Annotated in this window: 44 protein-coding genes and 1 other annotated feature; of the genes, 36 read left to right on the top strand and 8 right to left on the bottom strand. The window is 30.0% G+C overall.

Going from position 1 to position 55,723, the window contains the following annotated elements:
- Positions 1-210 precede the first annotated feature (210 nt).
- Complete coding sequence (locus WAO56_RS09695) at positions 211-1,602, bottom strand: aspartate ammonia-lyase (protein WP_422142884.1); 1,392 nt, start codon at positions 1,600-1,602, stop codon at positions 211-213.
- 113 nt (positions 1,603-1,715) lie between these two features.
- Between WAO56_RS09695 and WAO56_RS09690 the strand changes: the two genes are divergently transcribed.
- On the top strand, positions 1,716-2,657 hold the full coding sequence (locus WAO56_RS09690; RefSeq protein WP_422142883.1) for a LysR substrate-binding domain-containing protein: 942 nt from the start codon (positions 1,716-1,718) through the stop codon (positions 2,655-2,657).
- An 11-nt stretch (positions 2,658-2,668) separates the two neighbouring features.
- Positions 2,669-3,382, top strand: coding sequence for a formate dehydrogenase accessory sulfurtransferase FdhD (fdhD, locus tag WAO56_RS09685; protein ID WP_422142882.1), 714 nt, complete (start codon positions 2,669-2,671; stop codon positions 3,380-3,382).
- Here fdhD and hydE read toward each other — a convergent pair.
- Complete coding sequence (hydE, locus tag WAO56_RS09680; RefSeq protein WP_422142881.1) at positions 3,379-4,419, bottom strand: [FeFe] hydrogenase H-cluster radical SAM maturase HydE; 1,041 nt, start codon at positions 4,417-4,419, stop codon at positions 3,379-3,381. The two genes, fdhD and hydE, sit on opposite strands and share 4 nt — an antisense overlap.
- A gap of 108 nt (positions 4,420-4,527) precedes the next feature.
- On the opposite strand from hydE, the gene cysK reads away from it, so the two are divergent.
- From cysK to WAO56_RS09650, 6 genes are all read left to right on the top strand, one after another.
- Positions 4,528-5,457 carry a cysteine synthase A gene (gene cysK, locus WAO56_RS09675; RefSeq protein WP_422142880.1) on the top strand — a complete coding sequence of 310 codons (930 nt, stop codon included), beginning with the start codon at positions 4,528-4,530 and terminating at the stop codon, positions 5,455-5,457.
- A 139-nt stretch (positions 5,458-5,596) separates the two neighbouring features.
- A complete protein-coding gene (locus tag WAO56_RS09670; RefSeq protein WP_422142879.1) occupies positions 5,597-6,034 on the top strand; it encodes a MarR family winged helix-turn-helix transcriptional regulator in 438 nt (145 codons plus the stop codon).
- A 10-nt stretch (positions 6,035-6,044) separates the two neighbouring features.
- Positions 6,045-7,796 (top strand): ABC transporter ATP-binding protein, encoded by a 1,752-nt coding sequence (locus WAO56_RS09665; protein WP_422142878.1) that lies wholly within the window; start codon positions 6,045-6,047, stop codon positions 7,794-7,796.
- The gene (locus WAO56_RS09660; protein ID WP_422142877.1) at positions 7,793-9,619 is read left to right on the top strand and encodes an ABC transporter ATP-binding protein; all 1,827 of its coding nucleotides are present in this window, start codon (positions 7,793-7,795) and stop codon (positions 9,617-9,619) included. Before WAO56_RS09665 ends, WAO56_RS09660 begins: the two co-directional genes overlap by 4 nt.
- 111 nt (positions 9,620-9,730) lie before the next feature.
- Complete coding sequence (locus WAO56_RS09655) at positions 9,731-10,741, top strand: NADH:flavin oxidoreductase/NADH oxidase (protein WP_422142876.1); 1,011 nt, start codon at positions 9,731-9,733, stop codon at positions 10,739-10,741.
- A 10-nt stretch (positions 10,742-10,751) separates the two neighbouring features.
- Positions 10,752-12,386 carry an MBL fold metallo-hydrolase RNA specificity domain-containing protein gene (locus WAO56_RS09650; protein WP_422142875.1) on the top strand — a complete coding sequence of 545 codons (1,635 nt, stop codon included), beginning with the start codon at positions 10,752-10,754 and terminating at the stop codon, positions 12,384-12,386.
- Between the two features lie 20 nt (positions 12,387-12,406).
- On the opposite strand, the gene WAO56_RS09645 is transcribed toward WAO56_RS09650, so the two are convergent.
- Genes WAO56_RS09645 through WAO56_RS09635 form a run of 3 tightly spaced genes read right to left on the bottom strand, consistent with a single transcriptional unit; the run spans position 12,407 to position 14,847 of the window.
- Positions 12,407-13,135: an amino acid ABC transporter ATP-binding protein gene (locus tag WAO56_RS09645; RefSeq protein ID WP_422142874.1), complete on the bottom strand. Its 729-nt coding sequence runs from the start codon at positions 13,133-13,135 to the stop codon at positions 12,407-12,409.
- Positions 13,128-13,796, bottom strand: coding sequence for an amino acid ABC transporter permease (locus WAO56_RS09640; protein ID WP_422142873.1), 669 nt, complete (start codon positions 13,794-13,796; stop codon positions 13,128-13,130). Before WAO56_RS09640 ends, WAO56_RS09645 begins: the two co-directional genes overlap by 8 nt.
- A 58-nt stretch (positions 13,797-13,854) precedes the next feature.
- Entirely contained in the window at positions 13,855-14,847 is a 993-nt protein-coding gene (locus WAO56_RS09635) for a transporter substrate-binding domain-containing protein (RefSeq protein ID WP_422142872.1), read from the bottom strand.
- Positions 14,848-14,888: 41 nt separating this feature from the next.
- Positions 14,889-15,090, bottom strand: a binding site (T-box leader).
- 219 nt (positions 15,091-15,309) lie between these two features.
- On the opposite strand from WAO56_RS09635, the gene glgB reads away from it, so the two are divergent.
- The 12 genes from glgB (at position 15,310) to WAO56_RS09575 (ending at position 31,636) form a co-directional block, all read left to right on the top strand.
- A complete protein-coding gene (gene glgB / locus WAO56_RS09630; protein WP_422142871.1) occupies positions 15,310-17,211 on the top strand; it encodes a 1,4-alpha-glucan branching protein GlgB in 1,902 nt (633 codons plus the stop codon).
- 9 nt (positions 17,212-17,220) lie between these two features.
- Entirely contained in the window at positions 17,221-18,357 is a 1,137-nt protein-coding gene (locus WAO56_RS09625) for a glucose-1-phosphate adenylyltransferase (protein ID WP_422142870.1), read from the top strand.
- Positions 18,358-18,368: 11 nt separating this feature from the next.
- Positions 18,369-19,487, top strand: a complete 1,119-nt coding sequence (glgD, locus tag WAO56_RS09620; protein WP_422142869.1) for a glucose-1-phosphate adenylyltransferase subunit GlgD — start codon at positions 18,369-18,371, stop codon at positions 19,485-19,487.
- A gap of 3 nt (positions 19,488-19,490) precedes the next feature.
- A complete protein-coding gene (glgA, locus tag WAO56_RS09615) occupies positions 19,491-20,921 on the top strand; it encodes a glycogen synthase GlgA (protein WP_422142868.1) in 1,431 nt (476 codons plus the stop codon).
- A gap of 2 nt (positions 20,922-20,923) precedes the next feature.
- Positions 20,924-23,272, top strand: coding sequence for a glycogen/starch/alpha-glucan family phosphorylase (gene glgP / locus WAO56_RS09610; RefSeq protein WP_422146337.1), 2,349 nt, complete (start codon positions 20,924-20,926; stop codon positions 23,270-23,272).
- A 24-nt stretch (positions 23,273-23,296) separates the two neighbouring features.
- On the top strand, positions 23,297-25,186 hold the full coding sequence (gene pulA, locus WAO56_RS09605) for a type I pullulanase (RefSeq protein ID WP_422142866.1): 1,890 nt from the start codon (positions 23,297-23,299) through the stop codon (positions 25,184-25,186).
- Position 25,187: 1 nt separating this feature from the next.
- Positions 25,188-25,769 carry a hypothetical protein gene (locus WAO56_RS09600; protein ID WP_422142865.1) on the top strand — a complete coding sequence of 194 codons (582 nt, stop codon included), beginning with the start codon at positions 25,188-25,190 and terminating at the stop codon, positions 25,767-25,769.
- A 9-nt stretch (positions 25,770-25,778) separates the two neighbouring features.
- Positions 25,779-27,473, top strand: coding sequence for a phospho-sugar mutase (locus tag WAO56_RS09595; RefSeq protein WP_422142864.1), 1,695 nt, complete (start codon positions 25,779-25,781; stop codon positions 27,471-27,473).
- Positions 27,474-27,695: 222 nt separating this feature from the next.
- Positions 27,696-28,277, top strand: a complete 582-nt coding sequence (locus tag WAO56_RS09590) for a xanthine phosphoribosyltransferase (RefSeq protein ID WP_422142863.1) — start codon at positions 27,696-27,698, stop codon at positions 28,275-28,277.
- Positions 28,278-28,384: 107 nt separating this feature from the next.
- Positions 28,385-28,894 carry an FHA domain-containing protein gene (locus WAO56_RS09585; protein ID WP_422142862.1) on the top strand — a complete coding sequence of 170 codons (510 nt, stop codon included), beginning with the start codon at positions 28,385-28,387 and terminating at the stop codon, positions 28,892-28,894.
- Positions 28,878-30,203: an FtsW/RodA/SpoVE family cell cycle protein gene (locus WAO56_RS09580; protein WP_422146336.1), complete on the top strand. Its 1,326-nt coding sequence runs from the start codon at positions 28,878-28,880 to the stop codon at positions 30,201-30,203. Before WAO56_RS09585 ends, WAO56_RS09580 begins: the two co-directional genes overlap by 17 nt.
- The gene (locus WAO56_RS09575) at positions 30,203-31,636 is read left to right on the top strand and encodes a peptidoglycan D,D-transpeptidase FtsI family protein (protein WP_422142860.1); all 1,434 of its coding nucleotides are present in this window, start codon (positions 30,203-30,205) and stop codon (positions 31,634-31,636) included. The genes WAO56_RS09580 and WAO56_RS09575 overlap by 1 nt, the downstream gene beginning before the upstream one ends.
- A gap of 46 nt (positions 31,637-31,682) precedes the next feature.
- Here WAO56_RS09575 and WAO56_RS09570 read toward each other — a convergent pair whose 3' ends face one another.
- On the bottom strand, positions 31,683-32,435 hold the full coding sequence (locus tag WAO56_RS09570; protein WP_422142885.1) for an NAD(+)/NADH kinase: 753 nt from the start codon (positions 32,433-32,435) through the stop codon (positions 31,683-31,685).
- Between the two features lie 466 nt (positions 32,436-32,901).
- Here WAO56_RS09570 and WAO56_RS09565 point away from each other — a divergent pair, with 466 nt between their 5' ends.
- The 6 genes from WAO56_RS09565 (at position 32,902) to ptsP (ending at position 38,235) form a co-directional block, all read left to right on the top strand.
- On the top strand, positions 32,902-33,405 hold the full coding sequence (locus WAO56_RS09565; RefSeq protein ID WP_422142859.1) for a YtxH domain-containing protein: 504 nt from the start codon (positions 32,902-32,904) through the stop codon (positions 33,403-33,405).
- 9 nt (positions 33,406-33,414) lie between these two features.
- Positions 33,415-33,855 (top strand): hypothetical protein, encoded by a 441-nt coding sequence (locus tag WAO56_RS09560; RefSeq protein ID WP_422142858.1) that lies wholly within the window; start codon positions 33,415-33,417, stop codon positions 33,853-33,855.
- A gap of 91 nt (positions 33,856-33,946) precedes the next feature.
- Positions 33,947-34,846 carry a diacylglycerol/lipid kinase family protein gene (locus WAO56_RS09555; RefSeq protein WP_422142857.1) on the top strand — a complete coding sequence of 300 codons (900 nt, stop codon included), beginning with the start codon at positions 33,947-33,949 and terminating at the stop codon, positions 34,844-34,846.
- Positions 34,847-34,850: 4 nt separating this feature from the next.
- On the top strand, positions 34,851-35,858 hold the full coding sequence (locus WAO56_RS09550; RefSeq protein WP_422142856.1) for a LacI family DNA-binding transcriptional regulator: 1,008 nt from the start codon (positions 34,851-34,853) through the stop codon (positions 35,856-35,858).
- 85 nt (positions 35,859-35,943) lie between these two features.
- Entirely contained in the window at positions 35,944-36,204 is a 261-nt protein-coding gene (locus tag WAO56_RS09545) for an HPr family phosphocarrier protein (RefSeq protein WP_422142855.1), read from the top strand.
- Between the two features lie 333 nt (positions 36,205-36,537).
- Positions 36,538-38,235, top strand: coding sequence for a phosphoenolpyruvate--protein phosphotransferase (gene ptsP, locus WAO56_RS09540; RefSeq protein WP_422142854.1), 1,698 nt, complete (start codon positions 36,538-36,540; stop codon positions 38,233-38,235).
- Positions 38,236-38,366: 131 nt separating this feature from the next.
- On the opposite strand, the gene WAO56_RS09535 is transcribed toward ptsP, so the two are convergent.
- Positions 38,367-39,863: a pyridoxal-phosphate dependent enzyme gene (locus WAO56_RS09535; RefSeq protein WP_422142853.1), complete on the bottom strand. Its 1,497-nt coding sequence runs from the start codon at positions 39,861-39,863 to the stop codon at positions 38,367-38,369.
- A 24-nt stretch (positions 39,864-39,887) separates the two neighbouring features.
- Positions 39,888-41,102 (bottom strand): diaminopropionate ammonia-lyase, encoded by a 1,215-nt coding sequence (dpaL, locus tag WAO56_RS09530; RefSeq protein WP_422142852.1) that lies wholly within the window; start codon positions 41,100-41,102, stop codon positions 39,888-39,890.
- A gap of 218 nt (positions 41,103-41,320) precedes the next feature.
- Here dpaL (WAO56_RS09530) and WAO56_RS09525 point away from each other — a divergent pair, with 218 nt between their 5' ends.
- The 10 genes from WAO56_RS09525 to WAO56_RS09480 all read left to right on the top strand — a co-directional run bounded on the left by WAO56_RS09525 (position 41,321) and on the right by WAO56_RS09480 (position 55,702).
- Positions 41,321-42,229 (top strand): hypothetical protein, encoded by a 909-nt coding sequence (locus WAO56_RS09525; RefSeq protein ID WP_422142851.1) that lies wholly within the window; start codon positions 41,321-41,323, stop codon positions 42,227-42,229.
- Positions 42,229-42,567 (top strand): winged helix-turn-helix domain-containing protein, encoded by a 339-nt coding sequence (locus WAO56_RS09520; RefSeq protein WP_422142850.1) that lies wholly within the window; start codon positions 42,229-42,231, stop codon positions 42,565-42,567. Before WAO56_RS09525 ends, WAO56_RS09520 begins: the two co-directional genes overlap by 1 nt.
- Positions 42,568-42,582: 15 nt before the next feature.
- Positions 42,583-44,277, top strand: a complete 1,695-nt coding sequence (locus WAO56_RS09515) for a sigma-54 interaction domain-containing protein (protein ID WP_422142849.1) — start codon at positions 42,583-42,585, stop codon at positions 44,275-44,277.
- 435 nt (positions 44,278-44,712) lie between these two features.
- Positions 44,713-45,927, top strand: a complete 1,215-nt coding sequence (gene dpaL, locus WAO56_RS09510; protein WP_422142848.1) for a diaminopropionate ammonia-lyase — start codon at positions 44,713-44,715, stop codon at positions 45,925-45,927.
- Between the two features lie 96 nt (positions 45,928-46,023).
- Complete coding sequence (ygeW, locus tag WAO56_RS09505) at positions 46,024-47,220, top strand: knotted carbamoyltransferase YgeW (RefSeq protein WP_422142847.1); 1,197 nt, start codon at positions 46,024-46,026, stop codon at positions 47,218-47,220.
- A 65-nt stretch (positions 47,221-47,285) separates the two neighbouring features.
- The gene (locus WAO56_RS09500; RefSeq protein ID WP_422142846.1) at positions 47,286-48,614 is read left to right on the top strand and encodes a YgeY family selenium metabolism-linked hydrolase; all 1,329 of its coding nucleotides are present in this window, start codon (positions 47,286-47,288) and stop codon (positions 48,612-48,614) included.
- Positions 48,615-48,690: 76 nt separating this feature from the next.
- Positions 48,691-49,626, top strand: coding sequence for a carbamate kinase (gene arcC / locus WAO56_RS09495; RefSeq protein WP_422142845.1), 936 nt, complete (start codon positions 48,691-48,693; stop codon positions 49,624-49,626).
- 23 nt (positions 49,627-49,649) lie between these two features.
- A complete protein-coding gene (gene ygfK / locus WAO56_RS09490; RefSeq protein ID WP_422142844.1) occupies positions 49,650-52,688 on the top strand; it encodes a putative selenate reductase subunit YgfK in 3,039 nt (1,012 codons plus the stop codon).
- A gap of 73 nt (positions 52,689-52,761) precedes the next feature.
- Entirely contained in the window at positions 52,762-54,087 is a 1,326-nt protein-coding gene (gene ssnA / locus WAO56_RS09485; RefSeq protein WP_422142843.1) for a putative aminohydrolase SsnA, read from the top strand.
- A gap of 220 nt (positions 54,088-54,307) precedes the next feature.
- A complete protein-coding gene (locus tag WAO56_RS09480; protein WP_422142842.1) occupies positions 54,308-55,702 on the top strand; it encodes a uracil-xanthine permease family protein in 1,395 nt (464 codons plus the stop codon).
- Positions 55,703-55,723 lie beyond the last annotated feature (21 nt).

The following is a 55,723-nucleotide window of genomic DNA, read 5'->3' as shown; positions in this document are numbered from 1 at the left end:
CCTTTATATTTTGTGTGGTAGCATATATTTTATAGGAAAAGTGAATAATTTGTCTATTCTTTTATATTCCAATAAAAAATAGTGCTAATGGATTTATTTCCATCAACACTATAAATTATAGAGCCGAACTTTTTATGAAAAAGAGTTTTAAGGATTTTTGCTATTTGGCTAATAAATCAAAAAACTAGGTAAGATGGAAATTCCACCTACCTAGTTTTTTGGTTCTATCATTTTATAAGGGTCTAAAATATTGTCTATTTCATTATCTGGAATAATATGTTTTTTACTTAATAAATCCTTTATGGTTTTTCCGGATTTCAAAGCTTCCTTGGCAATTGTAGCTGATTTTTGGTAACCTATATAAGGATTTACAGCAGTTATTAATCCAATGGAGTTGCTTACGTGCTTTTTACAGTTTTCTCTATTGGCAACTAGATCTTTTATAGCATTGTCTGTAAAAGTTTTTATACCAAAGGTTAAGGTTTCTATTGATTCAAATAGATTATAAAAAATTATCGGTTCAAAAGCATTTAATTCTAGTTGTCCTGCTTCACAAGCCATGGTTATAGTAGTATCATTACCTATAACATTAAATGAAATTTGGTTTACTACTTCTGGAATTACTGGATTAATTTTACCTGGCATTATGGAAGAACCATTTTGTTTAGCTGGTAGTGTAATTTCTGCTAAACCGGTTCTTGGACCGGAATTCATAAGTCTCAAATCGTTAGAAATTTTAGATAAATTAACAGCTAGGGTTTTCAAGTAACCTGAGACTATAGTAAAGCTGTCTAAATTTTGTGTACCATCTATTAAATTAGGAGATTGTTTTAAGTTTAAATTAGATATTTCATCTAATTCTAAAACGATATTATCTATATAGTCTTTTTTTGCATTTAAGCCTGTACCTATGGCAGTAGCACCCATATTTACATATTCCATTTCCTCTATTGCCAATTCAGATCTTCTTAAGTCCCTTTTAATAGCCTGGCTATAAGCACTAAATTCTTGACCTAGGGTTATAGGAATAGCATCTTCAAGTTGTGTTCTTCCCATTTTTATAACATCATCAAATTCTTCAGCTTTGGATATTAATGCCATATATAAATTATTAATTTCTATTTTAAGTTTTTTCAATAATTTTATTATAGTCATTTTACCAGCTGTTGGGAAAACATCGTTAGTAGATTGACTCATATTTACATGGTCATTTGGATTAATTAAGGAATAATTCCCCTTGTAACTTCCTAATATTTCCAAAGCAATATTTGCTATTACTTCATTTGCATTCATATTAGCAGAGGTTCCAGCTCCACCTTGTATAGGGTCAACAATAAACTCCTCATGATATTTTCCGCCTATAATTTCATCACAAGCCTTAATAATTGATGCTCCTATTGCAGTATCTAACTCACCGGTTTTTATATTTGAAATAGCCGAAGCTTTTTTTATTTCTGCTAAAGATATTATTAAATCTTTATGCATTTTTCTTCCAGTTATATTAAAGTTATTTTTTGCCCTTAAAGTTTGAACACCATAGTATGCATTTACAGGTATTTCTAATTTTCCAACTGAGTCAAATTCTATTCTGAAATTATCCATAACAACCTCCTGATAATTTTTAAAAACAATATTCTTCTTGCTTATATTCTATGCTTGGAATACTATATAATCAAATACAAATATTGTCATATAAGTATAGGTGAGAGGTTATAATGTTTACAGGAATAGAATATGTTTATGAAGTATATAAGGAAAGAAGTTTTTCAAAAGCAGCAAATAATTTGTATATATCACAACCTTCTTTAAGTGGAACTATAAAAAGAATTGAGAAGGAAATAGGTTATGAAATATTTGACCGCTCTACAAAGCCAATAGGCATTACTGATATAGGAATGAAATATATTAAAACCGTAGAGAAAATATTGGAGTTGGAACAGAATTTTGATGAGTATATAAATGATGTTTCTGATTTAAAAGCAGGTAAGGTTGCTATTGGTGGTACACATCAATATACTTCATATTTATTACCACCAATAGTTTCAACTTTTATAGAAAAATATCCGAAAGTAAATGTAGATATAGTAGAAGCTAAATCTTCAAATTTAATGAAGTATTTAAATGACGGAACTATTGATATTGCCATAGACAACTATAAATACGATAAAAATGAATATATTAAACAATTTCATAGGAAGGACAATATTCTTCTAGCTGTTCCTAAAAAAATAGAATCCAATAAATACGTAGAGGATTTTCAGCTAAATTATGAAGATGTTATATCTGGAAGGTTTTTAGAAGATAATATAGATTCAATACCATTAAAAATATTTAAGGATGATCCTTTTATTTTATTAAAGGAAGGTAACGATACAAGAAAAAGAGCTGATAAAAAGCTTGCCTATGAAGATATAAAGCCTAAGATTATATTAGAATTAGAACAGCAGATTACATCCTATAATCTTACTAGTTATGGAATAGGTATTTCCTTTATAAGTGATTTTTTAATAAGAAATGTTGGACCAAATCCTAATATTTGCCTGTATAAATTAAATAAATATGAATCAGATAGGGATATTTCATTTTTTTATAGGAAAAATAAATTTTTAAGTAAGGCAGTTAAAGAATTTTTAAAAATTGCAAAGGACTTTAGCTAGTAGAGGTTTATATGGAAGAAAAATATTTAAATTATGAGGTTATTACATTTAATAATGGTGTTATTGAGAAGAATATCGAAAATATAGTAGAAGAAAGAAAGTATAATATTTATATAAATAGTAAAAAAATTTTTAAAACGGTATGCTCTCCTTTTAATTTAGAGGAAATGGCTGTAGGTTTTCTATGGATGAATGGCTACATTAATAGTAAAGAGGACATTATTAATATAGACATTGATACAGAAGGAAAAATGGACTTAAAAATTAAAGGTGACACGAAGAAAAAAGAAATAGAACTTGAAAAAAATAATTCCAAAATGGAAATATTATCAACAGAAATTCCTAAACAAATTACACTAATGGAAAACAAAGCAAAACTATTTAAAAAAACAGCTGGAGTTCATTCTGCAGCACTAATTTCTAATAATGAAGTTATAGTTTATATGGAGGATATTGGAAGACATAATACTTTAGATAAAATAGCAGGATATTGTGTTTTAAACAATATAGATATGACTAATAAAATAATTGCTTTTTCTGGAAGACTGCCTGTTGAGATTGTAACAAAAATTTCAAAAATGAAGGTACCAATTATGATTTCAAGGTCAGCTCCAACAAATTTAGGAATAGAATTAGCTAGAGAAAAGGGAATTACCTTATGTGGTTTTACAAGAAATAATAGATACCACATATACGCTAATAGCTATAGAGTAAAGGACAACTAAAGAGTTGTCCTTTTTACATCACCACGGTTTACAGAGACTTTAAAACCTGATTTTTCAATTAATTTTGTTAATAATTCTATGCTTTCTGCTGCTTCGCTGCCTGAATAAATTTTATTATCGTATAGCTCATACTTATTTCTTACATTAGAAGGCGAAAGATTTGGCATTACAACATTTGCACCAGCCTTTAACCCAAGTTCCCTGCCTTCAGGGTTAATAGTTCCTAAAGCAGTAGTTGAAGGAATTAGTGAATAGGGAAACATAAGTCTTAAAATTGATATTAATTTTAAGGTAAGGCACATACTACCATTTTCGAAATTTTTAAAAGGCGTGTCCTTATGACTTAGGAAGGGGCCAATACCTATCATATCAGGTTGAAGGATTTCCAAAAAACGCAGATCTTCAATTAAATATTCCAACTTTTGATAAGGTGAGCCTACCATAAAGCCAGAACCAACCTGATATCCTATTTCCTTTAATTGTAAAATACAATTCTTCCTTTTTTCCAAACTTAAATTATTAGGATGTATTTTGTTAAAATGACTTTCATTAGCTGTTTCATGTCTTAACAAATATCTATTAGCTCCGGCATCAAAAAAGTCTTTAAAACTCTTATAATCCCTTTCTCCTAAGGATAAGGTTATGGCACAATCAGGGAAACTGCTTCTAATTTTTGAAATTATTTCAAGAAAAATATCATCTGAAAAATAAGGGTCTTCACCACCTTGTAGGACAAAAGTACGAAAACCTAATTTATATCCTTCTTCACAACAGTCTAAAATATCTTCTGTATTTAATCTGTATCTATTTGCCTTACTATTTCCTGCTCTAATTCCACAATATAGGCAATTATTTTTACAATAGTTGGAAAATTCAATTAAACCTCTAATATAAACATCTTTTCCATAATATTCTTCTCTTCTTATATTGGCTAATTTTTTTAATTCTTCGTCATATTTATTAGAAGATAGTATATCTAAAAATTCTTCATTATTTAAAGTTTTGTTTTCAAAAAGTTTCTTTATTAAATCATTCATATAGACTCCAAAGTTTTATTAAAATATCTTTTTACATTTTCTATTATATTATACAATATAAGATGTAGTCTATTATTGCTATATATTTAATTGTTAGGAGACGATTATATGAATGTAAGTAACAATATTTTAGATTTAATTGGCAAAACTCCAATTATGAAGTTAGACAATATAGAAAAGTACTTTAATTTAAAAGCTAATTTATTTGGTAAATTAGAATATTTAAATCCAGAAGGAAGTATTAAAGATAGAATTGCCAAACAAATGATAGAACAGGCAGAAAAAGAAGGAAAAATAAATAAGGATACTGTAATTATAGAACCTACTTCAGGTAATACCGGTATAGGTTTAGCAGCAATTGCAGCTGTAAAAGGCTATAGGATGATATTGACTATGCCGGAGACCATGTCAGAGGAAAGAAGGAATATACTTAAGGCTTTTGGGGCAGAAATAGTTTTAACAAAGGGTTCAGAAGGTATGAGTGGAGCTATAAATAAGGCAGAGGAACTTTCAAAGAAGTATGCAAGTAGTTTTATTCCATCCCAATTTGAAAATAAAGAAAATCCTAAAGCCCATAAACTTACAACTGGTCCTGAAATTTGGAAAGACATGGATGGAAATATAGATATTTTAGTTGCAGGAGTAGGTACTGGAGGAACTATTACCGGTATTGGCGAGTATTTAAAGGAGAAAAATAAAAATATTAAGATAGTAGCAGTAGAACCCTTAACTTCAGCTGTGCTTTCTGGAGGACCTTCAGGTTCACATGAAATACAGGGTATAGGGGCTGGTTTTATTCCTAGTATTTTAAATAGAAATATTTATGATGAAATAGTAAAGGTGGACAATGAAGTAATTTTTGAATATGGTAAATTACTTGCAAAAAAAGAGGGGTTACTCCTGGGATTATCGTCAGCAGCAGCCTTATATGCGGCTGTAGAAGTTGGAAAAAGACAGGAAAATACAGAGAAAAACATAGTAATAATTTTACCGGATAGTGGTGACAGATATTTTTCAACACCTTTATTTAGTGAATAAACTTAAAAAATAACATTAATATTATTTAATGTTATTTTTTATTGACAAAAATTCCTAAAGTACTTATAATAGTTTAGTACGAAACAGTTTCCAAAGAAACAATTAGCGGACTAACTATCTTAAAACTATAGGAGTTAATATGAAAAGGGAATTAGTAATACAATTAAAAACTATAAATTTCTTCTTAAATAAACGAATAGAGGAGTTACACAAATCTTTTGATGAAAATTTATCACCAATTTCAGGACTTATATTAAAGTTTTTATTTCAAAATCCGGATAAGTTGATTTTTCAAAAGGATATTGAAGAAGAATTTTCAATAAAAAAATCTAGACTATCAAAAATATTATCTACAATGGAAAAAGAGGGGTATGTAAAGAGGGTTTCCGTTAAAGAAGATGCTAGATTAAAGCAGATTGTACTTGGAGAAAAAGCTAAAGAATTAAATGAAAATATTTTAAAAAGTAAAGAAGAAATAGAAAAAATTATTTTGGAAAACATTGATGAAAAAGAATTGGATATCTTTTTTAAAGTACTAGAAGAGATGGTTAGTAATCTAAAAAATGATATGGAATAGGGGTGAATAGATGTTAAGATTATTAAGATTTTTAAAACCTAGAGAATGGTTTTTCTTTTTAATTAACGTTGTGTTTATATCGACACAAGTATTCCTAGATTTAAAAATACCTGATTATATGACACAAATAACTCAAATACTACAGACAAATGGCTCCTTAAGTGAAATTATTAATATTGGTATTAGAATGGTAATTTGTGCTTTAGGTAGTTTAGGAGCGGCTATAATTTGTGGTTTTTTTGCAGCAAAAATAGCAGCAGTATTTGGAAGACGTTTAAGGGGAACGGTTTTCCATAGAGTGCAGGAATTTTCAAAGGAAGAAATTAAACAATTTTCTACAGATAGTTTAATTACAAGATCTACTAACGACATAACACAAATTCAAATGATTATTGCAATAGGTGCACAAATGATGATAAAGGCACCAATAATGGCAGTATGGGCAATTTTAAAAATCTATGGTAAAAACTGGCAATGGTCATTAACTACAGCAATTGCAGTAATAATTATGATGATAGTAATTGCTATAATAGGAATATTTGCTTTACCAAGATTTAGAAGGGTACAAAAATTAATAGACTCTATAAATAGGGTAATTCGAGAAAATCTTACAGGAATAAGGGTAGTTAAGGCATACAATGCTGATGCATACCAAGAAAATAAATTTGAAAAGGCAAATGATGACTTAACTAGAAATAATTTATTTACAGGAAGATTAATGGGAATGCTCAATCCAATGATGAGAATTTTAATGAACGGTATAGGTTTAGCTATTTATTGGATAGGAGCATATTTAATTTTTAATGCTGGTTACATGGAAAAAATAAATTTATTTAGTGATATGGTTGTTTTTACATCATACGCAACTCAGGTAGTAGTTTCATTTATGATGTTAACTATGATTTTCATAATGATGCCAAGAGCTCAAGTTTCTGCAAATAGGGTTAATGAAGTTTTAGATACAGAACCTTCAATTCTTGACGGTAATATTACAGAAGTTAAAGACAATATTGGAGAAGTTGAATTTAAAAATGTTTGTTTTAAATATCCTGATGCAGAAGAGTATGTACTTAAAAATATAAATTTCAAGGTTAAACCGGGAGAAACCCTAGCAATAATAGGCTCAACAGGTAGTGGTAAATCTACAATTGTAGATTTAATTCCAAGATTTTACGATGTTACTGAAGGTGAAGTACTTGTAAATGGAGTTAATGTTAAAGATTACAAATTAAATATATTGGATAATTATATTGGCTATGTTTCACAAAAGACAATATTAGTTTCAGGAACAATAAGATCTAATATTGATTATGGTGACAATGGAAAAGGGGAAATTACAGATGAAGCAATACAAAATGCTTTAGAAATTGCTCAAGCTTCAGATTTCGTTAATAAATTAGAAGATGGTGTAGATTCTTATGTAGCGCAGGGAGGAACAAATTTCTCTGGAGGACAAAAACAAAGAATTTCTATAGCAAGAGCCATAGCAAGAGATCCTGCAATATATATATTTGATGATTCTTTTTCAGCCCTAGACCTTAAAACCGATAAGATGTTAAGACAGGCTTTAGAAAGGGAAACAAGTCATGCAACTAATATTATTGTTTCTCAAAGAATTGGTTCAATAAAAAATGCTGACAAAATACTTGTTATGGAAGATGGAGAAATGGCTGGCTTAGGTACTCATGACGAACTTATTAAGGATTGTAAGGTTTACCAGGAAATAGCTTATTCCCAATTATCACAGGAGGAACTTGCATGAAAAAAAATAGAGAATTAAGAAAAAGAAACTCTTTTGCTGCAAATACTCAAAGTGGTAAATATGCTAAGGCAAAAGACTTTAAAAAAGCTTGGGGAAATTTATTAGGATATTTTAAGGTATATGGAATTCAAACTATTATTGCTATAATATTCTCCTTTGTAGGAACAATTATGCTTTTAAACGGACCTAGAAGATTAGGGGAAATTTCGGATTTAATTTTAGCTGGAATAAAAGGTCAAATGGATTTTGCAGCTATTGAAAAAATTTGCTATACCCTAGTGGCCCTTTACTTAATTGGAGCAGGCTTGTTATATTTACAAGAATTTTTAATGGTTACTGTAATACAAGGAGTATCTAAAAAATTAAGAAAAGATATATCAATTAAAATAAACAAACTTCCCTTAAGGTATTTTGACTCAACTACTCTTGGGGACATAATGAGTAGGGCAACAAATGATGTTGATTTAATCAGTCAATCCTTAAACCAAAGTATAGGCTCTTTAGCAGGAGCAATAGCAATGTTTTTTGGTTCCTTATATATGATGTTTACAACTAATCCTACATTAACATTAACAGCTATTGCATCAACTATAATAGGATTTACTTTAATGATTTTCATAATGTCTAAATCACAAAAATATTTTATAAGACAGCAACAGTCATTAGGTGAAATGAACGGTTATGTAGAAGAGATGTATGGGGCTCATACGATTATTAAAGTCTACAATGCTGAGGATGAAATTAAAGAGGAATTTAATGAAATAAATGATGATTTATATGATTCTGCATGGAAATCCCAGTTTATCTCAGGTATAATGAACCCAATTATGGGCTTTATTGGTAACTTTGGTTATGTGGCTGTATCTGTTGTTGGTGCAATATTGGTTTCTAAGGGAAAGATGAACTTTGGTGTTATAGTTTCCTTTATGATTTATATTAGACAATTTACAAATCCTTTAACAACTATAGCTCAGGCAGCAACGAGTTTACAATCTACTGCTGCAGCATCTGAAAGAGTTTTTGAGTTCTTAGAAGAAGAAGAACTTGAAGATGAATCCTATAAAACAAAAACCATTAACCCTAAAGAAGTTGAGGGGAATGTTACATTTGAACATGTACGTTTTGGCTATGACGAAGACAAAATTATTATTAAAGATTTTTCTGCAGAGGCAAAAGCCGGTCAGAAAGTTGCCATTGTTGGACCGACAGGAGCAGGAAAGACAACTTTAGTTAACTTGTTAATGAGATTCTATGAGTTAAATAGTGGAAAAATATCCGTTGACGGAGTAGATATAAAAGAAGTTACAAGGGAAAATGTACATGATTTATTCTGTATGGTATTACAAGACACCTGGATATTTGAAGGTACAATTAAGGAAAATATTAAATATAGTAAGACCAATGTTTCAGATGAAGACGTTGTAAAAGCTTGTAAGGCTGTTGGATTAGACCATTATATTAGAACCTTACCTAAGGGATATGATACGGTTTTAGATAATAAGACAAATTTATCTCAAGGTCAAAAACAATTAATGACTATAGCAAGAGCAATGGTAGAAAATGCTCCAATGTTAATACTTGATGAGGCAACAAGTTCTGTAGATACTAGAACGGAAGTTATAATACAAAAAGCCATGGATAAACTTATGGAGGGAAGAACATCTTTTGTTATTGCCCACAGATTATCTACAATAAAAAATTCTGACATGATATTTGTTATGGATAATGGAGATATAATCGAAAGTGGTAATCATGAGGAATTAATGGCTAAAAATGGCTTCTATACAAATCTATATAATAGTCAGTTTGAACAAGCTGAATAATTTTAAACATCTTTGGAAGTGGGGACTTTCAAAGGTGTTTTTTATTTTTTCCAAATTTTCAAATATTAGAAACAAGTGTATTTTGGGTAAAATATAATTGAGGTGATTATTATGTCATTATTATCAGAATATAGAATAAAGAATTTGGATTTGAAAAATAGAGTTGTTTTACCACCAATGTGTATGTATAGTGCGGAAAATGGATTTGTAAATGAGTTTCATAAGGTTCATTACGGCTCCTTTGCCCTAGGACAAGTTGGACTAATAATATTGGAAGCAACAGGAGTAATGGCTAATGGAAGAATCACAGATGATGACTTGGGGATTTATAGTGATGAATACATAGATGGATTAAAGAGCATAGTAAACTTCTCTCATAGATTTGGTTCTAAAGTAGGTATACAATTAGCCCATGCAGGAAGAAAATCTGAAACTAAGAATTTAATACATTTTGCTCCTTCTGCAATTAAATTTAATGAAGAATATACTTTACCAAAAGAAATGGACAAGGAAGATATTAAGAAAGTTATAAAATCCTTTGGAGAAGCTTCAAAAAGGGCTTTAGAAGCGGATTTTGATTTAATAGAAATCCATGGTGCTCATGGTTACTTAATACATGAATTCTTATCTCCAATTACCAATAAAAGAGAAGATGAATATGGAGGTAATTTAAAAAATAGAACTAGATTATTAAAGGAAATATTAAAAGAAGTAAAAAAATATTGGGCAGAAGATAGAACAATATCCCTAAGAATTTCTGCTTCTGATTATCTATCTCAAGGGATAGATATAAATATGATTATTGATATTCTATTAGAAGTTAAGGAATACATAGATATTGTTCATGTATCATCAGGTGGCTTAGTTCCTGTAGATATAAAAGTATATGGAGGTTATCAAGCTGGTTTTGCTGAGGAAATAAAAAAAGCGTTAAATATGCCAGTAATTGCAGTAGGATTATTAGAAGATTACAACTTAGCAAATTATTTAATAGAACAAGATAAATGTGACCTAGTAGCAATAGGAAGGGGCTTACTTAGAAATTCAAACTTAGTTATGGAATTTGCTAAAAACAATAAAATAGATATAGATTATTTAAAACAATTTGAAAGAGCTTACTAATGGAGGAAATATGGATATACAATTTTTAGGTGCAGCTAAAATGGTAACAGGATCAAATTTTCTAATTACTACAAAAAATGAAAAGTTCATAATAGACTGTGGTTTATTTCAAGGAAATGACGAAGTAGAGGCTTTAAATAGAGAAGAATTTAAATTTAATCCGAAAGAAATAGATTTTATGCTCCTAACCCATGCTCATATAGATCATAGTGGAAGAATACCATTACTTGTAAAAGAAGGGTTTACAGGAAAAATATTTGCAACAAAGCCGACTGTTGACCTATGTGAAATAATGTTATTAGATAGTGCAAAAATTCAGGAAACAGATACTGAATGGGATAATAAAAAGCGAATGAGGGCTGGTAAACCATTAATTGAACCATTATATACAACAAAAGATGCAGAAAATTCCTTAAATAATTTTAGAGAATGTTATTATGATGAAATAATATTAGTAAATGATAATATTAAGTTTAGATTTTCTGATGCTGGTCATATATTAGGTTCTGCAATAATAGAACTATGGGTAACAGAAGATAGTAAGACAACTAAAATTGTTTTTTCTGGTGATTTAGGTATGCCTAATAAGCCTATAATAAATAATCCAACCTATATAAAAGAAACAGATTATTTAGTGGTGGAATCAACATATGGAAATACAGTTCATGAAAATCGTGAAAATATAATACAAAATTTAATAAAAATAATAGATGAAACTTCAGCTAAAGGAGGAACTGTAATAATTCCAGCCTTTGCTGTTGGTAGGACTCAAGAGATTGTATATGAATTAAATGAATATTATGAATATAACGAGGACATTGAATATCATCAACGGGTTCCAATTTATGTAGATAGTCCAATGTCCGTAAGGGCTACTGAAGCTTTTTTAGATAACACATATTTCTTTAATGATGAAGCTAAAAGTTTGATTTTTAAAGGAGATAATGTTTTTGAATTTGATAATTTAAAGTATATTTCCTCAGCAGAAGAATCAATTGCATTAAATAAGGTTAAATTTCCAAGGGTTATTATATCATCATCAGGAATGGCTAATGCCGGTAGAGTTAGACATCATTTAAAACATAATCTATGGGATGAAAACTCGGCAGTTGTTTTTGTAGGCTACCAAGCAAAGGGAACATTAGGGAGAATACTTTTAGATGGTAAGGACTCGGTAAAAATACTCGGTGAGGAAATTGCAGTAAAGGCTAGTATCTATAACTTAGATGGATTTTCAGGACATGCTGATGAACCGATGTTACTAGATTGGGTAAATTCATTTACAACAAAACCTAAAAAAGTCTTTATAGTACATGGGGAAAATAATGAACAAGAAGAATTAGCTAAAACACTTTCTAAAAATTTGCAATTAAGTTGTGTAATACCTGAACTATATTCGAAATATGAATTAAAACCAAATGAAGAGAAAGTGTACAATGAAATTTCAAAAGAGGAAATGGAATTTAATTTATACCTAGAAATTGAAGATATAATTGACAAAATGAAAAAATTAAAAGATGATGAGTTATCTATTAGTTTTAAAGATGTTGATTTAAAAAAATATTCTGAAGTAAAAAGAAATTTAAATGAAATAAAAGATAATCTTATGGATTTATCAAGATATGTTGAAGGTAAAAAGAAGTGATGGTATTTATCACTTCTTTTTTATATTTCTAAAACTCTTTTTAAGAAATCCTGAGTTCTTTTATGTTCAGGGTTGTTAAAGATTTTTTCTGGACTACCTTCTTCTAAGATTACACCTTCGTCCATAAAAACTATTCTGCTACCGACTTCTTTTGCAAAGTTCATTTCGTGAGTAACAACAACCATTGTCATTCCTGCTTTCGCTAAGTCCTTCATTACTTGAAGTACTTCTCCTACCATTTCAGGGTCTAAGGCTGAAGTAGCTTCGTCAAATAACATAACTTTAGGATTCATAGCCAAAGCCCTTGCTATAGCAATTCTTTGCTTTTGCCCACCGGAAAGACTATTAGGATAAGCGTCTATTTTTTCAGGTAATCCCATTTTTTCCAGTAAATCCTTTGAAATTTTTCTTGCCTCATCTTTAGATATTTTTTTAATTTGTATCGGTGCTAAGGTTATATTTTCATTTACAGTTAAATGGGGAAATAAATTAAAATGCTGAAAAACCATTCCCATTTCCTGTCTTATAAGATTAATATCGGTTTTTTTGTCGGTAACTTCTATATTTTCAAGAAAAATCTTTCCTTTAGTTGGTTCTTCAAGTCTTGTTAAACAACGTAAAAAGGTGGATTTTCCTGAACCTGATGGTCCAATGACAACAACTACTTCACCTTTTTTTATTTCTATATTCATACCCTTTAAAACTTCTTTTTTTCCAAAACTCTTGTGGAGGTTTTCAACTTTAATCACTTATCTTCATCCTCCTTTCAAAATATGCAATAACTCTGGATAATGTAAAGGTAATTACAAAATAAATTGCCATTGCAACAATAATAGGAGCTGTAGATTGAAAAGACGAAGCTTTAACTCTGTCTGTAGTATACATTACCTCGGCAGCTCCTATTACAGTTAGGGTTGAAGTTTCCTTTATAATAGCAACAAATTCATTTCCTAAAGTAGGAAGTATATTTTTTACTGCTTGGGGAATTATTACATAGCGCATGGTTTTACCATAGCTAAGTCCCAATGAACGAGATGCTTCCATTTGCCCCTTATCAACAGAATTAATACCGGAACGAATAATTTCCGAAACATAGGCAGCACTATTAAGTGACATGGCTATAGCCCCTGCATAAAATGGCGAAAATCTAATGCCAAATAATTCGGGAGTAGCAAAAAATATAAAAAATACTTGAATCATCAAAGGGGTACATCTAAAAAACTCTAAATAAGTTAAAGAAATCCCCCTTAATATTTTAAATCTTGATAATCTAAATAAGGATAGAATCATTCCTAAAATAATTCCAAAAAATATTCCTATTAGAGACAATAACAAGGTATTTTTAATACCTTGCAGAAACATAGGAATGAATTTTTGAAGAGCTAGAAAGTTTTCAATACTTAAATTCATATATATCTCCTTTATTAAAGACAGTAGAGTTTGAATTTTCAAACTCTACTGTAATTTTTTATTCTGTAGCTTCTGTACTTGTTTCTTCCGGTGACTCTTCTGCAACTCCTGCTAATTCATTACTATTAACAACTATTTTATCAAAAGTTCCATTGTCTTGAATTTCTTTTATAAAAGCATTTAAATAATCTTGGAAATCTTTGTCACCTTTTTTTAGAGCTCCGGCAAAACCAGTTTCTCCAGGATAGTTTATTCCTTCAGAAATTGCAAGTTTAGAATTTTGTGCCATAAAAGCCTTAGCTATAATATCCTCTACTAATAATCCGTCAATTTGTCCGGTTTCTAAAGCTGCAGTTAAATCTGTATAATTTTTTAAATATAAAGAATTATCTTTTGCATTAGGAAAATGTGCATTAGTAACATTTTCTTGAACTGTTCCCATTTGGTTACCAAATTTAAAATCCTCAGGAATATCTTCTTCGGTTTTATATTTATCTAAATCGGCTTCTCTAACAAGTAAAACTAAAGTAGGAAAATAATAGTCGCTGGTAAAGTCAACTTGTTTTTCTCTTTCTGGGTCCTTGTTCATTCCTGCCAGTAATAAATCATACATTCCGCTATCAAGACCTGCTATTAAACTGTCAAAAGAAGTATCTACAATTTCTAGCTCAACACCCATTTTCTTTGCTAAAAGTCTTGCCATTTCCATATCAATTCCACCAAATTCCGATTTACCTTCTACCATTAATCTATATTCATATGGTGGATAAGTTGCATTTGTAGCTACAATTAACTTTTTATCTGTTAATATTTTATGCATTGTACTGTCTTCCGGGTAATCTTCAGCCTTTAAATCGTCTACAGAAACTTCATAAGCTTCCCTCATTTCAGCTAATGACTTTTCAGTAACTTCAATTTTTTCCGTAGTAGCTTCAGTAGCTTCTTCCTTGCTAACATTAGTTGAATTTGATGTATCTGTCTTTTCAACCTTCTCACATGCAGTTAATGTAAATGCTGCAATTAATAATAATGCCAATATTTTTTTCTTCAATTAAATCCCTCCTAAAAATAAAAAATCTCTTTCTTAGTAAAGAAAGAGACGAAAAATCCGCGGTACCACTCTAATTGATATATTCCTATATCCACTTAAACCATAACGCAGTCAACGTATATTACTTGTAATACTCGTAATATATACTCCCTAGTCCTCGATTTATAGTATATTATGTTGACTTTCACCAAATTCAACTCGCTAGAATAATATTAAAATAAATCCCTAGTTCATAGTAAATTATTGACAATATTCTATTAAATATTTTAACTTATGTCAAGTCTATAAAAAATAATTATTCTTTATAGAATATAATTATCTTTTATAAGGTATAATTATATAAATTAATATATTTGGGTAAATAATAAGAAAGTATTTGGGTAAATAATAAGAAAGGTATAAATTATGTTATGTTATAATCAAACTAATAAATTAAGATGAATTAAATCTATGGAGGCTGTAATGAAAAAACCAATTATTAATTATTATTATACTGAAGAAGGTGAGGAGGATGCATATTTATTTAATAAGGGAATAAATGAAAAATCCTATGAGTTTCTGGGAGCCCATAAGTACATAGAAGGTGATAAAGAAACCGTAAGATTTGTTGTCTGGGCACCTAATGCTAAATATGTTAATTTAGTAGGAGACTTTAATGATTGGGATGATTACAATCTTCCTATGAAAATGATAGGAGAAACAGGACTTTGGATTATTAATGTATTTGATGTAAAGGAATATGATTCCTATAAATATAGAATAGTGACTAAAAATGATGAGATTAAATATAAAGCTGACCCTTATGCTTTTCATGCTGAATTAAAGCCAAAGACTGCTTCAAAATATTATGACCTTAAAGGTTACAAATGGAAGGATAAAAGATGGCTAAACAAGAAAAAGAAAGCCGATATCTATAAAACTCCAATGAGTATATATGAAGTAAATCTGGCTTCATGGAAAAAGAAGGATAATGGAGACTATTACTCCTATGTAGAATTAGCTGATGAGTTAGTTAATTATGTAAAGGAAATGGGGTATACCCATGTTGAAATAATGCCTATTACAGAATATCCTTTTGATGGTTCTTGGGGATATCAAACTACAGGTTATTTTGCTCCAACATCTAGATTTGGTACTCCTAAGGATTTTATGTATTTAGTTGATAAATTCCATCAAAAAAACATAGGGGTAATATTAGATTGGGTTCCAGTTCATTTTTGTAAAGATGATTTTGGTTTAGCAAAATTTGATGGAACAGGACTTTACGAATCTTCTAATAGTTATGAAGCTGAAAATGAACAATGGGGAACATTGAATTTTGATTTTAAGAAAAATGAAGTAAGAAACTTTTTAATTTCCTCTGCCTTGTATTGGCATGACTATTATCATATTGATGGTATTAGGGTAGATGCTGTTGCATACATGTTATATTTAGATTTTACAGGTAAGGATATTAAAAACGAAGATGGTGGTAATGAAAATAAGGAAGCGGTTTCCTTTATTAGAGAATTAAATACTGTAATATTTAAAAATTATCCAAACACCTTAATGATAGCTGAAGAGTCAACAGCTTGGCCAAATATTACTATGCCAGTTGAATTAGATGGTCTTGGATTTAATTATAAATGGAATATGGGATGGATGAACGATACTTTAAGATATATAAAACTAGATCCATTATTTAGAAAAGATCACCATGATCTACTTACATTTAGTTTAGTATATGCCTTTAGTGAAAATTATATTCTTCCATTTAGCCATGATGAAGTTGTTCACATGAAAGGCTCAATGATTAATAAGATGCCAGGAGAGTATAGCCAAAAATTTGATTCATTAAGATTATTGATGATGTATATGTATGGACATCCTGGTAAAAAACTAAACTTTATGGGAAATGAAATAGCTCAATTTGATGAGTGGAACGAATGGGACGAAATTACCTGGAGTGTTTTAGATTATGAAAAACACGTAAAATACAAGAAATTTATTTCAGATTTAAATAATTTTTATAGAAAAGAAAAAGCTTTATGGGAAGAGGATTTTGACTACGAGGGTTTTAATTGGCTAGAAGTAAATAATAATAAAGAATCTGTAGTTATTTTTGAAAGAATTTCAGATAAAGGAGAAAAATTAATCTGTGCTTATAATTTTACTCCAGTTTTAAGAAAAAATTATCCAATAGGAGTTGATGAAGAAGGAACTTATTCAGTTATGTTAAATAGTGACATGCAAAAATATGGAGGTAATTTACTTAGAAACAAACCTTATAAGACTAAAGAGGAAGAAATACATTCTAAAAAATATAGCATAAGAGTAGATTTACCACCATTAGGTGCAATGTTTATTAAATTAAAGCAAAAATAGGAGGTAATTATGAGAGCAAGAAAACGAGTTGTAGCAATGTTGTTAGCAGGAGGTCAAGGTTCAAGATTAAAAGGCCTAACTAAGAATATTGCTAAACCAGCAGTACCATTTGGGGGTAAATATAGAATTATAGATTTTGCTTTAAGCAATGCTACTAATTCAGATATTAGAGATATTGGAGTGTTAACTCAATATAAACCTTTTCTATTAAATACTCACCTAGGTAATGGCTCTGCTTGGGATTACGATAGAAATAGTGGTGGTTTAAGAGTACTTCCACCATTTGCTACAGAGGAAGGTGGTAGGTGGTACGAAGGAACTGCAAATGCAATATATGAAAATATAGATTATTTAGATGATTTAGCTCCAGAGTATGTATTGGTTTTATCAGGAGACCATATATACAAGATGAACTATAATGAACTTTTAAATTATCATAAAGAGAAAAATTCAGCTTGTACAATTGCTGTAATGGAAGTTCCGTGGGAAGAAGCTTCAAGATTTGGAATTTTAAATACCGACAAGGATAATAAAATTGTTGAATTTGATGAAAAACCAGAAAATCCTAAAAACAACCTAGCATCAATGGGAATATATATGTTTAATTGGTCAGTTTTAAGAGAGTTTTTAATAAAAGATGCAAAAGATAAAGATTCTGACCACGATTTTGGTAAAAATGTTCTACCTGCTATTTTAAATGAAGGATACGATATGTATGCTTGGAAGTTTGAAGGTTATTGGAAGGATGTTGGAACAGTAAAAAGCTATTGGGAAGCAAATTTAGATTTATTAAACGATAATAATTTAAATTTATATGATAAAAAAGAAAGAATATTTACTAAGGCTAAAAATTTACCACCTCATTTTATAGCAAATGGTGCAGTAGTAAGGAAGGCTTTAATAAATGAAGCTTGTAGAATTTATGGTACAGTTAGAAATTCAGTGTTATTCTCAAGTGTAACTATTGAAGAAGGAGCAGAAGTTGTAAACTCAGTAATTCTATCTAATGTTGTAATTAAAAAAGGAGCTAAGGTTTACAACGCTGTAATAAACGAAGATTGTGTAATTGATGAAAAACAGGAGATAGGTTCTCCAGACGATAAAAAGGTATACCTAGTTGATAACGACGGTATAAGTGTGGATTAGGAGGTAGTATTATGCAAAAATGTATAGGTGTTGTTATCGGTGGAAAAGCATCAAATCAGTATGGATCTTTATGTGAGACTAGACCCGCATATATGCTACCTTATGGTGGAAGATATAGATTAATCGATTTTACCTTATCAAATTTGGCTAACAATGATTTTTCTAATGTAATATTATATGGTGGCAGAAATATTAGATCAACCTTGGATCATGTTGGAAATGGAGCTCCTTGGGAATTAAATAGAAGAAGAAGTGGTCTTGTTATATTTCCAGCTATTGTTGGACCAGATAGAGTAAGATCAAATCAATTAGAAACTCTAAATGATACAATGGCCTTCTATGAGGAAGCTAAGGAAGATTATTTATATATAGTAGATCCAATGGTTATAGATAAAGAAGATTTAACAGATACTTATGATAGGTTTATTGAAGAAGACTATGATATTTTATTATTCTATACTAATAGTAAAGATAGTTTAGGAAAACATATTGGAGAGAAAAAGTTAATTTTCAACGCTCAAGGAGAATTAGTTAATATAGGAACCAATTTAGGAACTCAAGAAGAGTTTTCAATGTTAACAAAGGTTGGATTTATTAAAAAAGAAGTTTTTATATACCTAGTTAAAAGCTCAATAGAAAAAGGTGATGCAGAGGACTTAACAGAAGCTATAGCAAATAACTTTAGTAAATTTAAAATTGGTTTACATGAGGAAAAAGAAAATGTTGAAATGATAAGAGGTTTAAGAAGCTTCTATGATTCTAATATGAAATTGTTAGATTCACATTTTTATGATGATATTTTCTATAAAAATGGTGTTCTTTTAACAAAATCTAAAGACGAACCTTCAACATTATATAGTGATGACTCTAAAGTGTCTAATTCATTAATAGCCAATGGTTGTATTATTGAAGGGCAAGTTGAAAATTCAATAATTTTCAGAGGTGTTAAAGTTGCTAAAGGGGCTATTGTTAAGAATTCTATTCTATTCCAAAAAACAGAAATAGAATCTGATGCAGTAGTAATTAATACAATTACCGATAAATATGTTAAAGTTAAGTCAGGAGTATCAATAGTAGGAAGTCAAAATCTTCCATATGTTATTGCAAAAAATTTAGTAGTGGAGAAATAAAGAATGAATATTTTATATTGTACATCTGAAGCGGTACCTTTTATAAAAACAGGAGGGCTAGCAGATGTTGCTGGCTCATTACCGTTAGAAATAAAAAGACAAGGACATGATATAAGAGTGGTATTACCTTTATATGGGAAAATACCACTTGAGTATAAATCGAAAATGAACTACATAGGATATTTCTATGTAGATTTAGGAAACGCTCATGAATATGCAGGAATAATGGAATTAGAACATGAAGGTGTTAAGTTCTATTTTATTGATAATGAAAGATATTTTAATAGGGATAACATATATGGTGAAGGCGATGATGGGGAAAGATTTTTATTTTTCTCTAAAGCCTGTGTTCAGCTACCTAAAATAATAGGATTTAAACCGGATGTTATACACTCTAATGATTGGCATACGGCTATGGTAAATGTCTACATTAAGGACTTTGCACGAGGAGATAGCTATTACTGGGATATTAAGGCGGTTTATACAATACACAATTTAAAATACCAAGGAGTATTCCCTTCTGATATTTTAAGAGTGGCAGGTTTATCTCCTGACTATTATAATGACGAAGCGTTGAAGTTCTATAATGCAGTAAACTTTATGAAGGGTGGAATAGTATTTAGTGACTATTTTACAACGGTTTCTAAGAATTATGCCAATGAAATAAAATATGACTATTTCGGTGAAGGATTAGATGGAGTAATTAGAAAACACGAGTATAAATTAAAGGGAATAGTTAATGGAATAGACTATAATGAGTGGAATCCTAAAAAAGATAAATATCTATCTGAAAATTATGATTTAAAAACAATAGATAAAAAAATTGAAAACAAAAGAGAGATTCAAAGAAGGTTTGGACTAGAAGAAAGAGACGATGTACCAATGATAGCTATGGTATCACGTTTAGTAGAAATGAAAGGCCTTGAATTAGTTTGTTATATAATGGACGAGTTATTATATACTGAAGATATTCAAGTAGTTATATTAGGAACTGGCGATGAAAAATATGAGGACACTTTCAGATATTTTGAACATAGATATCCAGACAAGTTTAGGGCAAGAATTTACTATAACAATGAAGAGGCTCATTTAATTTATTCAGGAGCAGACTTCTTATTAATGCCATCACTAGCAGAACCTTGTGGAATTTCTCAATTAATTGCTATGAGATATGGAACAATACCAATTGTAAGAGAAACCGGAGGATTAAAAGATACTGTTAAGCCATATAATGAATTTACCGGTGAAGGAACAGGTTTTAGTTTTACCAATATTAATGCTCATGACCTGCTATATACACTAAGACGAGCAATCGGATTTTATTATGATAAAAAATCTATGGAAAATCTTGTAAGATCTGCCATGAATGAAGAAAATAATTGGGAAAAATCTGCTCAAGAATATATAGAGCTATATAGAGAATTGGTGAATTAGTTATGCTAAAAATTAGCGGTGAGGAAATACTAAAAAAGATAAAGCATAATTTAAATTATAAATTAGTAGTAGATAGACACGAAGCTAGTAGTTTTGATGTCTATCTTGCTACAGCTGAAGTTATAAAAGATATAATTTCATATCCTTGGAGAGATACCAAGGATAAATTTTTTTCTAGAAAAAAATTTATTATTTATCTTTTATCTTTTGAATATTTGCCAGAAAAATTTTTAGGAAGAAATATAGGACTTCTTAAATTAGAAAAAGAATTTAATTATGCCTTTAATAAATTAGGTTATAAATTTGAAGACATTTTAGAAAATGATACTACTAGTAGACTAGGTGGAGAATCCCTAGGTAGATTTGCATTTTCTTTTTTAGATAGTGCAAGTTCTGTAAATGAAAATCTTATGGCCTATGGGATAAGATATGAAAATGGAAGATTAAAGCAGGAAATTGTAAATTTTAATCAAGTGGAAAAGGTCTATACATGGCTTGCTGCTGGTTTTCCATGGGAGTATAGAAAAAACATTGTATATGATATAGAATTTAAAAGTTTAAAAGTACAAGCTCAAGCTTATGATATTCCAATTTTAGGTTATGAAGGAAAAACAGTAAACACTCTAAGGGTTTGGTCTATTATCAATGATAATTTAATTAATGTAGATGCTATTTTAAGAGGTAGCTTAAATGAACTATATTATAATTATATAAGTACAAAAAGTATAATAAATTTTTTATACCCTGAAGATTCAAATATAGCAGGTAAAAAAATCAGATTGGGACAGGAATATTTTTATGCAACTTGTTCTGTTAAAGATATTTTAGCAAATGCTAAGAAAGAAAAAATAGACTTATTAAAGTTAGAAAAACATATTGCTATTAAAATGAATGAGAGTCATACAATAATGGCAATTCCTGTATTTATAGAAGAATATAAGAAAACAACAGGATGTAGTTATGAATTTGCCTACGAAAAAGCCAATCAGATTTTTAATTATACCTCATATGATAATTTTACATCAAAGAAAAAAACATGGGATATAGATTTAATAAAAGAAATCTGTCCTAAAATAATAGATACAATGGAATTTTTAGATGAAAAATTAAAGGAAATCTTAAAAGTAAGAACTTTCGATTTAAAAGAAAGTGAATTAAAAGAATTATATATTATTCAAGATAATAAAATTAATTTTACAAATATTGCTTTATTTGTTAGTAATAGTTTTGGAGCTATTTCAGAATTACATCACAAAATAATAACCGATGACCGATTAAATAAATTTAGTAGTATTTTTCCAAGAAAATTCAAACTAAACAGAAGTGGTGTAAGTCAAAGAACTTGGTTGTATTTATCAAATAAAAAGCAAACTGATTATTTAAGTGAGTTATTAAATGAGGATATTATAAAAAATCCTAAATGTTTAATTAAATTAGAAAAATACAGGGATGATGAAACAGTACTTAATGAATTAGATAATATAAAGAGAAAGAATAAATTAGAAGTAGAAAAATATATTAAGGACAATTATAATATAAAAATAAACCCTTATTCTATATTTGATATGCAGTTAAAGGATTTTCATGAACATAGAAGACAATTTTTAACAGCCTTATATATTACTAAACTATACTTTGATTTAAAAGAAAATTCTAGTATAGACTTAGCAGACAGAACCTTCTTCTTTGGAGGAATGGCCTCTCAAAGTTATTTAGCTGCAAAATATGTAATTAATTATATAAATACTCTGGCTTATGTTGTAAACTCTGATTTAACAATAAAGAATAAATTAAAAGTAGTTTTTATAGAGAATTTAACTATAGAGAAGGTTATGAGGTTAATCCCTTCAGCAGATATTAACGAACAACTATCAACACCGGGAATAGATATGGCAGGGTCTTCAGCTATTAAATACATGTTTAATTCGGGACTTACAATTGGTAGTAGAACAGGTTTAAACCTAGATATTAGAAATGAAATAGGAGAAGATAATATCTTCCTATTTGGATTATCAAGAGAGGAATTAGATAATCAATTTAAACATAATTATTATAATCCTACAGAATTTATTAAGAACAATGAAGATTTAAGTAAATTAATTAAAAAAATAAAAACCAGTGACAATACTTTATTAAAGGAAAGTTTTGAAAAACTATATAATTTAATTGTAAAGTATAATGACAGCTTTTTTGTTTTTAAAGATTTTCCAGCTTATGCAAGGACACAAAAACTAGTTGAACAAAGGTATAGAGATAAACTTTGTTGGAATAATATGCAATTAGTAAATTTGGCACATAGTGGAAAGTTTTCTGTAGATTATTCATTGGATAAATTTAAAGAAATCATATAATAGATGAGATGAGTGTTAAGAAATATGGAAATAAATAAAAAATTAGGATACGAATATACAAAAGAATATACAATTTTTAGAATTTGGTCTCCTTCACGTAGAAATATTACTTTGGTAATTTATGATGATTATAGAGATATAAGAAGAAAAGAATATAAGATGAACAGAGATAGGTTTGGCTTATTTGAATTAAAGGTAATGGGAGATTTACATTTAAAATTCTACAATTACATTATAGAAGGTAAGTATGAAATAACAGATCCCTATTCTGTTGCTTCTTCTGTTAATAGTACTAAATCTTGTGTATTGGATTTAAGAAAAACAGATCCTCAAGGATTTAGAGAACATAAAGTACCAAGAAATAAAATAAAGGATGCAATAATATACGAGGTCCATGTTAAAGATTATTCTATTGATGAAAGTTCAAATACTAAAGAAGAGCATAGAGGAAAATTTTTAGGTCTTGTAGATTTGAATTCTAATTATAATGGCTATTCTACCGGATTACAAAATTTGGTGGATTTAGGAATAACCCATGTACATTTAATGCCAATATATGATTATTTAACAGTAGACGAAGATTCTGGTAGTTTTTTAAAACAGAACAATTATAATTGGGGGTATGATCCAGAGCTTTTTAATAATATTGAAGGCTCCTACTCGACTGAGCCGGATAATCCTATTTCAAGAATTTATGAATTTAAAACCATGGTACAAAGACTCCATGAAAAAGGAATATCGGTAATTATGGACGTAGTTTACAACCATACTTACAGGTCGATAGATTCTAATTTCAATATACTAGCTCCAGGATATTTTTATAGATTAAACGAAAATGGCGACTTTTCAAATGGTTCAGGTTGTGGTAATGAATTTAAATCCGAATCTAGAATGGGTAGAAAGTTTATAATAGATTCCCTTATTTATTATGCTACAGAATATAAAATAGATGGATTTAGATTTGATTTAATGGCTTTAATAGACACGGAAACAATTAATATAGCTATTAAAAAATTAAGGGAAATAAATCCTAATATAATTATCTATGGTGAGCCTTGGATGGCATTAGATAGTCCTTTACCTATAAATGAAAGGACCTTAGCAGGTACTCAAAAGGGAAAGGAATTTGCGGTTTTTAATGCTGATTTTAGAGATGCTATTAAAGGTGACAATGATGGAAGTGGTAAGGGATATATTCAAGGGGATTTTTATTTAAAGAATCGAGTAGAAAAAGGTATTGCCGGCTCAATAGACTACGATAACGATAGAAGAGGATTTGCTAAAGATGCTATAGAAAGTATAAATTATTTTAATGCCCATGACAATTTGATTATAATGGATAAACTTTTAAAATCTGTAGACGATAAGGAAAATCTTAATAAAATATATAAAATGGCTTTTAATATTTTACTTACATCTTTAGGCATACCATTTTTTCATAGTGGTAATGAATTTATGAGGGATAAGAAAATGTCCCATAATTCATATAATGCATCATTAGAAATAAATGGTATAAATTGGAAACTAAAAGAGAAAAACATAGATACTTTTAACTATGTATCTCAACTTATAGAATTTAGAAAAACTAGACAGGAATTTAAAATTTTCAAAAATAGGGATATTAAGAAAAAACTAAAGTTTTTATCAATGGCAAATAATGGAATAATTGTTTACACTATTAAGAATTATAAAAACAAATTATTGTTAATTATTCATAATTGCAATAGAAGTGGTTTTGAAATTTCCCTAAAGAAAATTAATAAACATATTTCACAATCCTATGAAGTATATAAGCTTAAAGAGATAAAGAAATTATTTGCTAGCCAAGGTATGGTTAATGAGAAAATAGAAAGGAAGGATTTTTCTATTAAAATTAATGCTTTGGAAACGGAAATTTATGAAATAGAGATTTAACATGGATATTATTGAAAATTATGAACTTGAAAACTTTGAAGATATATTTGAAAACTCCCTTAGGGTTTTAGAAAAGAATAGCTTAGAAAATATAAAATTAGATTCAGGTATAATAGAAGTCAGTAATATGATTATTTATTTAGCAAAAAATCATGAAGATTATTCCTGTATATTTAACGAGGAATTAAATGAAGAAAGTTTCTTAAATATATTGGAAGAACTAAATAAATATATTGGTCGTAGAACGATTTCTGTTTTACAGATGAACAGAGCCGTTAAAAAATATACTGGTTTAAAAGGGAAAAAATTACATTTAATGAAAAATTATTGGAAATGGAATGAAAATTCAGTATATGAATATATAAAAAGTGGAATTTTTTCCAATAGTCCTGTCCTTATGATTACATGGAATTTTAAAAATAAGGATTTTCAAAATAAGTGGCTTTGTATAATAGGAATGAGAAAATTTGAAGATGGAGAAATTGAAATATTAGTAACTACTGGTAAGGAAAGAAAAGTATTGGATTTAAAGGAATGGATTGAGGGAAAATCTTTGTATAAAGGTTTAATATATTATAAGTAGGAGGTTATGATGGATTATAAAAAGGTATATGAAGAATGGTTAAACAATGATTTTTTTGACAGCGAGATTAGAGAGGAATTAGAGTCAATTAAAGGAAATGAAGAAGAAATTCAGGATAGGTTCTATCAGTCCTTAGAATTTGGAACAGCTGGTCTTAGAGGTAAAATTGGAGCAGGAACAAATAGAATGAACAAGTATACTGTTGCTGAGGCTACTCAAGGATTAGCAATGACAATTTTATCAAGAGGTAAGGAGGCAGCGGAAAAAGGTGTTGCAATTGCTTATGATGTAAGGCATTTTTCAAAAGAATTTGCAGAAATAACAGCGTCTGTTTTAGCGGCTAATGGAATTAAAGTTTACCTATCAGACGATATAAGACCTACTCCGGTATTATCCTATGCAATAAGACATTTTGAAACTATTTCAGGAGTAATGGTTACTGCAAGTCATAATCCAAGGGAATACAATGGATACAAGGCTTATTGGAAAGAAGGCTCTCAAATTTTAGATGATATTGCTGATGAGGTTTTATATAATATCGGAAAAATAAACAACTATAGTGAAATAAAAAATATGGATTTACAAGAAGCTATAGATAAGGGCTTAGTGGTATATTTTGGTGATGAATTAGATGATTTGTATATTAAAGACATGTTATCACTTACTATTAATGATGAAGAAGTGGACAAGGATATAAAAATTGTTTATTCACCTTTAAATGGTACTGGAAATAAATTAGTTAGAAGAATTTTGGAAGAGAGAAAATTCAACAATGTTTACATAGTAAAGGAACAAGAATCTCCAGATCCTGACTTTACTACTGTTGGTTATCCTAATCCAGAAGATCCAAAAGCTTTTAAATATTCTATTGAACTAGGAAAAGAAGTAGATGCTGATATATTAATAGCAACAGATCCAGATGCAGACAGAACAGCTGTAGAAGTTAAAAATAAAGATGGGGAATATGTATTTTTAAACGGAAATAAAATTGGGGCTTTATTAATTAACTATATTTTAAGTGAAAGGCACAGGAAAAATAATCTTCCTGAAAATAGCGTTGTAGTTAAATCAATTGTTACAGGTGATTTAGGAACTAGAATTGCAGAAAAATATAATGTAGAAATGATTGAAACCCTAACAGGATTTAAAAATGTTAGTGGTAAAGCCAATGAATATGATATTACAGGAGAAAAAACCTTCCTATTTGGTTTTGAGGAAAGTATAGGATATAATTATGGAACTTTTGTAAGAGACAAGGATGCTGTAAATTCTGCAATGATGATTGCGGAAATGGCAGGTTTTTATAAAAAACAAGGTAAGACCTTATTGGATATCTTAGAAGGCTTATTTAATACCTATGGAGTATATAATGAAAGGTTAATTTCTATAACTTTAGAAGGGTTAGATGGTCAAGCTAGAATTAAAAGAATAATGGATGAATTTAGACGAGAAGCCATTAAAGAAATAGGTAGTATAAAATTAGAAAAAACTATAGATTACCTAGTGGATAATACGGGAATGCCGAAATCAAACGTACTGAAATACTACTTTGATGATGGTTCTTGGTATGCTTTAAGACCATCAGGTACAGAACCAAAAATTAAGGTTTATATTTATTCAGTTGGTAAAACAAAAGAGGATTCTGAAGAAAAATTGGATATAATTGAAAAAGCAACAAGAAGCAGAATCGATAGTATAAAATAAAGAAAAACTCATATTTTTATAGGCTAAAATTATAACTATAGAAAAATTGCATAATATTGTTATATTATAAACTTAAATTAAGAGTATTTAGTTTAAATATCAATAAATTTATAATTATGAAAGAATAATAGCAAAAATATTACTAAGATTTAAAGGTTGATTTAGTTTTATTTTCAAGCTATAGTTATAATATAATATTTTATACTATAGTGAGGTGCTAATTTGAATCCGTTAGAGGAGAGAATCTTAGAAGAAGGAATTGTTCTTCCGGGAGATATTTTAAAAGTAGATAAATTTATTAATCATATGATCGATCCTGAACTTTTTGAAAAACTAGCTGATGAATTTTATGAAAGGTTTAAAAACAAGGAAGTAGATAAAATTCTTACTTTAGAAGTTTCAGGTATAGGAATTGCTTTTGCTTGTGGTTTAAAATTTAAAAAACCTGTTTTATTTGCTAAAAAAACAGTTTCTAAAACCCTAGGTAGCGATGTTTATACATCACAAGTTTATAGTTTTACAAAGAAAATTAATTACGACATAATGGTGGCTAAAGAATTTTTAAATGAAGGGGAAAAAGTCTTAATTATAGATGATTTCCTAGCAAATGGTAAGGCAATAGAAGGCCTTATAGATTTATGTAATCAAGCTGGAGCTAAGGTACAAGGAATAGGTATTTTAATTGAAAAAGACTTTCAACCAGGTGGAAAGAAAATCAGAGAAGATGGCTACCAGCTAGAATCTTTAGCTATTATTGAAAAATTTGAAAATGGTAAGGTAGTTTTAAAAGAGAGTATGTCTTAGGATATGCTCTCTTTTAGCTTTCAAAATTGTTACAATTTGGTTAAAATATAGGAAAAAAACTATTTTTAATGTAAAATAGTAATATCAAATTATTATTAGGAGATTGTATGAAATTTATTATAGATTTATTAGATAAGTTTTTATCTGTAAAATTAACAGCTAATTTAACGCTGTATGAATTATTATCAATGCTATTTAAATATGTTTTTGTAATTATAATTTATTATTTTATATTGAATATTATTAAGATGATTTACTTGGATATAAAGGGAATTAGCAATATGAATGCTGTTGCAAATACCTATTTAAAACTAATAAATAGAAAGGAAAAACTTCCTTTTAAGATTCAAGAACATTACTTTATAGGTGATAATACAGTAATAGGTAGGTCAGATCAAAATGATATTGTTTTAAAGGATAGGTTCATTTCAAAAAAACATGCCAGAATTACAAAAAGAAATGGTGTTTATTTTATAGAGGATTTAAATTCTGCCAATGGAGTATTTATTAACGGCCAAAAAGTTGAAAATATCATAGAATTAAAGGACAAGGACTTAATAGATATTGGACAAGTGGAATTTTTATTTGTAAATGGTGAAGATGAAGATGAGAATTAAAAGTAAAACAAGAAAGAAACAAAAACTATCATTAAAAGAAAGATTTTTAAGTATAGGTACTAATTTAACCAATGGGAAATTAAGAAATCCTGCAACTCTATTACTTTGGTTTCAAATACTTGCATTTAGTTTAGTCTTAGCAAATGATAGGGAAAATTTTACTATAAAAAAACTGTTTGTATTTGTAACGGTTATTGTAGTTGTCTATATGGCAAATAAAGCTGTTACAAAAATTACTGATGGAGACAACTACTTACTCCTTATAGCGTCAATGCTATTTAGTATAGGAGTAACGATGATATATAGAATTAGTCCAACTGAAGGAATAAAGCAGACAATTTGGTTTATAGGTGGGCTAGTCTTATTTTTTATAGTGTATTTTATTTTAAAGTCCTTTAGGGGATGGGAAAATTTAACAATACTATATTTAATTGGTTGTTTTGCCATGTTTATTATTACCTTATTATTTGCAGGTTATAATAAGGGGGCCTACAACTGGGTTCAAATATTTGGATTTAGTTTTCAATTATCTGAAATAACAAAAATACTATATGTATTCTTTATTGCATCATATCAGGTTAATGATAAGTTTTTAAAGGGAACAAAATTTGAAAAATATTTAAAATATAAGGATTATTTATTTATGATAATATCCTATGTTTTTATTGGGATGTTTTTCTTACAAAGGGATTTAGGTTCAGCAGTTATATTTTTTGCTGTATATATTGTGTCCCTATTTGTATTTGATTATGATATAAAAATAATAGTAGGAAATATTATTTTAGCATTATTTGGAGCTGTAGCAGCATATTTTATTTTTCCACATATTCAAACAAGATTTGAAATTTGGATAGACCCTTGGGCAGATCCAGGCTATAAAGGATATCAAATAATCCAGTCATTATTTGCAATAGCAGCAGGAGGATTTTTTGGAACAGGTTTAGGTTTAGGTCAACCGAACTTAATCCCCATAGCAACATCTGACTTTATATTCCCAGCAATAGTTGAAGAAATGGGAATATTTACAGGTATGGGAGTTATTATGTTATTTATGATTCTCGTATATAGAGGATTTAAAATTTCTATGGAACAACAAAGTTCTTTCTTTAAATTTGTTGCTTTAGGAATTTCTGTTTTATTTGCTGTTCAGGCTATTTTAATGATAGGAGGGGTTTTAAAAGTTATCCCTATGACAGGTATTACTATTCCTTTTGTAAGTTATGGAGGAAGCTCTATGGTGTCTAGTTTTATGTCCTTAGGGATTTTACAATATTGCTCTTCAGATATTAAGGGAAGAATGGTGGATTAATGGAAAAATTTAATAAAAAAATATTAATAGTCTTTTCTTTTTTAGTTTTTCTATTTTTAGGTTTAGTTTTATACATGACATATTTTCAAATAGCAAAGGCTAAAGATGTTTCAATAGGTTATGGAAAATATGGGCAATATAATAAGAGATATTGGGTTGATGAAAACAAGGTAAAACGTGGGACTGTTTATGATAGTGGAAATAATATTGTAGTAGAAACACTTAAAGATAGTAACGGAAACAACTATAGGAACTTTCCTTTTGATGAAATCTATGCTCCTATTACAGGATATTCTATTAATGGAGGTAGTGGTTTAGAAAAATCCTATGGTAAGCAGCTTTTAAATATTAAAGAAGATACACCCCTATCTGATTTAAAGAAATTAGTAGAAAAACAAGATGAAGGAAACGACTTAGTACTTACAACTAACTATAAATTGCAAAAAGTGGCAATGGATTTATTGGAAAATACAGAAACAAAAAAAGGTTCAATAGTTGCAATGAATCCAAAAACAGGGGAAATCTATGCAATGGCATCCTATCCTTCTTTTAATCCTAATAAAGTTGCAGAAAACTGGGATAAGATTATTGCAGATAACGAAAGTGCTGTTTTATTAAATAGGGCGACACAAGGGCTTTATGTACCAGGCTCGGTATTTAAGGTTATAACAGCAACTAGTATCTTAGAAAACACCGACAAAGTTGAAAGTCTAGTTATACAGGATAAGGGAAAAATTACAATTGGTGGTTATGAAGTAAGTAATGTAGAAAATATGGTAAATAATAGAACGGATTTAGAAAAAGCATTAGTAAAGTCTTCAAATGTTTATTTTTCAAAATTAGGAGCAGAATTAGGAGCTGATATTTTACGGGAAACTGTAGATAAATACTATATTGGAAAAAACTTTGAATTCGATTTACCTATGTATAGTTCTAAAAACGGATATTATGATGGAATAGATGATGCTAACATAGCAACAACGGCCTTTGGTCAAGGGGATACCTTAGTAACGCCGCTAAATATGGCTATGGTTATGTCGACTATAGCAAATGAAGGTAAGATGATGCAACCCTATATAGTGGACCAAATTATATCTCCAGATGGAGATGTAACAAAAACGGAACCAAAGGTACTATCAGAAGTTACTAGTCCAGAAATAGCAAATGAGATTTTATCAGATATGGTTTCTGTAGTTAGAGATGGCTCAAAAGCCTATATACGAGGAATAAAAGTAGCGGGAAAATCAGGTACAGCAGAAATAAAAAACAAGGATTCAACAAATGCTTGGTTTATTGCAGCTGCACCAGCTGATGATCCTACAGTAGCTGTTGCTGTAGTATTGGAAGATAGCGGTACTGGTGGTGACGCATCAGCAGGGCCATTGGCAAAAGTTATAATTCAAAATGCAATAAATAATGGATTAGGACGATAATATAAAAAAGACATCTTGAAAATTTCAGGATGTCTTTTCTGTATTATTATAGGAATTTATCTTTAACATTTAACCAGTACCAGTCTTTGTAAAAACTTATTTTCTTAATATTTCTTTCAGAAGTCTTAAATAAGACATAATCTAGATCGTCGTAATTCAAACTCATTCCATCTGCAATAAATAAGGAGTTGCTATTAATATCTTCACTTCGAGTCTTGATTTTCAAAACCGATTTACTAGGTATTACTATAGAATTTAAAAGTGACCTATAGGCTTTGGAATTAATTGGTGCTAGGGGAGTTAACTGATAACCTTCTAAAGAACGATACAAAATAGCTCCTCCTGCTGAAAAATTGTAAGCTGTCGACCCAGAAGGTGTTGAAACGAGTAAGGCGTCTCCTGCAAAGGATTCTAGGTGATTATCATCAATATAAACATCGAGATGTATTATTGAATTATCGCTAGAACGAATTACAAATTCATTTAAAGCTGTATAGGTATAGACCCTATCACTGTTTTTAGTTGAAATTTTAGCTTCTAATAAATCTAAGGTTTCTATTTCATAATTATTATTTAAATAGTCATCAATGAATTTATTTATATTAGGAACTAATATTTCTTGATAAAATCCTAAATGTCCGGTATTTATACCGACAAAGGGTATATTTGAAAAATTGGATTTGTGAACTGCTCTTAAAAAAGCTCCATCGCCACCGATACATATATTTAAGTCTGCATTTTCATTATATTCATAAAAGACCTTAAATCCTCGTTGCTCAAATTTATCTTGGACTTCCATACTTATAGTTAAAGATTTATGGTTATTATTGGGAAAAAGGTTTACTATTTTTTTAAAAGGCAAGAATCTCACTCCATTCTTAAACACGAAATATATAAAATATCATACTTGTTAAATATATCATAACAACAGAAAGGGGAATAGTAAAATTAAATTTTTATCAAGATTTAAAGTATATAAATAATAAATATTAAATCTTTGTTGAAAAATAGCCTACAGTTAGGTATAATTATAGTATCCTTAGTGTAAGAGCCTGTTATATTATACCTACACTTATAATAAGGGATGATGGAAGTTCTTACTTTGATAAAATGCCTCTTTAACGTGGACTTTTGAGATTTAAGACAGTCAACCCACCTTCATATACTGAAGGTTACTAATCTGCAGGTTTACACTAAGGGTAAACATATAATTTGTTCTAATTGGTTAAAATACATTTATATAAATAATATTACGGAGGATACGAATGAGTTTATCAGATTACTTAGAAGCAAAAAGAAGAGAACGAGAAAGACGAATAAAAAATGAACTAAGAGTAAAACAAATAGATAACGCAAAGAGATTTGCTATTGGAACAGTGGCAGGTACTTTAATCGGTGTAGCAGCAGGAGTTCTTTTTGCACCTAAATCTGGCGAAGAAACTAGACAGGATATAGCAGATTTAGCAAAAGATACATCTGATCAGGTAAAAGAAGGAATTCATGTTGCAAAAGATAATATAGTACAAAAAACCGAAGAAATAACTGGGGATATTAAAGATAAGTACGCTGAATTCAAAGACAGAGGCTACACAGAAATTGAAAGAGTTCAAGATTTAACAGAAGATTTAGTTGAAGTAGCAAAAGATGCAAAGGATGAAGCAAAAGAAGTAATAGTAGAAGCAAAAGATGATGCTGAAAAAGTAGCAGAAGACACTAAAGAAAAAGCAAGAGATGCTGTTGAAAAAAACAAGAAAAAAGAAGATAAATAGGAGACTATAATGTTAAATATTATAGATGTATTTACAATTATAGTACTTATTTGTTTAGCAATCTTTCTAATAGTATTAGTTGTTTTCTTAATAAAACTAATGGGTACGATTAAACAGGTTAATTCTATAATTGATAAAAATAGGACTGAAATTGATATGTCACTTAGGAAAACCCAAGAAGTGATGGAAAATGTTGCAGGAATAACAGATAAAACAGATAGGATAATAGGGGACATTTCCCCTGAAGTAAAAAGTATTGTAACATCAACTAATAAGACTATGAGCAATGTTGAAAATTTAGTAGAAGATGTTACAGATACAGTAGATTTTGTTTCAGAATCAGTAGTAGATACTACAGATACTATTAGAACCAATATTACTAATTATTCTGGATATGCAACATATATTTTAGATATAATTAATTATATAAGGTCTTTGTTTAAAAAGTAAAAATTGGAGAGATAATCTCTCCAATTTTTGTGCTAATAAAATGTATTGATAAAATATTAGTAATTTGATAATATTTTTATGAGAGGTAGAAGTGGAAAAAATAAAAATTATTTATAATCCAACATCTGGAAGCCAGTCTAATAAAAAAGCCATAGAAACTATGAGCAATGATTTATTAAGTAAAGGCTATATCCTACAAAGAACAGCTACTACAGGTAAAAATAGTGCTTTTAATGAAACTATAAAAGCTTCAGAAGAAGGATTTGATATAATAATAGCCTGTGGTGGAGATGGAACTGTAAATGAAGTAATAAATGCTTTAGCAAAAGCTGAATCAACTATGAAATTAGGCGTGTTCCCCATTGGTACAGTAAACGATTTCGCGTCATATTTAGGCATAACGGATTCTCCGAAAGAGTTAGTTAACTTAATTTCCCAGGGAACAACTAAGAAAATTGATGTAGGATTAGCAGGTGAAAAGTATTTTGTTAATGTTGCAGCTGGTGGAAAACTAGCTGATGTTGGACATGAAACAGATAAGAACCTAAAGGCTATATTTGGTAGATTAGCATATATAGCAGAGGGTATAAAAGTTATTCCAGATATTATTACAAATGATTTTAGGTTAAAATATAGATTTGATGGTGAAACCTATGAAGATGATGTATATTTGTTTTTAGTGGCAAATTCTTCTTCTATAGGAGGGTTTAAAAAAATAGCACCGGATGCATCGGTGTCCGATGGTTTTTTAGATGTATTAATAATAAAAAATCCTAATAAACTTGTAGATTTAGCACAGTTATTTATACAAGTACTATCTGGAGAACATGTAAAAAATGAAGATGTAACATATTTTCAAACAAAAGAAGTTGAATTTGAATCAGTATCTCCAATTACAATAGATGTAGATGGAGAATATGCTGGAGAATTACCTATGAGAATAAAGGTATCAGACTATAAGGTGAGTGTATTCACTAATATAAAGGAGTAATGAGATGTCATCACCAACAATAAAAGACGTAGCTAGATTAGCTGGGGTTTCTATATCCACTGTATCTAGAGTAATGAACGATTCTAAACCTGTAAGTCCTGAAGCGAGGCGAAAGGTTTTAGATGCTATAAAAAAATTAGATTTTAAGCCAAATGAGTTAGCCAGATCTTTAGTTATGAGAAGATCCAACTTAATTGGTGTAATAGTAAAAGATATTGCTATATCATATATGACAGAAATGGTTAGGGGAATTGAAGAAGTAGGAAGAATGTATAATTATGATATACTATTATCAAGTTCCTATGGAGATATAGAATTAGAGAAAAAGATTATTAACTTTATGTTTACAAAACAAGTTGAAGGTATTGTGTTAATTTCAGAAGATGCTAAACCTGAAGTTGTATATATGCTTCAAAACCAAACAATTCCATATATTCAATTAGATAAATTTTATAATTTTAATGAAACATATTCTGTAACAATTAACTACAAAGAAGCTGCAAAAGAAATGACGGAATTTTTAATTGGTAAAGGCCATGAAAAAATTCTATTTGTAAAAGAATATAAAAATGCTATAATTGGTCAAGAAAAATTAAAGGGCTATAAGGAAGCTATGGACGCCCATAATTATTTTTCTAGAGAAATCACTGTAGATGGAGTTACAGATAAAGAGGGTTATAAATACGGTGAGGAAATTTGGAAAATAATTGAACATGAAGGTATAACTGCTGCATTTTTCTCTGAAGATGGACTTGCTATTGGTTTCTTAAACTACTGCTATGATAATAATAAAAAAGTTCCAGAGGACATTTCAGTAGCTGGATTTGGAGATATAAAAATTTCATCCCTATATAGACCAAGACTTACAACAGTTAGAGAACCTTACTATGACTATGGTGCAGTAGCTATTAGAAAGATTATTAAGAAGATTAAAGATAATATAGAGATTGATAGTGCAACAATTTTACCAAGTAGTATTATTGAAAGAGAAACAGTTAAAGATATAAATTAATTTAATATTTATGTTTTAATTGATTTTAAAGTACTATAATGTTAAAATTATTGTAATTAGTATATAAAAAAATTAGGAGGAAGATATGGTAGAAAAAACTGTACTTGTAAAAAATGAAACTGGGTTACATGCAAGACCAGCTGCTTCATTAGTGCAATTTGTTAAAAATTTTGATGGGACTGTAGAATTAGTTAAAGATGGTAAGACAGCTAATGCAAAAAGTATATTTAATGTAATGGCATTAGGTATATCAAAAGGCACTGAAATCACTGTTAGAATTGATGGTGAAAATGAACAAGAAAATTTAGATAAACTAGTTGAATTTATCGAAAATCTTGCAGATTAGTTTTCAATAAGGATGTTTAAAACATCCTTTTTTTATAACCTAGTACTAAAGTATTGGTAATAAGTTTATTAACATTATCATTTTAACAAAACTAAAGAAGCATAAATAAAACACAAGGTTGTGTTATATTACAACAGCTTTGTGTTTTTAGGTTTATTAACTATTTTAAATTTATAAATAAAAATATAATTCTATTAGTATATTATAAATTACATAGAGATTAGAAATTAAATAAACATTTAGTTTTTTAAGTTGTTTATTTGGGTATATTCAATTTTATATATATAATATATTATATTTTAGTTATAAATTTAAAGAACATTAGGAGGAAATATGTCAACAATTAAAACAGGAATAATAGCATCAGAAGGAATTGCTATTGGTAGAGCATATTTATTTGTAAAAGAAAAATTAGAAGTTGATACTAGAATATTAGAAGATGCAGAAATAGAAGAAGAAGTTCTTAAAATTCAAAAAGCTATAGAAGATTATAGTAAAGATTTGGAAAACATGGAAGTTTCTACAGATACCCAACAAGAAGTAATAAATGCACACTTAGGAATGTTAGATGACCCTTTTTTAGTAGATACTGTTAAAACTAAAATAGAAAACAATATTAATGCAGAAAAAGCACTACATGATTCAATAAATGAAATGGTAGCAATGATGCAATCATTAGACGACGAATATCTTAGGGAAAGAGCTACAGACTATAAAGATATTGGTGAAAGGTTACTTTACAAACTACAAGGAAGGGAACCTAAAAAATTATCACCATTACCAAAAGATACAGTAGTGGTTTCTGACGAATTAACGCCTACAGATACTTCAGTAATGGATAAGGACAATGTATTGGGTTTTGCTATGGACAATGGTGGTAAAACCGCTCATACTTCAATTATAGCCCAAACTTTAGGAATTCCTGCCTTAGTAGGAATGAAGGATGTTTCAACATCAGTAAAGGATAATGACCTATTAATTATAGACACCTATGAAGGTAAATTATATATTAACCCTGATGAGGATACATTAAATGTTTACAGAGAAAAAATGCAACAAATATTAGCTGAAAAAGAAAGACTAGAAGCAGTTAAATTTGAAAAAGCCATTACAAAGGATGACCATCAAGTTGAAATAGCTTGTAATATTGGAAATATTGAAGATTTAAAACTTGGTTTAGCTAATGGGGCAGAAGGTGTTGGACTTTTTAGAACTGAATTTTTATATATGGAAAATAATCATTTCCCAACAGAAGAAGAACAGTTTTCAGTATATAAAAAAGCTGTAGAACTATTGGAAGGAAAATCTCTTATTATTAGAACCTTAGATATTGGTGGCGATAAATCATTATCATATTTCAAATTCCCAGAAGAAGAAAATCCATTTTTAGGCTGGAGAGCATTAAGAATTTGCTTTGATATGTTAGATGTATTTAAGACACAGCTAAAGGCGATTTTAAGAGCGTCTGCGTTTGGAAAAGTAAGAATTTTACTTCCTATGGTAATTTCAGTAGAAGAAATTAGAAAAGTAAGAGAAATACTTGAAGAAGTAAAAAATGACTTAAAAGCAAAAGAAATTGAGTTTGACAATGATATAGAAATAGGAATAATGGTTGAAACTCCAGCTTCTGTTATAGTTGCAGATGATTTAATTAAGTATGTAGACTACTTTAGTATAGGAACAAATGATTTAACTCAATATGTACTAGCAGTAGATAGGGGAAATGAAAAAATTTCAAAACTCTATAACACATATAATCCAGCTGTATTAAGGTCAATTAAAAAAGTTATTGATGCTGCTCACAATGCTGGTAAATGGGCAGGAATGTGTGGAGGATTTGCTGGTGATACAAAAGCTACTAAGCTATTATTAGGTATGGGACTAGATGAATTTAGTGCTCCAGCAGCAAATATTCCTAAAATAAAAGATACAATAATTAATACAACTATGGAAGAAGCTTCTAAATTTGCAGAAGAGATTTTAAAACTAGAAACAACTACAGAAATTGAAAATATAATAAATAATCAATAGTTGATAATAAAAACAGCTACATATTAAAAATATGTAGCTGTTTTTTTATGAAAAACCCGAGTAGATAATGGATAATTCTACTCGGGAAAGGATAGTTTAAAAAACTAATTTTAATATACTGAAATTAAATATTATACTTCATCTATTAATGCGTTGAATTCATCAATTACTCTATCGAAATCAGGTCCCATTTTGTGAAGTCTTGTCCAATAGTTGTCATAGTCATACCATTGGGCATTAAGTTCTTCAGCAGATTTTCCTTGTTGCTCTACCCAAGTATAATATTTTAAGTTATGAATTCTCTTCTTGTCAGTGTATCTTAATTCAATCATATTATCTGTTTTAAGTCCTAAAACATGAACATGATGATCTAATTTTACTTGTTCAAGGTCTAATTTTCCTCTTTCAGCTTCGTATTCTTCCAATCTTGATTGGTACATTACTGCAGAGTCGGTACCAACTGTAACGAAATAATCATTTTCAGTTACTTCAAAGTATTTAGCAACTTTTATAGCTGAAATAATATTAGCAGCACCGGAAATTCCTATATATTGGAATTTACTTATAGTTTCTTCGTCAACGCCTAAACTTCTAAAGTATTCATGTCCAGCAGGATCATTTAATATTCTAAAGAAAGAAACAGCATCTTCATCATCAATTGCAGTAACTACGTCGGTGTTTTTAACATTATGTACCCATGGTACGTGTTTGTCACCAATTCCCTCTATTCTATGGTCGCCAAATCCATTGTCTAACAATGTAGGACATTGTAAAGCTTCGGAAGCGGTTATTTTAATATTAGGGTAGAGGTCTTTTAATTTATCTCCAGCACCTAAACTTCCACCAGAACCCGAGTTTAAGTTAACGCCAAATAGGTTAGCTTTTTCATCCTTAGCCTTATAGGATAGGAATAGGTCGTTCATTGCTTCACCGGTAATTTCATAATGCCATAAGTGGTTACCTAGTTCTCCAAATTGATTGAATATAACAACACCGTCTCCTCTTTCAGCACGTAACTCCCATGTTTTATCATATATTTCTTTAACGTTTGATTCTGAACCAGTAGTAGCAAAAATTTCCCCGCCGTAAGTGTCAATTAAATCTTGTAGCCAGTCAAATCTTTCTCTACTCATGTTTTCTGGTAAAATTGCAATAGATTTACATCCTAGTAATGCTGCGTTATAAGCTCCACCTCTACAGTAGTTTCCAGTTGAAGGCCATACTGCTTCCTGTGTTTTAGGGTCAAATTGCCCTGTAACTAGTCTTGGAACTAAACATGCATAACTTGCTCCTACTTTATGGCAGCCAGTTGGGAAATATTTACCGGACATAAATAGGATTTTAGCTTTAATACCTGAAACTTCAGAAGGAATTTCTATAAAGTTTGGAAGCTCTTGGTAAAGTCCACCTTTATCCTTTGGCTCATTTTTCCAAGAAATTCTATATAGATTTAGTGGGTTAATATCCCATAAACCAACATCTTTAAGTTTTTCTTTAACCTCAGCAGGTATTTTTGAAGGGTCTTTCATTTGTGCTAAAGTAGGTATTTTTATGCCTCTATCCTTAGCATATTTTGCTACTTCTCTTCTTTTTTCTTCATTAATGGTTAAATCAATTAAATCAAACATTTCTTTCCCTCTCCTTAAATAATATTAATATTTATTTATTTTTCCATACCAAACTATATCTTGGTAGGCTTTAACATCTGTATCTCCTTCAGTACTAATACATAATACTACGGAGTTTTCATCTAATCCTATTTGTTCCTTAATATCTTTTAAATCATCGTTTATCATTAATTCGTTGGTCAATCCATAGGATACACCTGCAGATTCACCTGAAACAAAACCTTTATCATTACCAACAGGAGTAGCGGATAATCTCATACCATTAGCTGAAATCCAGTCAGGACATCTGATATAGCCATCAGCAAATTCAGCTATAACATCCCAGGCTATAATTCCAGGTTCTCCACAAGCAAGACCTGCCATTATTGTAGGCATACTACCAGTTACGAAATGTCTTTCACCATCACTTGCTTTTGCAGATTTAAAAAATGCAGCTGCTTCATTAGGCTCAACAATAATTGTTTTAGGCATATTTTCCTTTAATAGATTTGTAATTAAACCACAAGCGCCACCGGCCATTGCTCCAACACCTGCTTGTAAGAATACATGAGTTGGTTTTGGAAGGTTGTCCCTTTCTATTTGTTGGTAGGCTTCTAAAACTAAAGCAGCATAACCTTGCATAATCCATTTAGGAATATCAACATATCCGTCCCAGGAAGTGTCTTGTACAATTACCCAACCGTTTTTGTCAGCTTCATCCATTACATATCTTATAGTATCGTCATAGTTTAAATCTGTAACAGTTACCTCAGCTCCTAGAGCCTCTATATTTTTTACCCTGTCTGAACCAGAACCTTTAGGCATGAAAATTTTAACATCTTGTTGTAACATTTGTCCTACCCATGCTACTCCTCTACCGTGGTTACCATCAGTACAACTTGCAAAAGTTACCTTTCCTAGTTTTTCTCTAATTTCATCTGATACCATTCTTTCATAAGGTAGATCTTCAATAGGTATATTAAGTTTCTCTGCTATATAATTGCCCATAGCCCAACTAGCACCAAGTCCTTTAAAGGAGTTAATACCAAATCTGGAAGATTCATCCTTTACATATATATTGGACAATCCTAGCTCTTTTGAGCGGTCGTTTAAAACCACTAAATCGGTTTCCTCAAAAGATGGAAAGCTTTTGTGGAAATTTAGAGCCCTTTGAATTTCTTCTACAGTAAAAAATTCAATAGAACCCTTCATGTTAAAATCTTTGTCTTTACTTTGCGGAATATAAGAAAATTCTTGCATTAAACCATCCTCTCTAATAATTATTATAAACAAAAAACAATTTAGATAAAACATTTTCCTATATAGTTTAATCTAATTAAATCAATTTTAACTTCTATAACAATTTGTGTCAATTAATTTCTGCTAATTAAACTAAAAATCCTAAATAATATGTTTATATTAAGAGGAATATGTTAAAATAAAGGTAATTATTAAAATGATAAATTTTAGGAGAAAAAATGGAAAATTTAGATTATATTAAAAATTTAGACTTTTTTAAAGATTTTAATTCTGGTTTTAAAATTTCAAAATCTACAGAAGATATTTATGTTGTGTCTATAGATGATGAGAAAAAATATACAATAAGGGTTTTTTCAAAGGATTCCTATAATAGCATAGTAGATAAAAAGAAAAAAATAGATATTCTAATAGAAGAGGGAAGAAAATTATATCCTATACTTGAAGTAGGTAAAATTGATGAACTAGGCTTAACCTATAGAATAACGGATTATATTAATGGTATAAAAAGATATGAAACTAATAAGGATAACTATAAGCTTGGCTATTATATTGGAGAAACAATACGGGATTACCATGAATTGTCGAAACCGATAAAAAATGATAATTGGGTAAAAAATTATAGTCATAAAATTAGAAATGTATTTCATGAGTATTATCTATGTGATTACATTGGAAAAAAAGATTATATACTACTTGATTATGTAAAACAATTTAGTTATTTAATTAAGGATAGGGAAGCAATAGAAATTTTTTCTTTTAATAATCTACGAGATATTCCTATAGATGAAAGTGGAAAAGTGTATTTATTTGGAGTACAGGGAATTGTAGAGGCGGATCCGTTTTTTGAATTTAAGGATATAAATATTAATTATTATAAAGATGAAGCTTATTCTGCAGGGATTATTGATGGATATTTTTTAGGAAGACCAAATAGACTTTTCTTTAAAACCATAGCCCTATATACAATTATAGAAACCTTTGGAACGGAATTTAAAAAATTTGATAAGGTAAATTGTGAGGTAGCAAAATTAAAAATTCAAGAACTTTCAGAATACTATGATGACTTTAATACGGTATATCCAAATTGGTATTTGGAAATTAAAGAAAAACTAAATGGAGGAGATTAATGAAGGCAGAGGGAATTGTAAGAATAATTTTAGAAAATGAAGATGAAAAAAAATTTTTCGGAAAAGGTCCTTATACTTTATTGTTAAAGGTAAAGGAACTGGGTTCTTTAAACAAAGCTGCAAAAGAAATGGGTATGTCCTACAGTAAGGCATTTAATGTAATAAAAAGCTGTGAAAAAGCATTGGATAAAAAACTTCTTTATAGAGAAATAGGTGGAGTAAAAGGTGGCGGTTCCAAGTTAACAGAAGACGGTGAGGAAATTATTGAAAAATACGAATACATTGTTAAAGAGATGAATGAAAAGATGAATAGTCTTTTAGATGAATTAGAATTTTAGTTAGAGAGAGTTTATATGTTTAGATTAGATGCACTTAAAGAATTTATAGAAAAATATGTAAAAATAATAACTGAAATGGTAGAAGTAGATGTTGAAATAGTTGACTATAAATTAAGAAGAATTACCGGTAGTGGTATATTCACAAAGGGAATATTAGATAATAAACAAGTTTCAAATAGAAGAATATTCATAGAGACATTAAAAACCGGAAAACCTCAAATATCAATTGCAAATGTTGATATTGACAAGGCTGAAAATATAGAAATAACTACTCCTATAATACTAGGGACAAATGTTATAGGTGTCATAGGCATGATTAGTAGTAGTAAAAAATCTAAAGTAGAAATTGGAAAGCATGTAGAAAAATACAAAGAACTACTTGAGCAAATTGCAGAATTTATTACTTTAAAAGCCTTAGAATATGAGGAAGATAAAGATAAACAGGCAATGGTGTCCATGTTGGAGATTATTATTAGAAATATGGACGAAGGTGCAGTTATAATTAACAATGAAGGAAAGATTAATACCATTAATAGATCAGCAAAAAAACAATTGAAAATCAATAGGATAATTGCCAATGAAAGAATTCTTATTCAGCCTACAGGAGACATGATTAATAATAATAAGGAATATGTAATTAGAATAGGTGAAAATATAAACACGGTAATAGGAAATATATTTAAGGTTCCAGAAAATCCTATATATGATAAGGTACTTTTATTTAGGGACATGAAGCAAGTACAATCTAATTTATATGCCATGACCTCAACTATAAGTGCTAAAAAAATTGAAAATATAATAGGAAAAAGTAAAAAAACCTTAAATTTAAAGAAAAGTTTAGTTAAAATAGCAAAATCCGATTCTACGGTTTTAGTAAATGGAGAAAGTGGAACGGGAAAAGAAATGGTTGCAGCAGCAATATGGCAAAGTTCAGATAGGGCCAATAAAAGATTTGTAACTATTAACTGTGCTGCCATACCGGAAGATGCCTTAGAAAGGGAATTATTTGGATATGTAAAGGGAGTATTCTCTGGGGATAATTCAAATGGTAAAATAGGAAAATTTGAACTTGCTAATAATGGGGTAATTTTTTTAGATGAAATAGACGCAGTACCTCTATACTTACAATCTAAACTATTAAGGGTAATACAGGATAAAAAAGTTACGAGAATAGGCTCTAATCAAGTAATTCCTTTAAATATAAGGATTATAGCAGCAACTAATAAAGACCTAAGAAAATTAATAGCGGAAAATAAATTTAGGGAAGATCTTTACTATAGATTAAATGTTATACCATTATATATTTCACCTTTAAGAGAGAGAAAAGAGGATATTGAAGAATTAATATATTATTTCCTAGATTACTATAGAAAACAGTTTAGTAAAAACTTTTATAAAATAGAAGATGATGCATTGGATATTTTAAAAAACTATAGTTGGCCTGGCAATGTTAGGGAATTGGAAAATTCAGTTGAATATATGGTTAATATGATGGAAGATGGAATAATAAGCGTTAACTCAATTCCTAAGAATATTATAGGTATAAATGAAAAGCGAAAAATTGAAGAGATGAAAATATCAACCTTAGCTAGCTTGGAAAAGAAGGAAATAGAAAAAGCTATTGAAATATATGGTGATACTACAGAAGGAAAGAAAAAAGCAGCAAAAGCCTTAGGAATAGGTATTGCAACATTATATAGAAAATTATAGATTTTTAAATTAAGGTCGTTTGTATACGGCCTTTTTTTATTTAAATCAAAATAATTATAATTTATTATAGTAATAAAGAGCAATAATACTAGCCTTATTAGCTTACTGTAGCAATTATAGGAAAACCTAATAAAAATTAGGATTTTTATCAATATGATAAAAAGGGAAATTGTAAGAGCTGTAAAAATAAAAAACTTACAGACTGGTATATTTCAACGTTTTATATTATCATTTTGATAAACAAATTGACAAAAAAATGCTAGTATGGTGTAATATTGGTATAGGAAATCGATATCCGTAGCTTAAAATTTGAAATGCTATTGCTTATTTCCTTAATATGGCGTAAGATAGTTATTGGAAATTGTGCTAAGTAATTGGTACAAATAATTGATGAAAGTATATTAATATAGTTGAATTATAAGAAAGGATGGGAAAATGCAAAGTACTTATCAAATTGCAAGCTTAGAAAACAAGGATAACAAGGCATCATTAACTTTCTTGAGTGAAAGAGTTGCTAAACAAACAGCAAAATTTCATTCGAGTTTTGAACAATATGAACCAACACCATTACATCGTTTAAAAAATTTAGCGAAATATTTAGGAGTTAAAGATATATTTTTAAAGGATGAATCATTTAGATTTGGTTTAAACGCTTTTAAAGTACTAGGCGGAAGTTACGCTGTAGTAAAATATATAGCAAATAAATTAGGAATGTCAGTTGACGAACTTCCATATGAAGTGCTTATATCTGACGAAATAAGAGAAAAAATTGGAGAATTAACATTTGTAACAGCTACTGATGGTAACCATGGAAGAGGGGTTGCTTGGACTGCTAATCAATTAAAACAAAAAGCTGTTGTGTATATGCCTAAGGGAAGTACACAGGAAAGAGCGGAAAATATAAGAGCAGAAAATGCTGTATGTGAAATTCTTGAAGGAAACTATGATGATTGTGTAAGACATGCTAATCAAATGGCTGAAGAAAAAGGCTGGATAATGGTTCAAGATACAGCGTGGGAAGGCTATGAAGATATTCCTACTTGGATAATGCAAGGTTATTTAACAATGGCTTATGAAGCATACTTACAATTAACTTTAGCAGCTTCAAAACCAACACATGTGTTCTTACAAGCTGGAGTAGGCTCAATGGCATCAGCAGTAACTGGTTTCTTTGCATCTGTATACGGAGACGATAGACCAATAGTAACAATAGTAGAACCAAATCAAGCTGACTGTATTTTCAGATCTGCAAAAGAAGGTGGAATTACTTTTGTAACAGGAAGTATGCCTACAATAATGGCTGGTCTTGCTTGTGGTGAACCATGTACTATAGGATGGGATGTTATAAGATCATATGCTACTCATTTCTTATCAGTACCTGACTCAGCAGCAGCTCATGGTATGAGAATTTTAGGTAACCCACTAAAAGGTGATCCAAAAGTTATATCTGGAGAATCAGGAGCAGTTACAATGGGAGTAGTTTCTCAATTAATGTATAGAGATGATTTACAAGAAATCAAAGAAACAATTGGTTTAAATGAAGATTCAGTAGTTTTATGTATAAGTACTGAAGGAAACACAGATGCATTAAGATATAGACAATTAGTTTGGAATGGTTTATATCCAAATGATGAAAATTTAAAAAAATAAATAAAACATAGATTTTATATTATAGAGAACAAATAACAAATATGTGGATTAATTTAAAATTAATTATAAATAAAAACAAAACAAGGAGAGGGTTTAATGAACACTAATTTTAATGAATTGATGGAAAAACTTAAAGGGTTAGATTATTCTAACTTATACCAAGATGACTTCTTTTTAACTTGGGACAAAACTCAAGATGAACTAGAAGCAATTTTTGCAGTAGCAGACGCTTTAAGATATTTAAGAGAAAACAATATTAGTACAAAAATATTTGATTCAGGTTTAGGAATTTCTTTATTTAGAGATAACTCAACTAGAACAAGATTCTCTTTCTCATCAGCTTGTAACTTATTAGGTTTAGAAATACAAGATTTAGATGAAGGTAAATCTCAAATAGCTCATGGTGAAACAGTTAAAGAAACTTCTAACATGATTTCATTTATGGCTGACGTTATTGGAATAAGAGATGACATGTATATTGGTAAAGGACATACTTACCAAGTAAATGTTGCAAACTATGTTGAAGAAGGATACAAAGATGGCGTACTAGAACAAAGACCAACAATTGTAAACCTACAATGTGATATTGACCATCCAACACAATCAATGTCAGATATGTTACACATTATTCATGAATTTGGTGGAATTGAAAACTTAAAAGGTAAAAAAATTGCTATGACTTGGGCTTACTCTCCTTCATACGGTAAACCATTATCAGTACCACAAGGTATTGCTGGACTTATGACAAGATTCGGCATGGAAGTAGTTTTAGCACATCCAGAAGGATATGAAATAATGCCAGAAGTTGAAGAAGTAGCAAAAGCAAATGCTGAAAAATACGGTGGAAAATTCACTAAGACAAACTCAATGGAAGAAGCTTTCAAAGATGCTGATATAGTATATCCAAAGAGCTGGGCACCTTTCGCAGCAATGGAAAAAAGAACTATATTATATGGTGAAGGAGACCAAAAAGGTATTGATGAATTAGAGCAAGAGTTATTAAAACAAAATGCTGACCATACTGATTGGGCTTGTACAGAAGAAATGATGAAATTAACTAAAGATGGTAAAGCTTTATACATGCACTGCTTACCAGCTGACATTACAGGATTAAGCTGTGAGTTAGGTGAAGTTGATGAATCAGTATTTGATAGATATAGAATACCTCTATATAAAGAAGCAAGCTATAAACCATATATAATAGCAGCTATGATGTTCATGCAAAAAGTTAAGAATCCAGAAGAAATGTTACAAAAATTATTGGATCAAAACAAAGCAAGATTAGCTAGATAGTAAACTAAAATAGTATATAAGTTAAATTTAAATAATTTTCAAAATATCAAGGAGGTATTTAATAAATGGCAGTAGATTTTAAAAAGATTCAAGCAGCAGCTGAAGGTTATGCAGAAGATATGAACAAATTCCTTAGAGATTTAGTATACTTATATGGCGAAAGCTGTGAAGAAGGACCTAGAGCTAAGAGAATAAAAGAAGAAATGGAAAAACTAGGCTTTACTAAGGCTTGGATTGACGGACAAGGTAATGTATTAGGAGAAATGGGAACAGGAAAAAGCCTTATAGCTTTTGACGCTCATATAGATACAGTTGGAATTGGTAACAAAGATAACTGGAAATTCGATCCAGTTGAAGGATACGAAAATGATACTGAGATTGGTGGTAGAGGAACTTCTGACCAATTAGGTGGAATAGTATCAGCTGTTTATGGCGCTAAAATAATGAAAGATTTAGACATGCTTTCAGATGAATATACAGCATTAGTTACTGGAACAGTTCAAGAAGAAGACTGTGACGGAAACTGCTGGTTATATATGATAGAACAAGAAAATATCAAACCTGAGTTTGTAGTATCTACAGAACCAACAGATGGTGGTATCTATAGAGGACAAAGAGGTAGAATGGAAATAAGAGTAGACGTTGAAGGAGTTTCAAGTCACGGTTCAGCTCCAGAAAGAGGAGACAATGCTATTTACAAAATGGCTGACATTCTTAAAGAAATCGAACAACTTAACGAAAACCCAGCTGATGACAGTGTAGAAATAAAAGGTTTAGTTAAAATGTTAGATGAAAAATACAACCCAGAATGGAAAGAAGCTAACTTCTTAGGAAGAGGAACTGTAACTACTTCTCAAATATTCTATACTTCACCATCAAGATGTGCTGTTGCAGATTCATGTTCAATCTCATTAGATAGAAGAATGACTGCTGGTGAAACTTGGGAATCATGTATTAAAGAAATAGAAGATCTTCCATCAGCTAAAAAACATGGTGCTAAGGTTACTATGTACAAATACAGTAGACCTTCATGGACAGGCTTATCATATGAGCAAGAATGTTATTTCCCAACTTGGGTAATTCCTGAAGATCACAAAGTAACAAAAGCATTAGAAGAAGCTCACAAAGGTCTTTATGGAGATAAGAGAATTGCTCCACCTAAAGCTGAAAAAGAAATAGAAAAAAGAGCAGCTAGACCATTAACAGACAAATGGACATTCTCTACAAATGGTGTTGCTACAATGGGTAGACATAATATTCCAACAATTGGTTTTGGACCAGGTGCTGAAGATCAAGCTCATGCTCCAAATGAAATTACTTGGAAACAAGATTTAGTTACTTGTGCAGCAGTTTATGCAGCATTACCAACTATATATGTAGAAAACCATAGATAATAAGAACTTATTAAAATTTAAAAAACTGAATATATCCTAACGGGGATATATTCAGTTTAGTTTTTCAGGAGGAAATATGGGAAATAGAGTAGTATTAGCACTAGGAGGAAATGCATTAGGCGACGATTTAGCTAGCCAAATGGAAGCTGTAAAACAAACGTCTAAGGCTATTGCAGATTTAATTGAAGCAGGCAATGAAGTTGTTATTGCTCATGGAAATGGGCCTCAAGTTGGAATGATAAATAACGCTTTCACAGAGTATGGAAAAATAGACCCTAAATATCCGTACATGCCACTATCTATGTGTGTTGCAATGAGTCAAGCATATATTGGATACGATTTACAGAACGCTTTAAGAGAAGAGTTACGCAATAGGGGAATTAATAAAACAGTAACATCTGTTATTACTCAAGTAGTAGTTGATGAAAAAGACCCAGCATTTCAGAATCCAACAAAACCAATTGGACCATTTATGAATGAAATTGAGGCAGAAGAAGCAACAAAAAGAGGAATGATTGTAAAAGAAGATGCAGGTAGAGGATATAGAAGAGTAGTAGCATCTCCAAAACCAGTAAGCATTGTTGAAATCGATACAATTAAAGCTATATTAGACGCAGGCCAAGTAGTAATAGCTTGTGGTGGTGGTGGAATTCCAGTAGTAGAAGAAGGAAATCACTTAAGAGGAGTAGGAGCTGTTATAGACAAGGACTTTGCAAGCTGTGTTATGGCACAACAAGTAGAGGCTGATAATTTTATAGTTCTAACTGCTGTAGAAAAAGTTGCTATTAAATTTGGTACACCAGAACAAGAGTGGTTATCTTCAATGAATATAGAAGAAGCTAATGTTCATATTGGAAATAATGAATTTGCTCCTGGATCAATGTTGCCAAAAGTTGAAGCAGCAATGGAATTTGCTGAATCAAAAGAAGGAAGAAAATCATTAATAACATCATTGGAAAAAGCACAAGAAGGTCTTGAAGGAAAGACTGGAACATGGATAACTGCGAAATAAGCAGAAATTATAGGGGGTAGAAAATGAGTGAATTTATGAGACCTATACCTTTCAAAGAACTTATGGAATGGTGTAGAAATGAGTACAAGAGTCAAAACACAATTTTTGGTATACACAAAGATAAATTTTATAGAAATGAAAAAGGAACATATATTACAACAGTTTTAGGGGATAAAATGGGTTCAGCTGTTGGTCCAGCTGCAGGTCCACAATCTCAATTAGCACAAAATATAATAGCTTCCTATTTAACTGGCGCTAGATTTATGGAAATTAAAACTGTTCAAATTATGGATGGTGAAGAAATTCAAAATGCAGTTGCTAGACCATGTATATTTGCTGAAGACGAATGCTATAACTGTGAGTGGTCAACTGAGTTAACTGTACAACAAGCATTTGAAGAATATACAAAAGCATATTTTGCAATTCAAGTTTTAGCTAAAGAATTAGATTTAGCAGACTACAAGGATTTTGCTTATAATATGTCAGTAGGTTATGACTTAGCAGGTATAAAGTCGGAAAAAGTAGATAACTACATAGAAGGGTTGAAGGATGCTTCAAATACTCCTATCTTTAAAGAATGTAAGGAATATTTGAATGACAATTTAAACAACTATATAAAATTTGGTGCAAGTGATTTAGACGCTATATCTCCAAATATTTGTCAATCCATAACATTATCAACTTTACATGGTTGTCCAGCAGATGAAATAGAAAAAATCTCTCATTATCTATTAACTGAAAAGAAATTAAACACATTTGTTAAATGTAATCCAACAATGTTAGGTTATGACTATGTTAGAAAAACATTAGATAGTATGGGATTTGACTACATTTCATTTACAGATCATCACTTTAAAAATGACTTACAATATGATGATGCAATAGAGATGTTTAAAAGATTAACTGAAACATCTAAAAAAGAAGGCCTAGCTTTCGGATTAAAAATAACTAATACTTGTCCAGTAGATACAAAGAGAAATGAATTACCTTCTGAAGAAATGTATATGTCAGGTAGATCATTATATCCATTATCAATTAGTTTAGCAGCAAAATTATCTAATGAATTTAAAGGTCAATTACCAATAGCTTACTCTGGTGGAGCTGACGGTTTAAATATTAGAGATTTATTCAAAACTGGTATCCAACCAATAACAGTTGCTACAACTATATTAAAACCAGGTGGATACAATAGATTTAAACAATTAGCAGAAGAAACAGAAGATTTATTAACACCTGAATATAAGGGAATAGATTACCAAGCATTAAATAAATATGCTGAAGAAGTTAAATCTAATCCAGTTAATAATAAATTATATAGAGAAAAGGTAACTTCAAGAAAGACTGACAAGGAATTAGGTCTTACAGATTGTTACCAAGCTCCATGTAAAGATGGTGGATGTCCAATTAATCAACAAATACCTGAGTATTTAAAATTAGTTGCAGAAGGCAGATACGAAGACGCTATTAAAGTTATTGCTAATGATAACACTGCACCTACAATCTTAGGTCAAATTTGTAGTCACCATTGTCAAGAATACTGTACAAGAGTTGACTATGAAAAAACTCTACAAATAAGAGATATGAAATTAATAGCAGCTGATAATGCTCAAGAAAAATTAATTAGTGAAATAAAACCATCAGATATAAAATCCAATAGTAAAGTAGCTGTAATAGGTGCTGGTCCTTCAGGAGTTGCTGCAGCTTCATACCTAAGAAGAAATGGTATGGATGTTGTAGTATTTGAAAAACTAGCTAAACCTTATGGTATTGTTAGTCATGTTATTCCTAGATTTAGAATTTCTGACGAACAAATAAACAGAGACTTTAGAATAGCAGAAGCTCAAGGTGTTGAATTTAGATTTAATACTGAAGTAACTGAAAGCTATGAAGAATTAAAGAAAGAATATGATTATATTGTAGTAGCTACAGGTGCTTGGAAAAATGGTGTTGCTCCTGTTAAAGAAGGTGCTGAAAACACAATAGACGCTTTAGATTTCTTATGGAAAATGAGAATGGAAGGCGGAATGGACTTAGGTAAAAAAGTAGCAGTAGTTGGAGCAGGAGACGTTGCAATGGACTGTTCAAGATTATCTAAGAGACAATTAGGTGTAGAAGAAGTTACTTTAGTATATAGAAGAACAGAAAGCTACATGCCAGCAACTCAAGAAGAAGTGGAAGATGTTAAGGCTGACAATATTACTATATTGGAATTAACAGCTCCAGTAAGCTATGATGGAAAGATCTTAAAATGTGAAAAGATGAAATTAGGCGACTGGGATGCATCAGGAAGAAAATCCGTAGAAGGAACTGGTGAATTTATAGAATTAGAAGTTGATACAGTTATAGGTGCAACAGGAGCTAAAGTTGACACATCTGCATTTGAAGCTAATGGATTAAACCTAGACGAAAGAGGAAGAGTTAAAGTTCTTGAGTCTAGAGAATCAAGTGTTGAAAATGTATATGTAATTGGAGACTGTAAAGCAGGAGCTTCTACAATAGTTAAAGGTATGGCTGATGCTAAATTCGCAGCTTTAGATATTTTAGCTAAAGAGGGATTAGGAAACGACTTTACACAATTTGATTTCCCTGAGTACGATAAGGTAATTTATGAAAGAAGAGGAGTTCTTCAAAGACCATTAGAAGGAAAAGAAGAAGGACTACGTTGCTTAAAATGTGATCAAATTTGTGAAATCTGTACAGAAGTTTGTCCTAATAGAGCAAATGTTGCTATAGAAATAGAAGGATTTAAAACTCCACATCAAATAGTTCATATTGATGGAATGTGTAACGAATGTGGTAACTGTGCAGTATTCTGTCCAACAGCAGGTAAACCATACAAGGATAAAATTACTGTGTTCTGGACTGAAGCAGACTTTATAGACTCAACAAATGTTGGTTTCTTAAGAATTAACGAAGATACATTTAAAGTTAGACTAGAAAATGGAAATATAATTGAACATAAATTAGGTGATGGACAATTATCCTATACATTAACTAGATTCTTAGAAACATTATTAGAAAATTACGAGTACTACTGGGCTCCAACAGGAGTAGCTAAATAGATAATAAAATAAAGGATAATGAAAAAATCATTATCCTTTACTTTAAATAAAGCATTTGAAAAGGAGATAACAAATGATTATAGGAAATGGTGTTCTTATTACTAACGATGCTGATAACAATTTTTATGATTGTGGAGCGGTTTTAGTAAAGGATAATGTTATTGAAGACATTGGTACATTTGAAGACATTAAAGCTAAATACCCAAATGAAGAAATAGTAGATGTAGAAGGCAAAATAATAATGCCAGGTATGATATGTGCACATTCACATATATACAGTGCATATGGTAGAGGTATGTCACCAAGCCAACCAATTACTGATTTCTATACTGTATTAGAAAATCAATGGTGGAGACTAGATAAATTACTTACTACAGAAGATGTTAAATTAAATGCTTTAACAACTTATATTGAGTCCATTAGAAATGGTGTTACAACTTTAATAGACCATCATGCTGGTCCTAATTCAGTAGAAGGTTCCTTATTTACAATAAGAGAAGCTGCATTGGAAACAGGAATGAGAACTTCTTTATGCTATGAAGTAACAGATAGAGATGGAATCGAAATAGCTGAAAAAGGAATAAAAGAAAACGTTGACTTTATAAAAGCTTGTCAAGAAGATGATAAAGGCGACATGGTAAAAGGTCTATTTGGTATTCATGCTTCTTTCACAGTATCAGATGATACATTATATAAATCAAGAGAAGCAATGGAAGGTGTTTATGATGGATATCATGTTCACGTAGCAGAAGGAATTGAAGACCAATACGAATGTTTAGAAAAACACGGTAAAAGAGTTGTAAATAGACTTCATGATTTTGACATGTTAGGACCTAACACATTAGCTGTTCACTGTGCTCATGTAAGCCAAGCTGAAATGGATATTTTAAAACATACTAATACAAAAGTAGTTACAAATCCAGAATCAAACATGAACAATGCTATAGGTGCACCTCCAACAATTAAAATGATGGAAGAAGGCATTGTAGTAGGACTTGGTACTGACGCTTATACTAATGATATGTTTGAATCATTAAAAGTTGCTAATATTTTACAATCACACAATGTTTGTAAACCAGGAGTTGGTTTTATGCCTGCTATAGAAGCACAATTTAAAAACAACCCTATAATATTAGCTCAATATTATAATAAACCAGTTGGTAAGTTAGAAAAAGGAGCTTATGCAGATTTAATTACATTGGATTATTTCCCACATACTCCAATTAATGCTAATAACTGGTATGGACATTCATTATTTGGATTTACAGGAAGACTTGTTATAGATAACATGATTAATGGTAAATTCGTAATGAAAAACAGAGAAATACAAAATGTTGATGTAGATGCAATTCATGCTAGATCAGCTGAAAGAGCTGCTGAAGTTTGGAAATTTATGTAACAAAAAAATATAAGGTTAGAAATAATTTTGTTTCTAACCTTATATAAGATTTTTAAATAGGATTTTTAATTTTATTAATATTTTACATTATAATTACATATTTTTAGATTGTCTTTATAGTTTTATGTCAATTTATTAAAATTACAAAATGTAATTATGTAATAAATAGGGGGATAAAAGTGGATAAAGGAAAAAACACAAAAGTGAATCGCTATTTGTAATGGATAGTAATCCTAGTTTTGGTAAATGCCTACCAATTTCATTACAACATTTCCTAGCGATGATAGTAGGTAATACATTACCTTCAATAGTATTAGCAGGAACACTAGCTGCAGAACATGGTTTTACAGCAGATCAAAAGGTAGATTTAATCCAAGCAGGTATGTTTATAGCTGCAATAGCAACTTTCTTACAATTAATACCGGTACTTACAGTAGGAGCTAAATTACCGTTAATTATAGGGGTTTCCTTCTCATATATACCAGTACTTAATGATATAGGTAGAGTTTACGGAATAGAAGCGGTAATGGGGGCACAGTTAGCTGGTGCTGTAGCTGCCTTTATAGTAGGTATGTTAATAGGAAAAATTAGGAAATATTTCCCACCAATAGTATCAGGTACAGTAGTACTTACAATTGGGCTCTCCTTGTATTCTGTCGCGCTTAATTACATGGCCGGCGGAAATAATGTTGGTAGAACACCGGGAGTACAAGATGCGCCACCATTTGGTAACTGGAGATTTTGGGTTGTAGCACTAGTGACTTTAGCTGTTGTATTAATTTGTAATATGTTTGCTAAAGGATATTTGAAATTAGCTGCAATTTTAGTAGGTATAGTAGTAGGTTATATTGTTGCCTTATGTTTCGACATGTTTTTACCTGCAATGCATAATGAAGCAGGGGAAGTAATAAAAATGATTAACTTCGACACCCTTGCAACATCAAGGTGGCTCGATTTCCCAAGGATTATGCCATATAAATTAGAGTTTCCATTGGAAGCTGTAATTACTATGGTAGTAATGTTTATAGTAAATGCAGTGCAAGCAGTTGGAGATATATCTTCCACAACAATAGGTGGTTTGGATAGAGAGGCAACAGATAAGGAGATTTCCGGTGGAATTAAAGCTAACTCAGTAGCATCTGCAATAGGTTCTTTAATAGGTGCTTTACCTCCGGCAACTTATAGCCAAAACGTTGGTATAGTTGCAATGACTAAGGTAGTTAGTTTAAAGGTATTTAAAATAACAGCAGGACTTATTTTAGTAGCAGCATTTATTCCTAAATTTGGAGCTTTAATGCTTACAGTACCACAAGCGGTAATTGGGGGAGCTACAGTTTCCGTATTTGCTCAAATTACAATGAGTGGTATGAAATTAATAACTTCAGAAGAATTATCTATTAGAAACTCAACGATAGTTGGACTTGGAGTTGCATTAGGTATGGGAGTTACACAAATTAGTAAAGCGGCTTTCTCTACATTCCCAGACTGGTTTACAATGATATTTGTTTCTTCTCCGGTAATATTAGCTACAATAATAGTATTTACATTAAACTTAGTCTTACCTCAAAAAACATTAGCTGAGGAACAAGCTGAAAGAGAAGAAATGGAAAAATAAATATAAGAAAAGTCAACATTT

Origin of the sequence: Miniphocaeibacter sp. (assembly GCF_049276255.1) — a bacterium.
Classification (GTDB): domain Bacteria; phylum Bacillota; class Clostridia; order Tissierellales; family Peptoniphilaceae; genus Miniphocaeibacter.
Note: the sequence above shows the minus strand (reverse complement) of the source record. Positions and strands in the feature narration are given on the sequence as shown.

Bases quoted from the DNA above. Each gene is read 5' to 3' on its own strand.
- WAO56_RS09695 (WP_422142884.1), bottom strand. From the start codon at position 1,602: ATGGATAATTTCAGAATAGAATTTGACTCAGTTGGAAAATTAGAAATA.
- WAO56_RS09690 (WP_422142883.1), top strand. From the start codon at position 1,716: ATGTTTACAGGAATAGAATATGTTTATGAAGTATATAAGGAAAGAAGT.
- fdhD (WP_422142882.1), top strand. From the start codon at position 2,669: ATGGAAGAAAAATATTTAAATTATGAGGTTATTACATTTAATAATGGT.
- hydE (WP_422142881.1), bottom strand. From the start codon at position 4,419: ATGAATGATTTAATAAAGAAACTTTTTGAAAACAAAACTTTAAATAAT.
- cysK (WP_422142880.1), top strand. From the start codon at position 4,528: ATGAATGTAAGTAACAATATTTTAGATTTAATTGGCAAAACTCCAATT.
- WAO56_RS09670 (WP_422142879.1), top strand. From the start codon at position 5,597: ATGAAAAGGGAATTAGTAATACAATTAAAAACTATAAATTTCTTCTTA.
- WAO56_RS09665 (WP_422142878.1), top strand. From the start codon at position 6,045: ATGTTAAGATTATTAAGATTTTTAAAACCTAGAGAATGGTTTTTCTTT.
- WAO56_RS09660 (WP_422142877.1), top strand. From the start codon at position 7,793: ATGAAAAAAAATAGAGAATTAAGAAAAAGAAACTCTTTTGCTGCAAAT.
- WAO56_RS09655 (WP_422142876.1), top strand. From the start codon at position 9,731: ATGTCATTATTATCAGAATATAGAATAAAGAATTTGGATTTGAAAAAT.
- WAO56_RS09650 (WP_422142875.1), top strand. From the start codon at position 10,752: ATGGATATACAATTTTTAGGTGCAGCTAAAATGGTAACAGGATCAAAT.
- WAO56_RS09640 (WP_422142873.1), bottom strand. From the start codon at position 13,796: ATGAATTTAAGTATTGAAAACTTTCTAGCTCTTCAAAAATTCATTCCT.
- glgB (WP_422142871.1), top strand. From the start codon at position 15,310: ATGAAAAAACCAATTATTAATTATTATTATACTGAAGAAGGTGAGGAG.
- WAO56_RS09625 (WP_422142870.1), top strand. From the start codon at position 17,221: ATGAGAGCAAGAAAACGAGTTGTAGCAATGTTGTTAGCAGGAGGTCAA.
- glgD (WP_422142869.1), top strand. From the start codon at position 18,369: ATGCAAAAATGTATAGGTGTTGTTATCGGTGGAAAAGCATCAAATCAG.
- glgA (WP_422142868.1), top strand. From the start codon at position 19,491: ATGAATATTTTATATTGTACATCTGAAGCGGTACCTTTTATAAAAACA.
- glgP (WP_422146337.1), top strand. From the start codon at position 20,924: ATGCTAAAAATTAGCGGTGAGGAAATACTAAAAAAGATAAAGCATAAT.
- pulA (WP_422142866.1), top strand. From the start codon at position 23,297: ATGGAAATAAATAAAAAATTAGGATACGAATATACAAAAGAATATACA.
- WAO56_RS09600 (WP_422142865.1), top strand. From the start codon at position 25,188: ATGGATATTATTGAAAATTATGAACTTGAAAACTTTGAAGATATATTT.
- WAO56_RS09595 (WP_422142864.1), top strand. From the start codon at position 25,779: ATGGATTATAAAAAGGTATATGAAGAATGGTTAAACAATGATTTTTTT.
- WAO56_RS09585 (WP_422142862.1), top strand. From the start codon at position 28,385: ATGAAATTTATTATAGATTTATTAGATAAGTTTTTATCTGTAAAATTA.
- WAO56_RS09580 (WP_422146336.1), top strand. From the start codon at position 28,878: ATGAAGATGAGAATTAAAAGTAAAACAAGAAAGAAACAAAAACTATCA.
- WAO56_RS09575 (WP_422142860.1), top strand. From the start codon at position 30,203: ATGGAAAAATTTAATAAAAAAATATTAATAGTCTTTTCTTTTTTAGTT.
- WAO56_RS09570 (WP_422142885.1), bottom strand. From the start codon at position 32,435: ATGGAAGTCCAAGATAAATTTGAGCAACGAGGATTTAAGGTCTTTTAT.
- WAO56_RS09565 (WP_422142859.1), top strand. From the start codon at position 32,902: ATGAGTTTATCAGATTACTTAGAAGCAAAAAGAAGAGAACGAGAAAGA.
- WAO56_RS09560 (WP_422142858.1), top strand. From the start codon at position 33,415: ATGTTAAATATTATAGATGTATTTACAATTATAGTACTTATTTGTTTA.
- WAO56_RS09550 (WP_422142856.1), top strand. From the start codon at position 34,851: ATGTCATCACCAACAATAAAAGACGTAGCTAGATTAGCTGGGGTTTCT.
- WAO56_RS09545 (WP_422142855.1), top strand. From the start codon at position 35,944: ATGGTAGAAAAAACTGTACTTGTAAAAAATGAAACTGGGTTACATGCA.
- ptsP (WP_422142854.1), top strand. From the start codon at position 36,538: ATGTCAACAATTAAAACAGGAATAATAGCATCAGAAGGAATTGCTATT.
- WAO56_RS09535 (WP_422142853.1), bottom strand. From the start codon at position 39,863: ATGTTTGATTTAATTGATTTAACCATTAATGAAGAAAAAAGAAGAGAA.
- dpaL (WP_422142852.1), bottom strand. From the start codon at position 41,102: ATGCAAGAATTTTCTTATATTCCGCAAAGTAAAGACAAAGATTTTAAC.
- WAO56_RS09525 (WP_422142851.1), top strand. From the start codon at position 41,321: ATGGAAAATTTAGATTATATTAAAAATTTAGACTTTTTTAAAGATTTT.
- WAO56_RS09520 (WP_422142850.1), top strand. From the start codon at position 42,229: ATGAAGGCAGAGGGAATTGTAAGAATAATTTTAGAAAATGAAGATGAA.
- WAO56_RS09515 (WP_422142849.1), top strand. From the start codon at position 42,583: ATGTTTAGATTAGATGCACTTAAAGAATTTATAGAAAAATATGTAAAA.
- dpaL (WP_422142848.1), top strand. From the start codon at position 44,713: ATGCAAAGTACTTATCAAATTGCAAGCTTAGAAAACAAGGATAACAAG.
- ygeW (WP_422142847.1), top strand. From the start codon at position 46,024: ATGAACACTAATTTTAATGAATTGATGGAAAAACTTAAAGGGTTAGAT.
- WAO56_RS09500 (WP_422142846.1), top strand. From the start codon at position 47,286: ATGGCAGTAGATTTTAAAAAGATTCAAGCAGCAGCTGAAGGTTATGCA.
- arcC (WP_422142845.1), top strand. From the start codon at position 48,691: ATGGGAAATAGAGTAGTATTAGCACTAGGAGGAAATGCATTAGGCGAC.
- ygfK (WP_422142844.1), top strand. From the start codon at position 49,650: ATGAGTGAATTTATGAGACCTATACCTTTCAAAGAACTTATGGAATGG.
- ssnA (WP_422142843.1), top strand. From the start codon at position 52,762: ATGATTATAGGAAATGGTGTTCTTATTACTAACGATGCTGATAACAAT.
- WAO56_RS09480 (WP_422142842.1), top strand. From the start codon at position 54,308: ATGGATAGTAATCCTAGTTTTGGTAAATGCCTACCAATTTCATTACAA.